Genomic DNA, 46,323 nt, shown 5'->3' with positions numbered 1-46,323 from the left:
GAGAAGAACCCCGCTCACATTAACCGGAGCGGGGTTCTTCTTTAGCTTATCCTGCAGGATGAAAATTTTGAGCTTTATCCGGAAAAGGCAGCCCAAGATTGCCCCTTAGTGTTTCGCTTGTATATTCTGTTCTAAAGAGGCCCCTATCTTGAAGGAAAGGAATAACGTATTGAACAAAATCTGAAAAGCCTTCACTCATTAACTGGGGCATGATGTTAAACCCGTCAGCACCCGCATTTTCAAACCATAGCTGAAGTTCATCCGCTACCTGCTCAGCCGTCCCGGCAATTGTATAATGCCCCCTGCCTCCTGCAAGCCTGAGTAGCAATTGTCTAATGGTAAGATTCTCTTTTTCAGCCAGATCCCGAATAAGCTTGGTTCGGCTTTGATGCCCTTGAATTTCGTGGATTTCCGGCAGTTCAGGCAGCGGACCATCCAGCGGATAGCCTGTTAAGTCAATGCCAATGCGATTGGAAAGCTGTAAAAGACTATACTCTGGATTGGTCAAATGATGAAGCTCTGCCTCTTTTTCTTTGGCAGCTTCTTCTGTTTCTCCTATAATAGGGCAAATGCCCGGCAAGATGATAAGGTTCTCCGGATTTCGGCCAAACTCGGCGGCCCTTGTTTTTAAAGCTTTGTAAAATGCTTGTGCGTCAGAAAGCGACTGCTGTGCTGTAAAAACCACTTCAGCGAATTGAGCAGCGAAATCAATGCCGGTTTTGGAGGAGCCAGCCTGTACAATGACAGGCTGCCCCTGAGGTGATCTCGGGCTGTTTAACGGGCCCTTTACCGAATAGCAGCTGCCTTTGTGGTTAATTTCATGGACTTTATCACTCAAGGAATATATCCCAGCTTCCTTATCCCTTATTAACGCTCCTTCTTCCCAGCTGTCCCATAGTTTCTTTGTGACTTCCACAAATTCTTTCGCGCGCTCATAGCGCTCCTTGTGTGCCGGTATTTTCTCCAGGTTAAAGTTTTTGGCTTCCGCATCTGTTCCTGATGTGACGACATTCCAGCCTGCACGGCCTTTACTTAAATGATCCAGGGAAGAAAACTTTCTGGCCACATTGAAAGGCTCATTAAAAGTAGTCGAGACTGTTCCAATCAGTCCAATTTTTTTAGTTGCAGCCGATAATGCTGATAATAGAGTGAGAGGTTCAAAGCCTCCTCCGCCAAGCTCACCATATTTGACTGCTCTTGTTGATACCGAATACCTGTCTGATAGAAAGATAGAATCCAGCTTTGCTTCTTCTGCTTTTTGTGTAATTTCCATATAATAATTTATATCATGTGCCCGCTCAGGGTCTGATGAAGGGTGCCTCCAAGCAGCCTCATGATGTCCCATGCTTGTTAAAAATAAATTCAGGTGTATTTTACGGTTTCCCATTCTCTCTGCCTCCATTATTTAGCCTTTATAGCTCTCCCGCCATTTAAGCCATCTTCTTTCAAAAAACCTTACAAACGAGTCTGAAGCCTTTCCAAATACTGCAAAAATAATAATTCCTGCAAATACAACCGTTGTTTGTGAAAACTGCCGGGCATCCGTAATTAAATATCCAATACCTTCGCTTGACCCCATGAGTTCCGCAGCAACGAGCGCAAGCCATGCTGCACCTAATGCAAGACGAAGCCCAAGCAGGATATTTGGCAGGGCTGAAGGAAGGATCAAATTCGTGATTTGCTTCCATCTGCTGAATTCAAGGACTTTGGCAACATCGAATAATTTGGCATCCACACTGCGTATGCCCAGGAAAGCATTAACATAGAGCGGAAAGAAAGCTCCTTTTGCAATAAGAAGAACCTTTGAGACTTCACCAAAACCAAACCACAAGATAAACAGCGGAATGACTGCAAGAGTAGGAATGGTACGAAGCATTTGCAGCGTCGGATCCAGCGTATGCTCCACCTTACTGGAAAAGCCGACAGCTAATCCCGCGATCAATCCAAGGGTTCCTCCAATAAGAAATCCTCCCAAGGCCCGCAAAAAGCTGACTTGAAAATGGTAAAGAAGATTGCCAGCAGTCAGCAGCTCGATAAATGAGCTGAAAATGCTGCTTGGCCTTGGCAGGAGTGTTTCAGAGATTAGCTGATAATAGCCAGCAAATTCCCACATAAGGAGGACGAGCAGCGGAAAAACCATCCCTCTTAAGAACACGCCCCATTTTTTATCACTGTTTCCTTTCAATTCTTTTATTTTCAATTTCGCTTTCTCCTGAACAAATACCCTCGGGTGAGCCCAGTCTGCTTTATTATTCAATCCTTACACCTCCGCTAGATTCCTGCCTGATCCATTAATTCAAGTTCATCTGCTTTTTCAAATTCATTCAAAATAAGCTGACGGAATTCCTGAAACGTCTTATTTGATTTTTTCCTTGGATGCGGCAAATTGATTTTCACCACTTTTTGAATGGTGCCTGGCCTTGCATTCATAATGACTACCCGATCTGCCAGATAAATAGCTTCATCTATATCATGGGTAACAAAAAGCATGGTAGTTTTATTCTCATGCCAAATATCAAGCAGCACCTCCTGCATATGTGATCTTGTGAACGCATCAAGAGCACCAAAAGGTTCATCCAGCAGCAATACCTTTGGATTTCGCAGAAGGGCACGGGCTATGGCCGCCCTTTGCGCCATCCCTCCCGAAAGCTCTCGCGGATACGCTTTGGCGAAACCCTCCAGTTTCACCAGCTGAATTAATTCTTTTACCTTATCTCTCACTTCTTTATTTCTTAATGTAAAGTTCGAGGCAATGTTCTTCTCCACCGTTTGCCAGGGAAATAGCCTGGGCTCCTGAAATATAAAGCCTTTATCTATACTGGGGCCTTTTACTTCCTTCCCGTCAATCTCCACAATGCCTTCCACATCATTATCCAGACCCGCTATGATTTTCAGCAGTGTGCTTTTCCCGCATCCGCTGGGACCTATAACCGTAATTAATTCACCATCTTCAACAGCTAAATGAATATCCTTTAAAGCCTGAACTTCCCCTTTTTCCGAAAGAAATGTCTTGCTTAAATCGCTAATTTCTAAAAAAGCCATTTGAAATCTCCCTCCTCTAATAGTTTCAGCTGTAAGTACAAATAAAAAAGACACGTTCTATGAAAATAGATATCGTGTCTTCTCCGGGGGACCGGTCGAATGACTGTCTGCTATAACAGAGCTTTGGTTTTTTGGGAGATGTCTGTTAGCTGTCCAAGCTGATCTGTAATTCTTTCAAGCAGTTCCTCATTTTTAATTGGATTTTCGAAATCCTCTTTATCCACATATTGGTCGGTGAGATACACTCCTTTTAGTATGGTCTGGGCGCTTAGCGCAGCCAATAACGGCTTTAAGGAATAATCAATTGCCAGCAGATGGGCGGGACTTCCTCCCACCATTAATGGAAATACAGGCTTATCTTTAAAAACGTCTTGGGGCAGAATATCCAGCAATGCTTTCAAGGTCCCTGTATAAGAAGCTTTATATACCGGAGAAATAATAAGGATGCCGCTTGCCTCCTTGATTTCTTCAGAAAGCTTTTTGATTGAAGGATCATCATACCGCCCTTCAATCAGAACATCGGCCGGAAAATCAAGTACAGAATATTCTTTTACGGTAAACCCTTGTTTAAAAGATTCCTTCCGCAGAAAGTTTACAAGTATAGAAGATCTTGAAACAGCAGATGGACTTCCCGATATAGCCACAAAATAACTCATAACCTTCATCCCCTTTCTTTTCAAAACACTACCCAACAATACCTATGGGCAAACTAGGAATAAAACCAAAAAATAAACATCACCTCTTCCCATTATTAGACTCCACCCGTATTTTTTCCGTTATCTCCACTTGTGCCACTTTTCCTGCATGAAGGGTAATGACTACTGACCCATAATCAATATCCTTAATAGAAGATAAAATATACTTTTCATACTCAGCCGTGATTTTTGCCATTGTAATTACTCCCTTCCTTAAGATATTTATATGTTAAAATCATCAGGTATGAAGATTTTGAGCTGCTTCGGTTTAATGAATACTTCTTCCCCTTCTTTCAATCCCAGCCTGTGATACTTTTCTTTTGGGATTTCTGCCTCAAGATACTCATTGGTATCTTTCCTGACAAGTTCTATTTGTACGATCGGGCCAACTATATGCAAGTGGGATATTGCTGCGTGTACTGAATCATTTGAAGCTTCTCTGCTGATGCTGATATCATGCGGCCTTGCATAGCCTACTGCCTCCAGATTATCTGACCCTGCCCAATCCGGAATTTCCAAGGCTACTTCACCTTGCTTAAGCTTTCCATTTTTCAGCCTTCCCCTGAATAAATTGACGCTCCCTAAAAAGTCATATACAAAAGGAGTCTGGGGATTATCATATACTTCTTCCGGTGTTCCAACTTGCTCGATTTTCCCCTGATTCATCACGACAATCTTGTCAGCAACATCCAATGCCTCTTCCTGATCATGTGTAACAAATATGCTTGAAATCTGGAATTCGTCATGGAGTCTTCTCAGCCACCTTCTCAGCTCTATTCTGACCTTCGCATCAAGAGCTCCAAATGGTTCATCCAATAAAAGAACCTTGGGTTCAGCGGCCAATGCTCTTGCAAGCGCAACCCTCTGCCGCTGTCCCCCAGATAGCTGGGCAGGATACCGGTTTGCCAGGTCTTTCAGCTTTACAAGCTCCAGCAGTTCATAAACCTTGCTCTCAATTTCTTTTTTGCCAGGCCGCTCTTTCCTTGGCCTTACTCTCAGACCATAAGCGACATTATCAAATACGGTCATATGACGAAACAGTGCATAATGCTGGAAGACAAACCCAACTTTTCGTTCTTTAGCATTAATGGCGGTAATGTTCTCACTGTCAAAAAATATAGAACCCTTGTCAGCTGCTTCTAAGCCGGCAATAATCCGCAGCAAAGAGGTTTTTCCCGAACCAGAAGGGCCTAATAAAGCTACCAGCTCTCCTTTCTGGATTTCAAGATTGATATTTTCCAATGCCTGAAATGTTCCAAAGGCTTTGTAAACGGAATTTATCACGATACTCATTTCTGAATTCCCCTCACTTCTATGATTTCTATGCTCTTTCCTTTTTTCCATGCCATTCCAGAATGTTTTTTATAATAAGTGTGAAAATGGCCATTATCGACATTAAAGAAGCAATAGCAAACGCAGCAGCAAATTGATATTCGCCATATAGGATTTCAATATGCAGGGGCATTGTATTGGTGAGGCCTCTTATATGCCCGGATACGACCGAAACTGCCCCAAACTCGCCAATCGCACGCGCATTGCAGAGAATCATGCCGTAAAGAAGTGCCCATTTGATATTAGGCATGGTTACATGCCAAAATGTCTTCCATCCCCCTGCCCCAAGAGTGATTGATGCTTCCTCTTCTGCTGTTCCCTGTGCCTGCATCAGCGGAATCAATTCCCTTGCAATAAAGGGAATTGTTACAAAGATTGTCGCAAGAACAATACCAGGCACTGCAAATATAATCTTGATATCCCTCTCAAAAAGCCATTCCCCGAAAAGCCCCTGAGAGCCGAACAGCAAAACGAAAATTAAACCGGCAATGACTGGAGAGACTGCAAACGGAAGGTCAATCAGCGTAATAAGCAGGTTCTTTCCTTTAAAGTGAAACTTTGTAATGGCCCAGGCCGCCATGATGCCAAAGAAAGCATTCAGCGGAACAGCAATAATGGCTACCAATAGGGTCAGCTTAATCGCAGATAATGCATCTGGATTTGTAATTGCCTCCAGATAAACCGCGAGCCCCTTTTCAAAAGCCTGAACAAAAACCGTGACCAGCGGCAAGAACAGAAACAACCCCAAAAATATTAAAGCAAAACTGATTAACAGCCATTGAACCCATAAAGGATCCTTTGCTTCTCTCGTGCTCTTAAGCGGAGCATTACTAAGATTCATTGGTATATTCCCGCCCATATCACTACCCCTTTCTTTATAGAATGAACAAAGCCGAAAAGCCACTTAAAACTGAGTCTTCCAAGCCTATTGCGACATAAACTTTCTGTTCGTCCACCATTGAATAATATTGATAATAAATAACAGCAAAAACGACGCTACCAGCATGACAGTTGCAATGGCTGTAGCACCTGCATAGTCATATTGCTCAAGTTTTGTCATTATCAGCAGGGGTGTAATTTCCGTTTTCATGGGCATATTTCCTGAGATAAAAACGACTGACCCATACTCCCCAAGAGACCTTGCGAAGGCAAGAGTGAACCCTGCAAGTGCTGCCGGCAGCAATTCCGGGAAAATAACTTTTCTGAAAGTCTGAAAACGGCTTGCTCCGAGGGAGGCAGAAGCTTCCTCCACCTCTTTTTCAAGACTTTGCAGGACAGGCTGCACCATTCTTACCACGAACGGAAGCCCGATAAAAGTCAGAGCAATCACCACCCCGATTGGTGTAAAAGCCACCTTGAACCCCAGCAGGCTTCCAATCCATCCATTAGGTGAATATACAGTTGTCAGGGCAATGCCAGCAACTGCCGTTGGAAGAGCAAAGGGCAAATCTACAAGAGCGTCAATAATCTTCTTTCCCGGAAAGGAATATCTGACCAGAACCCATGCCAGGAGGACACCAAATACCATATTTATTAAACCAGCTGCCAAGGACGCACCAAAGCTCAGCTTGTAGGAGGCCATTACTCTTGGATCCAGCACCGTGCTCCAAAATGCAGCCCAGCCCATTTGAGAACTATAAAAAATGATCATGGACAGCGGCAATAAAACTAAAATACTAAGGTAAAGCATCGTATACCCCATTGTTAAGCCGAAACCTGGAAGCACACTATATTTTTTGAATTCCGTTCCTTTCGCTTTCCTCAACTCCATCACCTGGATCCTCTCATTCTCATGCTGTTTTATTGGAGGTAGATCTCATCAAATGTTCCGCCATCATTAAAGTGGGTTTCCTGTGCTTTTTGCCATCCTCCGAATTCTTCATCTACTGTAACGAATTCAATATCAGCAAACTGATCGGAGTATTTTTTCAGCACTTCAGTATTTCTCGGTCTGTAATAGTTCTTTTCTGCAATTTCCTGTCCGGTTTCACTGTACAAATACTTTAAATAAGCTTCTGCTGCAGCGGCCGTTCCTTTTTTCTCGGCTATTTTATCGACTACTGCTACAGGCGGCTCCGCAAGAATACTAAGCGATGGATTCACAATTTCAAATTTTTCTTTGCCCAGCTCATTGATGGATAAATAGGCTTCATTTTCCCATGCTATAAGAACATCTCCGATTTCCCGCTGAACAAATGTATTGGTTGAATCGCGGGCTCCTGAATCAAGAACCTCCACATTCTTATACAAATTTTTCACAAAGTCTTTGATCTGCTTTTCGTCTCCATTAAACTGCTTGCTCGCATAAGCCCATGCCGCAAGATAGTTCCACCTTGCCCCTCCTGATGTTTTTGGATTAGGTGTGATAACCGAAACATCTTCCCTGATTAGGTCATCCCAATCTTGAATATTTTTTGGATTCCCTTTTCGAACCAAAAAGACAATGGTGGATGTGTAAGGAGTAGAATTATCATCCAGTCTCTTCTGCCAGTCTTTATCGATGATTCCCCGCTTATTGGCTATTTCATCAATATCATAGGCAAGAGCCAAAGTGACGACATCCGCCTGAAGCCCGTCAATGACAGATCTTGCCTGCTTTCCGGAACCTCCATGTGACTGCTGAATCGTTACATCCTGCCCTGTTTCTTCCTTCCAGTATTTGATGAACTCCTGATTGAACTCCTGATAAAGCTCCCGTGTCGGATCATATGAAACATTTAAAAGTTCAATCGGATCCTTTCCTAAGCTGCCTTCATCTCCCGCTTTTCCACTGCTCTCCTGACTGCATCCTGTAATAGAAGACAAAGCCAGCAAACCAGCGGCCAATAATCCTACAAAAGAATTCTTTTTCCTGCCCATCCAAGATCTCTCCTTTTGATTGTCTTTATAAAAAAAGACCGCATGCTTAGTCCATAAGCAGCGGCCTTCAGTTTATCTGATCAGCTCAATATTCTTTTATCTATCAATTGTTCTCTTCCTGCATGGTCATGTTATTCGCATATTCGCGCTCAAGGTCAGATAAGGTTAACTCAAACAAATGGCGTTCCCCTTTCTTGTAGACTCCGGCGCTTATCAGACTATTAATTAAATATCTCTTTCTGCCTTCAACTGCCTTTCTTAGATACTTTGACACCTAACTCCCTCCCTGATTTACTCAATCAATAGCTCCCTTTGCTGCAAGTGCTTTTGGTTGACCAATCAGCGACAAAGCATAATTTCTGCTAAATTTATTATTCAGTGCATCATACTCGTCCTGCAGTGAAAACGTTACTGCAAGTGTATTTTTGACCATCACCTCCAGCGAATAATTATTAATACCAACAAAACACAGTGATTTACTCGGAATAAAGAGATAAAAAAAGCCCTCAAGTTCTTTTGGAACAAAAGGGCCTTTGGTTTTCCAATCGGCAATTAATTTGAAATTCTTGTTAGAAATGAATTTACAATGAATTATTAGAAAAGTCAATCCCCTTTTTTCTGATTTTTGTCAATTGGGCTTCTTTTTCTAATTGCTATAAGGCAGCGAATAGCATTCTGACTTTACTGCTGATAAACTCCGGCTAATTTGTTTGACTTTAAAAAAATTTTATTTTATAGTAATTGACGTATCAATCATTGACCTATCAATTATAAGGCGGGGATGCTGTGTTTAATTGTTCAAAGGAAGAAGAACTTATTGCGGCCCGGCTATTTGAGCTCAGTAAGCAGACAATGCCGAAGTTTGAGCGCTGTACAGGCATCAGCCAATCTCGGCTTGAGATTCTTCGGGAGCTTTTTGAAGCGGAGGAAATTACGCAGCGGGAGCTTCAGAAAAAAGTGAATATTGATCATGCTGCTGTCACCAGACACCTTAAGCAGCTAGAAGAAAAAGGCATGGTGATCCGCAGGAAAAACCCCGAAGATAACCGCTTTACTTATGTCAGTTTGACAGAGGAAGGCAAAGCGAAGATTGCTGCTTACTGCGAAGAAAAGCAGCGGTTTATTTCCAAAATCCTGAACGGCTTTTCGGAACTTGAGCGAAGCACACTATTAAATATGCTCACGCGCATCCAGAAAAGTGTAGATAAAATGTAATTTTCACATCCAGAAAAAACATAAAGGAGAGTTCATCATGAATAAAACCATTAACAATGACTTTAAAGAAATCATCACAGGCCGACGTTCCATCCGTAATTATGACCCAACAGTCAAAATCAGCCGAGAAGAAATGGCAGAAATCCTGGAAGAAGCTTCTTTAGCTCCTTCATCTGTAAACCTGCAGCCTTGGCGCTTTGTTGTCATTGATTCAAAAGAAGGCAAAGAAACACTGGCACCGCTCGCAAAATTCAATCAGAGACAAGTTGAGACATCAGCAGCTGTCATTGCTGTTTTTGTTGATATGAAAAGTGAAGTGTTTATTGAAGAAATTTATGATACTGCTGTTGAAAAAGGATACATGCCTGCCGAAGTAAGAGACCAGCAGGTGCCATCCATTAAGGGCTATTTTGAAAACATGACATTTGAGCAAAAGAAAGAAATGAATCTGATTGATGCCGGTCTCGTATCCATGCAGCTTATGCTCGCAGCACGTGCTCATGGCTATGATACAAATCCAATTGGAGGCTATGAAAAAGACCGCATTGCAGAAGCTTTTGATCTGGACAAGGAACGCTACTATCCTGTCATGCTAATCTCCATCGGGAAAGCTGCTGATAAAGGGTACAAATCCGTTCGCCTGCCTGTTGAAGAAATCACGGAGTGGAAATAACTCATTAAGGAGAGATTAAATATGATCATTATTCATGCCGGCTTCAAAGTCCAAGCTGAAAAAGAAACTGAATTTCTTGCTGAAATTAGTCCGCTGATCGAATCTTCAAGAGCAGAAGAAGGCAATATCACTTATGACCTCTTGAAGGATACAGAACAAGCAGGATCATATACGATGGTTGAATTATGGAAGGATATGGACGCAGTGAAGTTTCACAATCAGACGGACCATTTTACTGCATTTACAGCAAAAGCTCCTCAATATTTTACAGCACCTCCTCAGGTGAATGTGTATGATGCAAAGGCTGCGGACAGTAAGTAACAATAATGCAAAAAAACGCTTGAGATTTTATAATCCCAAGCGTTTTTTAATATCTAATTTACAAGCCTTTCCTGGCCGGCATGGAGTTTTTTCATTGCAAATCTTGCAATAGGCTGTGCAATCACCAGCTCAACCCAGAATGCAATTCCGAAATTCCTGAACCAGCTCTGGAAAAAGTTCTGAAACGGCTCCAGGCTTATTTGTTTGGAACCAATCCAGGTGCCTATTATAGTTAAAAGAATAGAAAGAATGGTCACATTCAATAGAGTATTTAATAAAACCCTGGCATTAAATCCGTCCGTTTCCCCAGCAAACCTTTGCATAATTCTGCCGGCTAACGGTCCCGCCACTAGCCTTACAAGCAAGACCACGATCACCCACATAAACGGAATAATCTTTAAAGTTTCCAAATAGGTTTCTTTACTGAAGCCGCGTTCCATTCCCACAATAATCGGTGCAATTGTGTTTACCGAAATAACAGAAATGATCAGCAAAAATAATATGCCTTCTTTTGCATTTTGAGGCAGCCTGACCTCTTTATACATAATTTCCCCTCCGAAATTCAAACTAAAAATTTCAGATGGCAGACGTATCTTTCGACATATATTTTTGGCCAGTAAAGCCAATATCTCTACACACTGATTTAATAATTATACCAAATCAGCTATGGATGTTTCTAATGTTTTATTTACTGTTCTCTTTTTGGTCATGATAAGCAATGAGAATGACTTCTTCTCCCTTTTCCTCACTTAATCGCTTTTCCAGATTGTGCACCTGCTGCAGATCCCCATCAGACAAATTTGCAAATTGATATTCTTTATCCATTTTTTCATCACCTTTTTGTAATAGAATACCTAAAGTTTGTGTTTTTCAAGCATTTTTATTCACACTCTCTAGTTATTCCACAATACGGCAAAGGCTAGGATAGCTAACACCAGGCTCAGCAGCAATGACATGCCCCAATGCTTCTTTTCAGTCATTTTAAATAAAACATTCATCACTGAACTAATTGCCAGAAAAATAAAGAATACAAAAATAAAAATCATAAATTCCACTGCTTCTCAACCTGCCTTCTGCTCTGTTTTAGCAAGGGAAAAGAAGAGCTTTCCAAGACTCACAATGAAAAGGCGCAATTTCAACATAGCACAGACAGAAGGGTGCAGGACAAAAGAAATTGGCCCCTTAAAATTAACAGGGCTTTTTCTATTTTCCCTCGCCTGTTCATCAGCCTAAATCTTTCAAAACCGCCATTTCCTTTCCGAAGCGGTTGCCGTGGTCAGCAAACCCTAAACTTGCATAAAGGTTGTGTGCCCCAAGATTCTCGGGATGGTAGCCTACCGCAAGCTTTTTCGCATTCGGCAGTTTCTCCATCTCTGCAATCATCAGCTCTGTCGCTTTTTTGCCTATTCCCTTGCCCTGGTAAGTCTTATCCACCATGATCCGGTAAATCCAGTATGCATCCAGCTCTTCTATACATGTATTAAACATTAAGAAGCCGACCGCTTTATCATCCAAGTAAATCGCATATGGTTTCAGCCCTGTTTCAAACTTAGATTGCGCAATGGAAACAGCATTTGGCTCCATATAAGATTTTTGTTCCTCTGAAAGCTTTAATAAGCAGCAATCATACCAATTGTCTGCTGTTACTTCTTTAATTGTTATTTTGCCGGTATTCATATAAATTTCCCCTTTACATATTTTGGGGAAACGCTGATTTTAATTAGGCGTTCTCCCCTTAATTTGTTCCTTAATCACTAAAGTTTTATTTAGCATAATGAACGCCTCCTTTTACTAAATTATCAGAAATCGCAAGACTTACTCATTATACTATAATATTCCAGTAATTACGCACATCTGATTTCAGTTATTTTTTCTATGAAAAGGCCATATATAATATATTGATTCAGCAAAAAAGGGGAGGATGCGATAATATGCCAGCGAAACAAATTCGTTTACGAAGAATTCAAAGCCTTGCTCACGACATTATGGTAGAAATGAATACAAAGGAAGACCATAAGAAGAATGAATCATACAGAACAGTGATTGATGACCTATCACGTGCGATTGGGGAACTTTCTGATCCATCGGGTGAATATTCATTGGATTATGTAGAAGAAAAAATCGGCACTGCCCATTATAAAATATTTAAAAACATGAAAAAGCTGACACCTCTTCGAAAAACAAAAGAATCGGCAAGATAAAATTTTTTGAATGAAACTGATAATTATTATCAATAATAGATAAAGAAGGTAACCAAATCGGTTACCCCTTGGTTTACATTCCAGGTTCAAAGGTTTTACAATCTGTCTCTTTGCTGTTGGAAGCCTGCTTGCCTGTGTGGCTCACAACGTAAATAGCATCTGCGGAGCACTTATTTCCTTTTTCCCAATAAGTGCAGTTATTTACTTCACAAAGTACATCTTTAGCCATTTATATCACCTCCTGGCCATTATTTTCTTCAAATCAGGACGGTGATATACATGGCCATCTATTTAACTGAATTCCATTCTTCTTTCAGAATCGCGTAATAATACTCATCCCACCACTCATCTCCATGTGGAATGCACTTTTTGAAAAAGCCTTCCCGCCTCATGCCGATTTTCTCCATCACGCGGTAAGATGGCGGGTTCTCAGGCTGGCAGGTTGCGATAATCCGGTGCAGGCCAAGCTCTTCAAAGCCATATTTCAATACCGCATAAGCGGCTTCTGACGCGTAGCCCTTATTATAGAACTTCGGATTAAACACCCAGCCGATTTCAAAGGTGTGATTGCCAAAATATTGATGAAATCCAATATGTCCAATCAGTACTTCTTCATTTTTAAGGAAGACAGGAAAATGCTTTGCATTTTCGACATTCTCGCGGATAAACTCTTTAGCAGCTTCTTTTGTAAAAACACCTTCTGGAATGTATCTCATTACTTCTGGATTTGATGTGTACTCATAAACGGCCTGCCAATCCTCTGTTGTAAAATTTCGGATCGTTAGCCTCTCTGTTTTAAGCTCCATTTCTAAACCTCTATTCAGCTGTGTTTTGATCCTATGTAATTCGTTGATTTCAGCCGGATTTCCTTTAAAAAAGCTGAGCGCACAGAAATTTTTTTATTCGCACAGAAAACACGGCTATCCGCACAGAAAAAATCTTATGCGCACATATTTCTCGGCTATCCGCACACAAATTAACCAGGCACCCCCTTTAATCTGAAAAAACCGCAATATTCATCATTCCGGACAGTACTTTCTGTCCTGTTCTTCAATTGGAGCGGGTTTTCCAAACAGATATCCCTGAAAAAGCTGGTATCCTCTGTCCCTAAGCCACTCAAAGTCTTCCCGGGTTTCAATCCCTTCTGCAAGCGGAACCGACTTCAGCCGAAATGCCTGCTGCAGGAAAGCTTCTGCGATCTTCTGTTTCCCATTATCTTTTGATACACCCTGTACATATTTCATATCCAGCTTCATATAATGCGGCTGCAGCTCGCTAAATAACTCGGCCGTGTTGAACCCGGCGCCCACATCATCAAGTGCATAGCGGAATCCTTTTTCCCTATAAAAAGCGAGGATCGTTTTCAAATGTTCAGTGTCGTCCACTTTATCTGTTTCCACTACCTCAAATACGAGTCGATTTGGATCTACACCTAAGCGGTTCGCAAGCTGTACCGTTGATTTCAGGCAGAACTCAGGTGAGTAAATGCTTGTAGGTATAAAATTGATGAATGCTTTTTATCAATAAACGAAGCAAACCTGACCGCCGTCATCCTGCACAGGCGATCGAGCGCATAAAGTCTGCTGCGCTTTCTGGCTGCACTAAATATTTCTCCCGGAAAAATGACCGACCCGTCCTCCCGGTAAAACCTCGCCAGCATCTCATAGGCGATCACTTCTTCATCTCCATTGAGAATCGGCTGTGCATGACAGGTAACCAGCCCATTGGCAATCACTTCATCAATCCACAAGCTATCCAGAATCTCTGCAACCTCCTCAATGGGGCGCCAAGCCTCATCGAATGACCTGAAGCTGACAGATTCAGCTTCCACCAAAACGCCTTTTTCGCTCCAAATGCTCAACCACATTTGAAAACATTCGGGAGTTTTGTTCTCCATCTGTTCTTACCTCAAATTGCAATTCCTGCACCACACAAGCATTACAGCTCATTTAAGCACATCCCATCACATGATAGTTCTTTTTTACTGCATTACTAGATTAACGATAGATCACGTACTATAAAAGCAAAAAAGACCACCCCCGGCCTCAGCCGAAGATAGCCTTTTTAGAAATCATTCATACCGCAAGGATTCAATCGGACTCAGCCTTGAAGCTTTATTGGCTGGAAGCAGTCCGAAGATGATCCCGATCATCATTGAAAAGAACAGGGCTCCGGCGACCACCTGCCAGGAAATGAGAGATGGCCATCCGGCAAAGAACGAAATGAGAGATGCCGAGCCCCAGCCCAGCAGAATGCCCAGCAATCCGCCGATCAAGGTCAAGGTGACAGATTCGATTAAAAACTGTCCCATAATTTGTCCCCTGGTCGCTCCGAGTGCTTTGCGGATACCGATTTCCCTCGTTCTTTCCGTTACAGAAACGAGCATGATATTCATGACGCCAATTCCGCCTACAAACAGCGAGATGCCGGCAATACTGCCGATGATTAATGTCATCACCTTTGTAATCTGGCCGATTCCTTCTGCCATTTCTTCCATATTGATGACCATATAAGATTCTTCTGTATTATGCATTTTATTAAGTAAGCTGGCAGCCTTCTTTCCCGCAGTTTGAAGCTGATCAGCGGATTCTGCCTGAAGCGTCACCTGGGTAAAGTCACTCTTCCCATATATAGTCTGCCATGTTTTAGTAGGCACATAGATCTCCAGAGCACCGAATGAAAAGAGACCTGTCGGTTTTTTCATAACGCCAATAATCTCAATCGGCTGGTTCCCAATCCGGATTACTTCACCAACCGGCGACTTGCCGTCAAAGAGTTCCTCCTGCAAAGAAAAGCTGACAAGCCCCACCCTTCGTCCGCCAAGGAAATCTGCAGCGGTGAAGGACCGACCTTTTTCCAGATCCACATTATTCAGCTCAAAATAGGCAGGACCTACCCCTGTTGTTGAAGTCTCTGCAGTCTGTTCTCCATACGCAGCCTGTGAAAACTGCGAGCTTGAAGCAACTACCCGTTTTATCTCGGGAATCTGCTCCAGTGCTTTGATATCTTCCCCTTCAAAAGGAGCTTCATTAAATATGTTTGGGTTGGCCTGAATCTCCTCGTCAGAAGGCTGGTAAAATAATTCCACTGTATTGCCCGGGCCTGTCAGCTGCGTTTTTAGCATCGCTTCTCCGCCCTGGCCAATTGCGACCACAATGATAACTGCCCCCACACCAATAATGATCCCGATCATGGTTAAAATAGATCTCATCTTATGCGCCTTCAATGAGCTAAGCGCCATTTTGACGTTCTCTAAAAAGCTCATGTAGGCGCCCCCCTCCTGAAAGGTTCAGCGTTCACAATCAGACCGTCCCTCACCATAATCGTGTGATGAGCATATTCTGCTATTTCAGGTTCATGTGTTACCATTACAATCGTTGCCCCTTCATGGTTAAGCTCACTGAACAGCTCCATAATGGAGGCGCTTGTTTTCGTATCAAGTGCACCTGTCGGTTCATCCGCTAAGATAATTTTCGGCTCGTTCACAATCGCCCGGGCGATGGCAACCCGCTGCTTCTGCCCTCCTGATAAGGCATTGGGCAGATGATCTATCCGATCGGCCAGGCCCACTTTAACCAGCGCAGCTTCTGCCCTTTCCACTCGTTCCTTTTTGGCAATGCCGCTGTAAATCATCGGCAGCTCCACATTTTGAATAGCCGTCAGCCTCGGAAGCAGATGAAACTGCTGAAAAACAAACCCAATCGACTGATTTCTGACATTGGCCAGCTCTGCTTCCGAATAATCGGATATATTCTCTCCATCCAGTTCATATATTCCTTCTGTCGGCAGATCAAGGCACCCAATAATGTTCATAAGGGTGGACTTGCCCGATCCGGAGGGTCCCATAATAGCTACAGATTCACCTTGCTCAATGCTTAGGTTAATTCCTTTTAACACTTCAATATTTTCTTTTCCAGCCTGATAGGCCTTGGTTATGCCTCTGAGGTTGATCATTCCGTATCCACTTCCATGCCGTCTTTCAGCTGATCTGATGGATTCGTAATGATCAAATCCTTCTCTTTAAGTCCGTCCGTTATCTCGATTTTATTCCCCGAAGCGACACCTGTCTCCACTTCCAGTTTATAACTTTTCTGATCTCTGACCACGAATACATATACACTGCTGTCTCCCGTTGCCACTGCATTTGCCGGAACAGTGAGCGCCTTCTTTTTATCCGTTTCGATTTCCATAATGAGCTGAAAACCCGGTTTCAGTGACATTTCCTTCACCGTAACCGCTACCCGGTACTGCGGTGCACTACTTTCAGCAGGGTTAATTCCCTGGTTCTCTTCAGGCATATCAGCTACTTCGGTGACTACACCTTTCCATTCCTTATCAGGAATCGCATCGGAACGGAGGGTCACTTTCTGCCCCTCTTTGACCTTCAATGAATCGAATTCTGAAAGCAGTCCCGATGCTCCGATTGTTTTCAGATCCCCGATATAAATGACCGGCTTTCCTGCCGAAGATGGATCTGAAGAAGGTTCTTTGTTCACCTGGAACACCACTCCATCCATTGTGCTCTTAATCTCTAAATCTTCCAGCCGCTTTTCAATATCCTTCTTCTGCAGAAGCACCTGGCTTAATTCCAGATTCGCCAATCGCTTTTCCAGCTTTAGCTGATCCCTTTCAGGCTGTATCTGTTTCTCAGCTTCTTTTTTCCCAGCCTGTTTGCGCAGCTCTTTTTCCTTATCACCCAGCTCATCTTCCTGCTTTTCCAGCTGATTGATCTTTAGATAACCAGACTCAGCCTGGAGTTTAACCTTTTCCAGTTCCAGGGTTAGAGCCTGTTCATCAAACCTGGCTAAAACCTCTCCTTTTTTGACTGAATCCCCTTCTTCCACCAGGAACTCCTTTATTTCTCCTTTTTCAGGTGAAGCATATATCTTCTGTTCATTCATCAGCTTCACTGTTCCAGGAATCATGATCTGTTCTGTTATTTCCTCCTGCACCGGATGGGCAGTTTTTACTTCTGGCCCTTTCGCGAACGCCTGTCTATAGATGCTTACGCCAGCCATTAGCAGTACCACTGCCGTCACTCCGATGGCGATCCAAACTTTCTTTTTCATTTACACACCAGTCATTCCTGAGAGGGTATTGCCAAGTAAAGCAAACAGAATGCCAATAATGAAGAACGCAATCGCAATGCCCCAAGCCCAGCCTTTTGATAATCCTGCCACCCTCTGCAGCCCCAGCGCCGTGATAACGGACTGCCAAATACTGAATAGCTCAATAGATCCTAAGACTCCCGGCTTATCACTATTCATCAGCCCTGCTAAACTAGTAATATAAATTTCTGGATTTCCGCCGATGGCCGCTCTCAAGGCCATGTTCAGGATAATACCAAATCCGCCAATCACTATAATATAGACATTCATAGAGAATAGCTGCTTAAATGTCGCATCCGATCCTGCTATCTTCGTGAAGATCATATAAATAGCACTTGAAACCAGCGCCACAAATACCGGAGTAAAAATGCCTGTAATGGCTACCCCGCCCCTGGCAAACATCATCACCATTTCCGCTTCCGCGTCACTAATCCCATCAAGCCCCAAATAAGAAGCATCCATCGACATAGCCATCAAAAACATGCCGATTGAATAAATAATACTCACCAATATGAGCGGCACCCAAACTCTCGGATTCTGTCTGATTCGGTCAAACTGCTCCCCCGGACTCCAAATCATCCCAAGCAAACTCGGTTTTGCACTGCTCGTTTTGACTTCCTGTTCCATATTGAACACTCCTATTCTAGTTAAAAATAATTCCACTATGCATTACGGAATTATATAGAAAAGGTTTCAAAAGATTACATTTTTATCCTAAAAATATGGTTCTCATGTTCTTCATTGTAAAAGCTTATTCGCACCTGGCCGGGAAGGATCAAAAACTCGTTCAACATCAAAAAAACCTTTTAATACATCACTTTGTCCAGTCAACGCTGCACGCATACGGATTCCGTCTAAATTTATGCGTGCTTGCCGGAAGTAATCCGGTCCTATTTGAGACCAGGAAATGCTTGATGCATCAACATTGGCATAATAAGCAAAACCCATGCTTTTCAATAAATCATATTTTTCACCTGAATACCGGTGCCAGTCTCCAATATCACTGCCAAACGCGAAAATAATGGTGTTTACAGGTCCTGTAATCGGTTCAACCTCTCGTTTCCATTTAAGCAGATCTCTTTCTAAATGTTCTATAGATACTTTCCCTGCATCGAGGTGTCCCCACGTATGTGAGGCAAACGTCCACCCCTTCTGCTTCATTACATTTGCTACTTTTTTCGCCTGCTGCTGATCCTTTTTAATGTTTGGATTAGGTTTTTCACTATTCGGGCCATAGGCGCTCTCCGAAGTTCGATATCCCAATACTCCGTTATATCCGGTTAATGCAATAATTCCTTTTGATCCCTTATAGGAAAAATCCGGGTGCTGTTCAACAAAGTCATCCACGATGGGAACCAGGTCATACGCTCCATGAATGGCTTCTCCTTTGTCATTTAGATAAGTATTTGTGATATTTCCATTAGCATCAATCGTTAAATTTTTGGGGAATCCGTCTCCCATCATGTACTCATAATAACTGACATCATCCTGGGACAGCACCAATGGCTTTTTATCAGGAGGCAATAAAATATCCTGATAAACCATTTCTCCCTCTGAATTGGGTTTTGCAATATCATCAAGATTTACAAGGATGTATCCTCTTTTGTATAATTCGTTTAAGATTTTTTTACATTCATCAATGGTTACCATGTAATCCAGATAGCCTTGAGTCATACTGTCACCATCAAATGCCTTAGAAGCATCTGCAATCAATGAGTGGAAAAACAAATGAGGAATCTTGCTGTTATCTTGCCACTTGACGAGATGATTCCTTTGTTTTTCGTAAGCATCTAAAGCCCTCTGTATGTCTTCATCACCAGAAATACCTGCTTGCTTTAATAGTGTAATAGCTTTTTCGTAATCGTATTGTTGGGATGAAACCTTAGCCTCGGCTAACAGCTTTTCTTTCTCTTCCCTGGTCTTGCTGGGGATGGCCCTTTTTTCAAGGACGGATTCATGACTGGAGTGAAAGTTTACCACCGCCGCTGTGTCTGCTGATAATTTTAAACCCTGACAGCCTGCCATAATAAAGAGACTGAGCATAGCCCCTATCAAAGCAAAATACTTTCTCATTTTAAGGCACTCCTTTGTGAATGATGAGTGAATTTTCTTCATATCAGAGGGTGCCGCTAAGATTGTGGAGTTAAAAAGAACCCTCTCATTTAATAGACGAGAGACCTTCTTTTTTTGTTTCTGCATTTATAAAATCAGGAGATTTCTCCCCTGATATCATTCCTAAACAGCCTTACGCTGAAAATAAAAATAGCCGCCCACGTAAAACAATAAAAAGAATCCGCCGATTACAGTCATAAGCTGTTCCCATGGAATAAAGAAAATATCACTGCTGTCTGATGCTTGATACATCATGGCAAACGGCTGTGCCCATGGATAATAAGGGCCGACTTTTTCAGAGTTCATCGCCAAAATTGATGGCAGCGTAAAAATGACATTGACAGCAAATGGTGCCGCAAAGCTTTTGAACCAGACGGACATCCACAGCTGCAGCGCAACTAATGGGAACGCTGCGACCCAGCCTCCCAGTATGCTCTTCCAGACAATTGCCGCCGGGAACGGATCTGCCACGCCTTTATAAAATCCTGCTCCGGCAATCGCAGCCAAATATAATAACTGGATAAATAAAACCAGCAGGATTATCAGAACATATTTTGCTGCAAACACTTTTCCCCTTGTGACTGGCAGCGCCAAAAGCTGCTTCCAGCCCCCGGCCTGATGCTCATAACGGCAGACAAGGCTTGCCAGGACCCCCGTCATTAACGGCAAAAAGAGAACACCATATGGCAGGTTCATATAAATTAAAAGCATATACCATTCATTCATGACTCCCGCCGCTGAAGATGTATCTGCCCCTATCCCGGCTCCCAGCCCAATCAGCGGTCCTGCTAAAAGGATGCCAATAATGCTTGATTTACGCAGTTTAAACCACTCCGACTTCAAAATAGACAGCATCTATTTCACATCCCTTCTCGCAAAATCAATCATGCCGGCTGTATATAATAAAACCCCGGCTCCAATGCCAAGCAAGACGTTGATGAGCGGTTCATTCCACTCATTCAGCAGCATCGGCCATTTCCAAATCAGCCAATCCGGCAAAGTATAACCGGCATATGTCAGAATCACACCCAGAATTCCCAGAGTGATTGGCACACCCTGGTTTACACTTACAGTCGCTATCCAAAGCTGCAGCGCCAAAACTGGCAAAGCCGCAAAAAAAGGATAAAAGCTATATTTTAGCAGTCCCGTATATGGAATCTCTCCTCCCAAATCCAGAGACAATCCAAAAGCAAGCGCGAACAGCATCAAAAGCACAGAAGAAATCAGAAGCAGAATCGACAGCACCGTGAATTTCGATAAATACACGCCCATCTTCGAAACCGGCAGTGCTATCAGCTGTTTCCAGGCATTCGTTTCATTTTCAATGCTCGACATAAAAGACGTCAGGATGACGATGCCCAGCACAATCGCAAGCGGTGTAAAGGAATGGATATTGTCCAAATAATATCCCCACCTGTCATCATTCTGCCTGAACAAATAATCCTTTCGCACCCCATAATTGACCATCTGCATGGCGACTACCCCAATTGGACCCAGTACAGTCAGTATCCAGATTCCTTTCCGCTTAATCTTCATAAATTCAGCTGCCAGCAGTTTTCCCATCATCCGGCCTGCTCCTCCCTTGTCATCTGAAGGAAAATGTCCTCCAATGACCGCTTCTCTTCTTCCACCCGGTAAACGGAGAATCCATCTGCTACAAGTCCGCGCACAGCCTCAGCCACTTGCTCATCCGATTGCTGCGGCAGCGAAATGATGCCGCTATCCAAACCAGCCTTCAATCCTTTTCCCAGAAGGGAGCGCCAGGCTTTGTCGCTTTCACTGACCTTTAATAAAACGGATTGCTGTGAAAACATGCGCATCACTTCGATTGAATCTTGAAATATCATTCTTCCTTTCGTGACAATCCCAACTGTTGTCGCCATCTGATCAATCTCTGAAAGTAAATGACTGGAGATTAACACTGTCATGCCATATTCGGATGGCAGGTTTTTTATGAGATTGCGGATTTCAATAATTCCTGAAGGATCCAAACCGTTAGTCGGCTCATCCAGAATCAGCAGTTCCGGGTGATTCAGCAGCGAAGCAGCAATTCCGAGTCTCTGCTTCATCCCCAGTGAGAAACCCTTTACTTTTTTATTACTAGCATCTGTCAGCCTGACAATCTCCAATACCTCATCGATTCTCTTTTTCGGCACACCCAATATTTTTCTCATTGCTTCCAGATTTTCTTTTGCCGTTAAATGCGGGTAATAGGATGGTGATTCAACAAGGGACCCAACCCGTCCTAATATATTTAATCTTTCTTTCTTTAAATCTCTTTGAAAAATCTCTATTCTGCCTGAAGTGGGCTTCATCAGCCCCAAAAGCATCCGGATCGTTGTCGTCTTCCCGGCACCATTGGGGCCCAGAAATCCATAGATTTCTCCTTTGGGTATTTTCATTTCCAGATCCGTTACAGCTTTCTCCTGTCCAAAATGCTTTGATAAACTTTCTGTTCTTACGATATACTCCAATCCTCTCACCTCACTTTCCATCTTAGGGGATGAAGGTTAAAACAAAGGTAGAGGAAAGTTTAAAATTGGTTTAAATTTCTAACCGCTTACTTATGTATTTCAAAGAATCTTTTCCAAAACATTGTTGTTTTTTGATTATGAAATCTACCCGCTGATTTCCGCTCCAATCAACTCAGCATATTAAACTAGGTTATGAAAAAGCAACAAACTTTACGAAAACAGCCATTTCAAAAAATGCTTGTTCCAGATTGGTTTCCCTTGTCCGGGAGGCTGGTGCCTGCTCTGCATTAGAGTTTAAGCCTTGAACCTATGAATTACCTTATTAAAGACAAGAGCTTTTAATATATTTAAAAAAGGATCTTCAGCTGGAAGATCCTTTTAGGTATAAGAAAAAATGACTCCTTTATTTACTTTTTGATGATATCGTTTTTTCGGTCAGAACCTCCAATGCATCCCTTACATCATTGGCAAAGCGAATAGGTCTTTCTACTTTTTCAAAATGGATATACATCAGCCTTGGGTCATCAAAGAGCCAATGATTATGAAAAGCAGTCACAATAATATCATGCTTACGAAGCTCACTGATGAATGGGTTTATCTCTTCCTGCAGGATGACTGTTTCTCCGCTGCAAAGTGCCCGGCCATCTGCTGTCAGTGATTCAAATGCAAACATTTGAGGAACCAATAAAAAGGAATTACCCCTCCTCCCAAGAACACGCGGCCTAATATTTGTACGGGATTTCATAACAATGCAAACCCCGTTTTCAAATGTATTCATGCTGCCTTCCAAAATTTCGTTGAACTCTTCACAAAGTTCTTCTCCCCGTCTGTTTGATGACCTTTGTCCCCTCCCTGACCTTCCAATATTGCGGGTAGTTAATAAATCCAGCGCATTCCTTACTTTTCTGGCAAAATTTAATGGTTCGTCAATCGATTCAAAATGCATATACATTAACCTTGGATTTTCAAAAAGCCAGTGATTATGAAGGGCAGTGACTATGATTCCATCTTCACGCAAGCTGGTCATAAATGGGTTAACTTCCTCCTGCAGAAGGACTGTTTCACCAAGACATAATGCCCTGCCGTCCCGATCAAAATTTTCAAATGAATAGGCCTGTGGTACAAACATAAAGGATTCAGCTCTCCGGCCTAATACAACCGGGTGGATATTTGTACGGGAATTAGTCGCAGTACAAACTCCATTTACTACAGAAGGAACCGACCCCAGTATTTCGGCAAATTCCTGACAAAGTTCGTCTGGCTGTGTGTTGTTCATGTTATCCAATTTCAAATCATCTCCTGAGAATAATATTTCTAGATATCGTATTCTGGAGCGTAAATCGGGAGCCTGACTATTATTTGGAAACACATGAACAGGATTTTTCTACTATTTCCCTTGGTTAACCAACTTTATTATAGGTAATAACCCCTTAGACTTTTACAAAAAATACATTTTTAATATATTTTTAAGACTAAATGACTTCAACAAATTATATTTACTTAAATCTCTTGATTCTAATCGCTGTACCTTCATCACCAGATTCCATCTCCCAATCTAGCTTCATGCCCTTTACCATTAAATCGATAATGGATAAGCCAATTCCGGCTCCCTTTTCACCGGAACTGTTTTTCATACCCTTCCCATGGTCGATAAAAATAATTTCATCATACTCATCTGCAGAGTTAGTCGCTACTTCAAGGTAAAGCCCATCCTTCGCATGCCGAAGCACATTTTGCAGGATGTTATCAAAAATACGGCTAAGCCATATCGGGTCCGCCAGCCATTTCTCTTCAAATGGCTCTAAATCAATGACCATTTCAAAATGTTCCTTTTCAAAAACCGGATACCATGATGCCATACTTTCACGAACAAACCGGACAGCATCCAGCTCGATCAGCTCCAGCTTATGCTTGCTCGCCATTAATAGCGTATAGCTCATTAAATTTTCAATCAGTCTATCAATATTGCCTATTGAAGTTTCCAGCGCTTTGACAGCCTGTTTTCCTTCCGGCGATAGATTTTCCTTTGCAATCGAGTATGTTTGCGCATTGATTTTTGTTAAAGGCGTCCTCAGGTCATGGGAAAGATTGGCGATCAGCTCCCTCCGCAGCTGTTCTTCCTCCTGCTCGCGCAGCTTGCTATTCTTGAGCTCTAAGACCATTTCATTAAATGTCTGTTCCAGCTGGCCGATTTCATCATTCTTGTGCACATCGATACTGATCGGCAGATGATCCTTATCACGTCTCTCCATCGCCTCCTGGAGATAAAGGAGCCTTTTACGGATCCCCCGAAAGAATAGGAAGGAAACGATGATAAACAAGGAAATGATCAAAAGCAGACCGGCCCCTAAGAGGAGTCCGTATTTCTCTGTTAAAAGCACGGCCGGAGGTAGAAATAGATCCCTCGGTATTTCCAGAACGATAAAACCGTTCCTTTCATCGCCGCCAATAAAGCTTATTACCGTAAATGGATTCCCGCCATACCGTTCCTTAATAAACTTGGCTGTAAAGGCAGGTGTCCAATTAGCAGGCAGATCCCCCTTCACATCCAGCTGCTCCATTAAGCTACCCTTTTCATCAACCCAAAACATCGAGGCATCAGGATATTTCTTTTTCCACCTGGAAAAATGATTAAGAACGGTTTCCTTTGAAGCCCCCTCCAGTTCTTTTACATCCGCATGCCATTTTTCTTCAATTTGAGTGGGGTCTGGTTCATTCTTGTTCTGATCTCCTAAAATTTTTTCCTCAAGGCCCATAGCCAACACAGCCACAAGTAAATAAGCTGCCTGAAAAAGAAACAAGGCAACCAGAATTATCGCCATATACTTCGCCTGCAGTGATTGAAAAAATCTTTTCATATCTTCACCCTGTAGCCGATTCCGCGAATGGTCTCAATGATTTCTGGACGAGAAGGATTCTTCTCGAGCTTTTCACGAAGATAGCGGATATGCACCATCAGAGTTTTGTCGCCCTCCATGTATTGCTCTCCCCAAACGCCTTCATAGAGCTGCTCTTTTGTCAGAATCTGATTCAGATGGCGAATGAAGAACTGAAAGAGCTGATACTGCTTGCCTGTCAATTGAATTTCCTTGTCTGCCTCCCCGTCGATAATCCGCATATCTTTGGTATGTACCTGCAGGTGGTGAAGCTCCAGCACCTGATCATTTTTCTGAAAGCGCCTTAACAAGACTTCAATCCTTGCAGCCAGTTCATCCGGCTGGAAAGGCTTTGTCAGATAATCATCAGCAAAACTCAGGCCCTCCAGCTTATCCTCCACTGCCGTCCGTGCTGAAAGCATAAGCACCGGCATGTCATTCTTTACCTTCTTAATCCGCTTCCCAAGCGAAAAGCCGTCAAGCCCCGGAAGCATCACATCCAAAATCGCAATATCCGCTTCAGAAAGATAATTTTCCATGCCTTCCCCCGACTGCAGCCAGGTTACCTCATGGCCTCTTTCTCCTAAATCTTTTTTCAGCCAGCTGCCAATATCGTTTTCATCTTCTATGTATAAAATTCGAGCCATACTCCCCACCCTTTCAATCATCTTGAACATCATCATATAAGTTCCCGATCCAACAAATATTTCCTTCTTTGATACTTGCTATTGAACGGATTCACTTTTCATACTTCCTATGTAAAAAAACATCCGCTATTAACAACGAATGCTTTTTATAAGTTCCTAATTCAGCTTCTCCCTTACAGAGCTCCGGAATTGGCTATTTGTCAGAAATTCCAGCTGAAAACTGTTCATATTCCTTGAAAGCACTTTAAATTCAGCATTACTCAGATCATTTGCAAAGAATGCCATCTCGGTGCGATTGCCTTCTTTATCCGTTGCATACATGCTGATAGTGAAAACAAAGGCTGTTGAACCGCCCTTTTGCCCTGCATGCCGAAGCCACTCCCGGTTGCTGGGATTTTTCATCAGCTGCTCCAAAACTGGGTCCAAATAAGAATGGACTTCTTTTGAAAAATAGTTCTTACCATTCAATCGTTTCATAAGATCTGCATAATCGCCAGCAGAAGCCCGCGGAAGCCTATCGGACCAGATTCTTTGAAACTCCATATCAAGATCCTTTACTACTTTCTCCTTCTCCCTCTCATTAGGAGGCCGGCTTTCCCACTTTTGATGGATCTCTATAGCTCTAGTTCGAAACTCTTCCAGGGTCATGCCCTTCAATTCATTAAGCGCCTCGTCTTTTGTTAATCTCTTTTCCTCCATCAGCTCCATTGGGATAAAAAGGGCACTGACAATCGGATACATCTTTTCATGACTGGCAAGCTTCAGTTCGTTTGCAAGTCTATTTACATTTTCAATTCCCAGGACATTCAGCAGGAAATCGGTATTTGCATTCGAACTGTATGCAATCATTCCATTTGCCACTTCGCTGAGAGGAACACTCTCACCCTCTTCTGAAAGACTGTCAATCCAAGCCTGGTGGGCTCCGCCATCTGTTTTAGGAACATAATACGTTTCCAAGGTCTTTAAATCGACTTTTTCTTCAGGGTCTATTTCTTCTGCCGCTGCCTGTCGTGCATATTCAATGGCTACGATAATTTTAACTGTGCTGGCTAAAGGAAGCGGCAGATCCTCATTGATTTTGACCCAGCCTTCATCATTGTGCCGAATAACCAAAGCCATATTCTCTGTGTTCTTGTGTTCCTGAACATACCCGATAACTGACTCAGGATCACCGCTGCTTTTCCCCTTTAGATACATAAAAATAGCAAAAGCTGCTCCCAGAATAACAACGATCACAATGATTATCCTAAACATCTTCAATAAAAAGAAAACCTCCCTGATTACGCTGTACTGTTAAATACGATAGGTAATCATGGAAGTTTCATTTTTATGGAAAAACCTATTTATTTTTTTATTCCGCTTCTTAAACCAGAGATAACAAGCGGAACCGATTTGGCTTATGCTGTTCCCCGAAAAAATCAGCTAAGATTGGGATCCTTTTTCGTTTATAGCAAATTCAATCAAACGTTTGATTGAACAAAAAAGTTTATTTTAGTTCCACATCAAAACTGCTAAAAACATAATCACAGGGCATAGCCTCTTAAAAAGAATGCAAACTAAAAACGCAGATAAAATCATGGTTATTAAGGAGGTGAAATATCATGGCAAAGAATAGGAAAAGCCGATCCGAACATAAAAACAATGCACTTCCAAAAGATCCGGAATTTATGGATGACAGAGAGAATGGTCTCGAAAGAATCGCTTTAAAAGCCCAAAGAGACAATACCAAGTAAACATATGGGACAGTTAAACTGTCCCTATTTCCTTCTATCCTTCCGGCCAAAATGCGTGTGGAATACTGTTTGAGACTTAGTATCCGCTTCTATATTGTCTAGGAATGGCTTCTTAACCTTATCCATAAGCAGACTCTCCAGCTCTATAAGCCTTTTGGGTCCGAATCCTGTTAATTTTCCAGCTATTATCACCTTAAAATCTTCATATTGCATATACATTCGAATGCCTCCTTGACCGGTTCTTTTCGTTTTTCCAATGGTAAAATCAAATTCATATTTTTGCTCAATATAGGAGGAGACCTCCGGAAGCCCCAAGTTCTCGTATAAAGGCGGAAATCGATGATGAACAGGAGGATCGGTAAACCGTATGGAATCTATGTACATAACCCCTCTCCTCTCAATGTTTACAGTAATTATCCCCAATTAGAAGCGGATTAACGCGGAATTGTATTTTCCGGTATGGGCTGATAAAATCCTTATGATAAAAGTTGAAAAAAGGAGTTATTTATTATGATTAATAAAATTGGCAAAGTCACAGTATATGTTGAGGACCAGGAGCAGGCAAAAGACTTTTGGCTGAATAAAATGGGGTTTGTGCTCAAGCTCGAGCAGCCTATGGGCCCAAATGCATCCTGGATTGAAGTGGGACCAAGCGATGATGAATTTACAACTCTGGTACTTTATTCAAAGGCAGCGATGGAACAGCAAAATCCGTCTGCAGTTGCCCACCCATCCATCCTATTCAGCACAAATGATATTGAATCTGCCTATGAACAAATGAAACAGAATGGCGTGGAAGTTGAAGATATGCTAAAGATGCCTTTTGGAACGATGTTTACATTTAAAGACCAGGATGGAAACAGCTACTTATTGAGAGAGGATAAGTAATACTAAAGAAGACCTGTCCTTAAAAATGTTAAGTGGACAGGCCTTTTTTTATCCTTCAAATGCTTTCTTCAAAGTATTCAAATCAATCTTTTTCTCCATTTGAAGCAATGCCTTCATTACTCGCTCGCTTTTTTCAGAATCATGGCTGCTGATCATTTCGCCTAACTCTGCAGGTACAATTTGCCATGATACCCCAAATTGATCCTTAAGCCAGCCGCATGCCTGTGCCTTCATGTCCCCGCCTTCGCTGAGCTTTTCCCAATAGTAGTCTATTTCTTCTTGACTCTCACAATTGACAATTAAAGATATAGCCTCATTAAACTTAAACTTCGGCCCGCCATTCAGTGCCGTAAACTCCTGTCCCTCCAGCTGAAATTTCACAGTCATAACCTTTCCCTCTGGCGCGCCGCTATGTTCGTTCCTTTCATTTCCATAGCGGGTAATCTGGATGATAGCTGAGTTCTTAAAAATTGAAGTATAAAAGCTTGCTGCCTCTTCAGCTTCTGTGTTGAACCATAAATTTGGCATGATTTTTTGGATTTTATGTTTCATGCTATCAACTCCTGATATAATCTTCTTCTTTCCCATTTTAGCCTATTTTTCAGTTTAATATTTAACGGGATTATTATTTGCCTAATAATCAATAAAGCCTGCCGCTCTAGCGACAGGCACAAATCCTTTATCCCAGAAAACGATGATACAGGTTCTTTGCCTGGAGAATGTCTTTTACCCCATGCACCAGCACTCTTCCATCCTTAAATACAACCACTCTGGCTTCATCGACCGAAAATGAGAGTAAATAGGGATTGCTCTCTACACTGATCCCTTGAGCTGCCAGCGATTTCCCCAGATACGCAACATCTACAGCCTGCAGAGCTGAAGGCCGGATCTGAACGGTATCCCGTCCGCAAAGCAGAGCTGTTTTAGTCTGGTTTCTATAGTCCAGGAATGGATAAACTGGCTTAGCTCCGCATGATTCACACTGCGGATTTTTTAAGGAGGAAACATTAACATAACTAAATTGATTTTTCCATATATCAAAAGAAACAAGTGTCCCGCGCACGGAATCAAAGTCTTCTGCCAATATCTTTAATGCTTCAGCAGACTGTTGTGCCGCAACCATTTGAATAGCCGGCTGAATCACACCAGCGGTATCGCAAGTGGCTCCTCCTAATGGCAATTTATCCATGAGGCAATGCAGGCAGGGTGATTCCCCAGGCAGAATGGTATAGCTTAAACCATAGCTCCCCACACAGCCTCCATATATCCAGGGAATCCGGTACTTTTGAGAAATATCATTGATCAGGAAGCGAATATCAAAATTATCAGTTGAATCAACAATTACATCAACACCCTCAATCAGCTCTTCCATTTCCTGTACACCTACATCCATAATACGAGGGATAATTTTGACCTCAGAATTAATGGCTTTCAGGCGTTTAGCTGCTGCGATCGCTTTTGGCACTTTTCGGATTGCATCTTCTTCACAATAAAGCTGCTGGCGCTGCAGGTTACTCCATTCCACATAATCCCGATCTGCAATGGTTAATTGGCCGATGCCTGCCCGTGTGAGCGTTTCTGCATTTGCAGCACCTAATGCACCAGCTCCTATAATCAGGGCGTGTTTTTCCATTAGCTTTAGCTGTCCTTCTTTACCAATCGGAGAAAATAACATTTGGCGGGAGTATCGCTCCTTCAACTAAAGACCGTTCCTTCCACCGGACTGCTTGCTGCTGCATAACGTTTTTTAGGCATCCGTCCTGCTTCATACCCCAGTCTTCCTGCTTCGATAGCGAGTTTCATAGCTTTTGCCATTTTTACAGGATCATCGGCAGAGGAAACAGCCGTATTTAATAACACTCCATCTGCACCCAGCTCCATTGCCAATGCTGCATCTGCCGGGCTCCCAATTCCGGCATCCACAATAATCGGCACAGCAGCCTGCTCTGTAATAAATTGAAGATTAATAGGATTAATGATTCCCTGCCCTGACCCAATTGGCGAAGCACATGGCATGACTGCATGGCAGCCTAGTTCTTCAAGCTTTCGCGCAAGGACGACATCATCAGAAGTATAAGGAAGGACAATAAATCCCTCGTCCAATAGAATCTCCGCTGCTCTTATTGTTTCAATTGGATTTGGAAGAAGCGTTTTGCTGCATCCAATTACCTCAACCTTAATCATGTCACAGAGCCCGGAAGCTTTGGATAGCCTTGCTATTCGGACAGCCTCCTCAGCTGTACTCGCTCCTGCCGTATTAGGGAGTAATTTATATTTTTTTAAATCCAGCTTTTCTAAAAAGTTGGGCTGGTTTGCTTCGAAAATGTTCATACGGCGTACGGCAAACGTAAGCACCTCTGTTTCTGAAGCTTCCACAGCTTCCTTTTGCACATCAAAGTTTGGATATTTTCCTGTCCCAAGCAGCAGCCTGGAGCTAAATTCATACGGTCCAATTTTCAACATATCATCCGCCTCCTACAAAGTGTACAATTTCGATTCGATCCCCATCTGATAAAACCGTTTCAGCATACGCAGATTTGTCCAAAATATGCTGGTTTAACTCGACAATGACTACCTTTTTTTCCAAATGAAAGTGCTCGAGCAAAAGTGAAACTGATTGAACTGACTTCGGCAGCAGCACAGCATCACCATTAATGACAATATTCATATAACCACCCCTTTTGACGATTGGTCTAAATATTCAAGGCGGGACAGCTCAAACGGGTTAGGCTTCTCCGTCCTGCCTTCGAGGATGTCTGCCATCAGCTCTCCTGTTGCCGGAGCGAGGAGGATCCCATTGCGGAAATGCCCCGCTGCAATATATAACCCATCAATGACTGGATGTTGTCCCAAAAAAGGCTGCCCATCAGCCGATTGCGGGCGAATTCCTGTCCAGGCTCGTTCCCATTCTGCATTCGCGATATCCGGCACCAGGTTTTGAGCCTTTTCCATCAGCTGGGAAATACCCTCAACGGTCACCTTTTCATCAAATGAGTTTGCTTTAACCGTTGCCCCAACTACCAGCCTTCCGGATTGCTTGGGAACGATATAACATCCGTGTGAAAAGATCGTCCCTTGTACAAGCGTTTTATCAGCCTTGACCGAGAAGCACTCGCCTTTAACCGGAATAATGGGCAGCACAAGGCCCGTTCTTTCAAGAATCTCCCTGCTCCAGGCACCGGAAGCAACGATAACGGAATCAGCCAGAAATTCTCCCTGGCTGGTTCTAACCCCATACACCCTTTCACCTTTTAAAATAAAATCTGTTACCTGTGTATACTCAAAAATTTCTGCGCCGAGGGTCATTGAAGCTTTTGCAAAGGCAAGGGATAATTCATATGCCTGTACCTGTCCATCATTCGGTATATACATCGCACCCCTTAATTTGGCTGATACGAATGGTTCACGTTTAATCAGGTCATCAATGGAAAACCATTCGGCATCCTCTCCCGCTTTTTGCTGGCTTTCTACTAATCTTTTTAAACTCATCTCCTCTGCAATATTATCTGCCACTCTATATACACCCTTATTTTGATAGCCGATATGCACTTGTGATAACTCTTCCAGTTCAGGAATCAGGGTCCGGTACATGGAGCGGCTTTTGCATGCGAGCTGGAACAGCGGGCCGTCTTCGGTCAGTTCCGTTTGCGCTCCTAAAATTCCAGCAGCCGCCCCGGAAGCCTTACCAGCTATTTTTCCCTTATCCAAAACAGCCACTTTATACCCTCTTTTTGCCAGTTGAAAAGCAATGGAGCTGCCATTAATGCCTCCGCCGATTATAACGGCGTCAAACCTTTTCCTCATCATATCCCCTCCTCATTTAACATTTTTGAAAAGAGCTTTGCTGCCTCCGCAGGCTCCTTTGCCTGCAATATCCCTGACATGACAGCAATGCCATCTGCCCCTGCCTCCAGGACTTCAAGTACGTTCTCTGGTTTAATGCCTCCAATTGCCAATACCGGAATGTCTACTGCCTTTTTTAGAGCCTCCAAAGACCCCGTGCCCCTTGGCGGGATTCCCTTCTTGGAGTCTGTTTCGAATATATGCCCATACAGGAGATAATCAGCCCCCTGTTTGGCAGCCTCTTCAGCAGCCTCAAGTGAATGTACAGAACAGCCGACAGGTACATCCGGAAAACGCATTTTTACAATATCAGCCGGCAGACTGTGATAAGCAAGATGCACACCCGCTTTAAACGCCCAGGCAACATCGGCGCGATCATTTATAATGATTTTTCTAACTGGAATACCCTTTTTAAGAAGGTGCTCTGCTGCTTCATATAACTCCCTTGATGTTCGATGTTTTTCCCTTAAATGAAAGCGATCCGTAAAGGGTTCAAGTTCAACTGCCATTTCAGCGAAGGCCACTGGAGATAGCTTTCCATCAGATATAACATGCAGCTGTTTTTTCATAGCAGTCGCCCCTAAGTTTTTTAGATTTTTTTGCAATAAAAAACCACCTTCTAAATAGAAAGCGGGGGTATGAGCCATAGAATTCAGACCCGATCCTCCACTTCCCTACGCTGGTATTTTAGCCAGATCAGGTTCCAAGGGTCTTAAAGCCTTTGCTTTAATCTCAGCCTTCAAACAGGCACCCCCAGCGGATATCATTCTATTAAACTATAAAAAGACTACTGATAAATGTTTCCACCGGCCTTATTAAATTCCTCAGCTTTTTCTTCCATGCCCTTCTGTATCGATTCGCTGGTTCCAATCTGATGCTCTTTTGCATAATTCCGGATATCCTGCGAAATTCTCATGCTGCAGAATTTTGGCCCGCACATGGAGCAGAAATGAGCGGTTTTTGCCCCTTCAGCCGGAAGGGTTTCATCATGGAATTCCAATGCCCGCTCAGGATCCAATGAGAGGTTGAATTGATCTCTCCAGCGGAATTCAAAACGGGCTTTTGACAGGGCATCGTCCCTTTTTTGCGCACCAGGATGCCCCTTTGCCAAATCTGCTGCATGAGCGGCAATTTTATACGTAATGACGCCTTCACGCACATCGTCTCTATTTGGCAAACCCAAATGTTCTTTAGGGGTGACATAGCAAAGCATCGCTGTTCCATACCAGCCTATCATGGCAGCCCCGATGGCAGAGGTAATATGATCATAGCCCGGAGCTATATCTGTCGTAAGAGGCCCAAGCGTGTAGAATGGTGCTTCTTTACAGATTTCCAATTGCTTATCCATATTCTCCTTGATTAAATGCATGGGAACATGGCCGGGTCCCTCGACCATTACCTGCACATCGTGATCCCAGGCAATTTTCGTCAGCTCACCAAGTGTTTCGAGCTCCGCAAACTGAGCCTCGTCATTTGCATCTGCAATCGATCCCGGCCGGAGTCCATCCCCTAAGGAGAAGGCCACATCATAAGCTTTCATGATTTCGCAGATTTCTTCAAAGTGTGTATATAAAAAGTTCTCTTTATGATGGTGCAGACACCATTGGGCCATGATGGACCCGCCTCTGGACACAATTCCAGTCAGCCTTTTGGCAGTAAGCGGTACATAACGCAAAAGGACACCTGCATGTATTGTAAAATAATCAACACCCTGCTCTGCCTGTTCGATTAACGTATCCCTATACACTTCCCATGTGAGGTCCTCAGCAATTCCATTCACCTTCTCCAAAGCTTGATATATCGGCACCGTCCCAACAGGAACAGCAGAATTTCTGATAATCCATTCACGTGTTGTGTGAATATTTTTGCCAGTTGATAGATCCATAATTGTATCTGCTCCCCAGCGTGTGGCCCATGTCATCTTCTCAACCTCTTCTTCAATAGAAGATGAGACTGCTGAGTTTCCAATGTTCGCATTAATCTTCACATGGAAATTCCGTCCGATTATCATTGGCTCTGTCTCAGGATGATTGATATTAGAAGGAATAATGGCACGTCCTCTCGCTACTTCGGACCGAACAAATTCCGGTTCCATATTTTCCCGAATAGCTATAAACTCCATCTCCGGTGTTATGATCCCTTTTTTTGCATAGTGAAGCTGGGTGACATTTTTCCCTTTTATTGCTTTCAGTGGCTTGCGGGATAGACATGGAAAAAGTTTATGATTAGCACGCGGATCATCTTCATTAAGGTAGCCGTTGTCCTCGGGCTTTATTTTCCGCCCATCATATTCTTCTACATCTTCGCGTTCTTGAATCCACCGGCTTCTTATAGGAGGAAGCCCTTTTTTTAGATTTGCCGTATGCTGAGGGTCTGTATAAGGGCCGCTCGTATCATAGACGCGAACCGGCTCATTTACTTGCTGACCAAAACTTCCGGTGGTGGGACTTAATTCTATCTCACGCATCGGAACCTTTATGTCAGGTCTCGATCCTTCCACATAGATTTTCCTGCTGCCAGTAAAGCTCGACATAATAGAAATACTTTCATGATTTAATGAACTTGCAGTCATTGTTATCTCTCCCTTATTCAAAAATATAGGGACGAGACCTGGAACCGGGAAGTGCCGGATATGTAAAAAAGCCGGTCCACATAATGATGGACCGGCTTAACCGCAGATGTCTTTGCACAAAGAAACTTTTGCACATTCTAACTTCCCCACGCTGGTATAATCCAGATCAGGTCCAAAGAGTCAAGAAACTTTAGCGCGTTTCTCTCTCAGCCCAAGCTATTGGGCACCCCTAGTTATTACTATTTAATTCTACTTTAGTATACATAATTCAGAAAACAAATAAAAGGTATTTCTGCAAACGTGAATCAAAAAGCTTTCACCTTTTCACGCATGGATCCTTCTCCTAAATGCCCTGCGGCATTTCTGATTAGACATTCAAATTCTAAAAAAAACATAAAAACGCCTGACATAAGCAGACGTTTTTCCATAAATTTAAGATGTGCAGCATCATTTAATTCTCTTCTGAACCCCCTTCGTTCATATCCAGATTCTCTTCACCCTGTGGAGATTCTTCATTCATTCCGGGATCCTGCATTTCACTATCTTCCTTATTGTTTTCATCCATTTGATTATCTTCCAATTCTACATCTTCGGTTTCCGGCGGCGGCTCCTGCTCATCTGTTCCGCACCCTGCCAACAATAATCCTGCACCTAATGGGACTGAAAGCAAAAGCTTCTTATAATTCATGTGTTTTCATCTCCTTTGGCAGTATTATGTTTCTTTAAGACCTTACCCTTTTGGCAGGATTACAAACTTGACATCCTATCATCCGATTAAATTCCTGATTCAGGCAAATACTAACCCTGCCACAACTACTGGAGGACGAAGAATGAAAATGCTTTTCTCCCTTATATTATTTAGCATCCTGGGAATGCCTTTATACAGCGGACAGCATGCAAAATATGAACAATGGAATCAGCAGGGTCTTTCTGAAGGATATCACGGCCATGTGGAAGAACGCATAGAAGAACCATATAAGCATATTCAATTGCTGGGCATTAATGATTTCCATGGGCAGCTGAATGTCACTCGTCTGGTCAACGGCAGGCCAGCAGGACGTGCTGATTACCTTGCTGCCTATTTACGTAAGCGTGCTGCTGAAAATGAAAATACCCTTTTGCTTCATGCTGGGGACATGATTGGAGCCAGCCCGCCGGTATCTGCGCTTCTGAGGGATGAACCGACTATTGAATTTTTGAATAGGATGGGGTTTGATATCGGCACGATTGGCAATCATGAATTCGACCGGGGTTCTGATGAGCTGCTTCGCCTGCTGACAGGCAGCAGCCCTTCTGCAGGAAAAGATTACTCTGGATCCCAATTCCCATGGATTGCAGCCAATGTCATAAATCAAAAGTCAGGTAAACCCTTCCTTCCTCCCTATAAGATCATAAACATTAGCGGCATCCCAATTGGATTTATCGGAGTCATCATGAGAGAAACACCAGCTATAACAGCACCTGACAGTGTGAAAGATTTAATCTTCACTGATGAAGCTGAAGCCATCAACAAATATGCCCGAGAACTTCAAAAACAAGGTGTAAGAGCCATTGTAGTATTAGCACATGTTCCAGGCGAATCCAGACCAAATGGACAACAAGCCAGTGGCCAGCTGATTGATTTGGCACATCTAGTGGGTGATGAAGTAGATGTCATTTTTGGAGGACACAGCCATACTTATCTGAACAGTGTTGTAGATGGTAAACTCCTGGTCCAGGCCTATTCATACGGCACAGCCTTTTCTGATGTAGATATAGAAATAGATCCGCAGTCAAAGGATATTGTCCGCAAACACGCAGAAATTGTAACTGTTTATCAGGATCGGATCGAGCCTGCAAGCGATATAACCAGGATAATCGATCGGTATGAAAAAAAGGTAGAATCTGCTGTAAACAGATATATTGGCACTGCTGCTATTCCAATCACGGCCGAACAAAACATAAGCGGTGAATCAGCCTTGGGCAATCTTATTGCTGATTCTCAGCGGTCAGCAATGAACACAGACTTCGCTTTTACCAATCCGGAAGGAATCCGCGCAGACATTGATGCCGGCCGTGTTACCTGGGGAAATTTATTTGGGGTCCTTCCCTTCAGTAATCTGCTTGTCAAAATGGACCTGACTGGCAGCCAAATCCGTGAGGTCCTCAATCAGCAATGGCAGCCTAATATAACTAGAATTCTACAGATATCCGGAATTACTTATACTTGGGATGACAGCAGGCCTAAAGGTGAAAAAGTAATAGATATATACCTTCCGGACGGAGCAAAACTCGAACCGGCCAAGATCTATTCGGTCACTGTAAATACTTATCTCGCTAATGGAGGAGATAATTTCACCGTATTTCTAAATGGGATAAATAGAGTGACTGGCCCCAACGATATTGATGCACTGGAGAAGTATATTCAGCAGCTCCCGCAGCCGTTTAGTTACGCGATTGATGGACGCATAAAAAGAATGAATTAAAAGGACAGTCATGGCGACTGTCCTTTTTCTTGTCCATTTGATACTAATAGCAGGATCTGACTCATATCTTTTCAATAGGATTAAACATGAAAGGAATGGGATAATGAAAAAATATATTTATTTTCTCATGCTGTTCGGCGTTTTCTTTCCCTTTTTTCATAAGACAGCCATTGTTTATGACAACTGGAGATTGTGCACTACTGCTTCTAAATTAATCGGGATCAGGCTATATGGACTGGATTCCATGAGAAATCTCCTTATTTCAGCACTGGCGGCCCTCGCTGCTTTCTTTTTCACACAGCTATTTATAAGATGGGACAGCAAAAATAAAATCTAGCTTTATCACTATTCATATATAGTAAATTGAGGTTTAGTCGGGTGATCAATGACAAGTGCGTCTTTTGGAAATTTTAATAGCTTTTGAAAAAGTGCAAGATCACCAATACAGCCAACTGTCATTATCGCTCCCAGGATTGATAATCCGGGCATATTAAGGACAATTCCAAGAACAAGCGGACCTAAGCCAGTTGGAATGAATGGCAGCAATAAAACCTTTTTCATTTGCTGAACAGTCACTGGCTGTTTGGCATGAGCATAAGCAGCACCTATTTTCCAATTGACTCCCCAGTCTAATTCCTTCCAGGGAACTTTGCCAATATAGCGAAAGCCTGCCAAATGGATGGCTTCATGGAGAATAATGATAAGGATCATTCCAGCAAAGAACATTAGCATACCTGCGAAACCAAAACTCATTTCTCCACCGCGGTAAATCACAGCATGTAAAATGAGGACCCCCAATATAAGCGCTATTGTCGCAAGGAATAAGTATATCTGCAGCTTCATCATTGAAATAGAAACAACCGTTGCTCTTTTATTTTCCAATCTTTTCACCTCTTCAGAATTGGTCAATACTTTACCTACGTATCAGGCAACAGGAAGTTTCAAATCCTTTCACTTTGTCATGCATTCCTCCTTCTTTTGCCTCATGCTCGTGTTTTCGAATTTACAGTTTCTGCCCAAATGGACCTAAAGTAGCTGAAAACACTGTTACCATCACTGATCGCCTTGTATAATCAAGGCAAGAAAGCTGAGAAAGGACTGTGATAAGGAAAGTGCTGTATATATGGGATATTGAAAAAATTATTATACATACATTAAACGAACTGCGCCTCAACATAAATTACGAGTTCAGCAATACTCTCGCTTCACCTATGAGCTACAACGTATCAACGAATACAATCAAATTTAACTACCTGAAAGTGAATGGCTACATAGCCAAAATCAATTTTAAAATAAAAGAGACGGATGAGAATCTGATAAAATTAATGCTTTATCATGAGATTGGCTATTATCTGGATTTCAAAAAAAACAAACATGACATCCGAACCCTTATGTACGGGGATGATGACGAGAAAGAACAGCTCATGGCTGAAATAGAAAAAAACTCCTGGGATTATGGAAGAAAGATAGTGCCTGAACATTTGGTTCATGCCTATGATCATTTTAGGGACTTGGCTAAAATGTTCAGCTGAAAACGAAATGCGCCTCATCTTGAGACGCATTTCGTTTAATTTGGTTCAACATGGACATGAACATCATAAACACCATGATCCTGCATCATTACTTTTTCCACGTGTGTCGCAATATCATGGGCTTCCTTAATATCAAGCGTAGAATTAACCAATATGACCACATCAATCACTTCATTGTTGCCATAGCTTCTGCCTTTAATATCTTTTATGCCTTTAACCCCGTTTACTTTTTTGATAACATCCTGATATTTTTTTATCTTTTTTTCATCAAAACCATCTGACAGCTCATGGGAAGCTTGTACAAAAATATCCCAAGCCGTTTTACATATTAAAAGCCCGACTATAATAGCTGTTAACGGGTCGAGCCATGGCATGTTCAGCTGTGACCCAAATATCCCTATAGCTGTGCCGATACTCACCCAGGCGTCTGAGACATTATCCTTAGCTGCTGCCATTACGGCCTTACTGTTAATTTTAATGGCTAATTTTTTGTTGTATCGGTACACAAAGTACATTGCCGCTCCTGAAAAAACACCGGTATATGCCGCAAAAATATCAGGAGATTCATTAACTCCTTCAAAAATCGATGAAACAGCATTCAACAGTACTTGAATGCCCACAGCAGCCATAATGAAAGACGCTACCATGGATGCAATGGTTTCACTCTTCCAATGTCCATACCCATGATTTTTATCCGGCGGACGCTGAGAAATCCTAAGACCTATAAGTACTGCAATTGAAGCAATAATATCCGTTGTATTATTTAATCCATCCGCTTTCAACGCAGCTGAATCACTCAAATATCCAATTGCTAACTTTAGTATTGAAAGACATATATAAGCTGCGATGCTAATATACGCAGCCCGCTCACCTAATTTAAGATTTTGATACTTTTCTTCTTCCATGCCCCAAGCCTCCTACATTACCCTTGCTTATATTACCAAGCGGGATTCGGTTGGGTCTAGAGCAATCTTTTTGTCTTTTATTAAATAAATAAGCAAAGTGCAATTAAGTTGGACTAACGAAAATTAAGCCAGCCTCGTAATAGGCTGGCTTGATTCATATCAATTTATATATGAAGGAGAAGACATAATTCAAACCGTACGTTGATAATAGATTTTCATCAAGAAAATCTAAGCCCCTTTGAGACTTGCCTCAAACAAATCGATAATTTCCAAAAACCTCTCTGCTTCCCTAAATGTATGATCAGCCAGAAGAGGATGAATATTGCTTTTGATGCGACATGCCTCTATTAATTCCCTGGCAGTTTTCTTAAAATCCCTTAATGAAGCAACAGATACTTTATTCTGGTTTAAGAATTGTCTCATGATTGGCTTCGTTTCGGATTGAGGCTGCATTGAATCCAGGTCCACGGCCTGAAATACCAATTGATCGAAATCATGGCTGAACTCCCTGGCCTGTTCCACCAGCTTTCTTTCAGAAGGGTCTAATAGATGGCCGATAAATTTAGCATGATCGGCCATGATCCTTAGGAAAAATACATTCTCTTCTATTATCGCTTCTGGCTTTGGAGCGAGTATCCCGGAGTTAAGATCTTTTAATCGATTAGCAAAATAAGCTGCTTCCCGGCTGATGTGGTCAATTAATAAAGGATAATTATTTGAACGAATTTCACATCTTAATGTCAAACCTAATACTTTTCTTTTATAGCTCCAGATAGCGGCAGCTGCCTGATAAACCTCGTTATTAAAAGCTTGCACTTGGCCAAGTTCGGAATTTACATTAAACCTTGCCAGCTTCTCCTCAATTCTTTCAAACACAGCAATAAACTGCTGCGCCTCGGCAATAAGCTGTTTCTGCTCATATGTAAAACCCAAACTCAAAAACAAGGCATGTTCTTTCATGATTCTTGACCAAAATTTAATTTCATCCAGTGATCTAGCGACAATTGGGTTCGCCATGTCTTCCCCTCCTTAATTACTCACTCCTTCTCATATATATTTAGGATCTTTCGTTATTATTCCATTTTAAAAATCACTCACTAATCCATTACTTTATGGGCAGATAAACTGGCTGAAAATATAAAAGCTGTTTCCTATAAGAAAGCAGTCATTCTTTTACCCATACTTTGAAAAATCCAGAAAATAGCTATAAACCAAGTAAACTACCATCGCAAACGCAGTTGAGATAAAGCCCCAGCCGAGGGTAATCTGCTCGATTACCAAGTAGTTATTGCAAAGCTGTATAGGCGACCAGATATAAAGCCATCCCAGAGCTAAAAAAAGAATAGTAAAGAAAATAATGAAAGCATGCTTCCAAAATGAACTTAGCTTTGGCCAGCTGTCCCGCAATGGCACCCCCGCCAAAAATGGCAGTGAGACAAATTTAAAGACTTCTATACTTGTAAGCGTCAAAGCTTCGTCCATCGTCCTTGGCAGAGACCAATACACCATAATGACTGAAAACAGCAATAGACCGGGAACTCCATTTTCATTCCATTTTGAGAAAAACTCAGGAAAGCGATTTTGAAAGAACTTGGCCATGAATAATCCGGAGATCACCAGCAGGGGCATTTGCATATGCATGTGGGTAATCATGATGGATTCCAGCAGATTAGCTACAGGAGGCAGCGCCAATGCAAGGAGCAGGAAAAATCCGTAAACTGGTGATCTCATCCTTCTTCCCTCCCGCTGCGCAGAATCTCCGTTACCCTATCAGCCGCTTTATCAATGAATGTGTAGTCCATCACTTCGATTAACTGTCCTTTGGAGTTTACCAGATAAAAAGCAGAGTTATGGGCAAAGTTGCCGTATTCATCCGGTATGACAATGACCCCAAACCGGTCCAGCAAAGAGTTAAGTTCCTCCTGATCTGGAATTCTGGCCATTCTCCACGTTTCTCCGTCACTGCCAAAAGCTTTACGGTAAGTGTCCAATGTTTTCGGATCGTCCCTCTCCGGATCAAAACTGATGCTCAGGAACTGAATGTCATCGCCAATATACTCTTTCGGAATTTGTTTATATACTTCTGACATATTGACTTCCAGCTCAGGGCAAACAGTACCGCAGGAAGTATATAAAAAAGTAATAAAAACATACTTTCCTTTAAATTTCGAGAATGAGTAGCTCCTTCCATTATTATCTTCAAGTGTTACATCCGGGAACTGAGGCTTTTCATCCATTAACTGATTAACCCTGGCTGTTTCAGCCGTAAATGCCTGAAACCCATCTGTGCCAATGTAAAAAAGAAATGCGCCAAACATCAGTACAATCAAGCTTGATAAAGCCGTTCTATTTTTGGGAATCATGATTCATCACTTCCTTTTAAAAGAAAGAGACAGCCCAGAGCCGAGCTATCTCCCTTTCCTTACCAGGTTTTATATGGAGGTGAACCTGGAGGCGCGTTGACTATAAAATCGACCAATGGAATGACGTATGCCATGCCGACAAGGGCAATCATACACACAATCCATAATCCCCAGCGCTCTGTCCATCTAGGTGTAGGCGCTTCATCCTCTTCCACTTCCGCAACAGGGAATTCTGTGTTCCCTTTTGGTGCAAAGAACATGAGGTAGAATACGGCATATACCTGGATGAGTACACCAATCATCAGCAGGGTACCGCCTATGGCCAAGAAGAACAGATAAGGATCCCAGCTTAAAGCAGTCGCATTGTCAAAGTATGTTGAATAGGACGTCCTTCTTGGAGAACCCAGCAGCCCTACCCAGTGCATTGCTCCTGACATGATGATCATACCGAGCGTCCATATGATCGTTTGTATAACCCCAAGTTTATTGATCTGCGGTGTCAGCACTCTTTTTGATACATAAGGAATGAGCCAATAGCTGATGCCGAAGAATGTCATGACCACTGACATGCCAAGTGTTAAGTGGAAATGGCCGACAATCCACATTGTGTTATGGACTACCTGATTCAATTGATTTGTGCTTTGTACAATTCCGCCCGCCCCTGCAGGAATAAAAGCAGCCATCGCGATAAATGGTGCAAGGAATCGTACATCTCCCCAAGGAAGTTTCTTATACCAGCCGACAAGACCTCTTCCGCCTTTCTTTCTCGCTGTACGCTCAAATACTGCAAACATAGCATAAGCAGTCATTAAAGAAGGGAAACCAATTGCCAGACTCATAAACACGTGCATGTATTTAACTGGCTCTGAAATACCAGGATCTATAATTTGATGGTGGAAACCGCCTGTAATATTCATAATAACGAGTGCGATTACTACGATCCTTGTTAAAAGGTCATTCCACCTTTTTCCCCCAATGATCTTTGGAACAATGACATACCAGGCAGAAACAGCTGTTAAATACCAGATGTTAACCAGCGTGTGTCCGAAAGCCCAGAACAAAGTGCGTGCAACCATTACATTAATTGTCTCCACCCACCCAAAAGCCCATGGGATAATCGTAAAGACTTCAATCGCTACAGGTATGCTGCCGAAGAATAAGAGAACAAAGACCCCGGTTGCAAAGAAAGAAAGGATCGGTATATGCTGGCCCGGATTCCTCTTTCTCCAGCTGGCCACATTGATGAAGGCACCAAAGGCGCCCATCCAAACACCCAATACGATAAATACTAAGCCTATATAGAAAATGGGTGAAGCAGCCATTGGCGGATAGAATGTATACATAACTGATGCTTCATTCATTAAAATCGGAATCACCGCTAGGACAAATCCGAAAATCTTCATCCAGAAGCCAATCCATGCCATCTTTCTGACCTTAGGAAGCAGGCCGCCCAGTGTATGGGATAACCCGGCATAGAAGTATCCGATTGTGAAGAAAGCCGACAGTACGACTACCAGCAGAAGGCCATGAGCTGTAAGTACCTGATAATAATTCAGCCATGCCGGCAATTCAAACATTCCAGCCCGATTCAGGCCTTGCAGCAATCCAAGTATTCCTCCCAAAAGGATGGCCAGGAAAGCAACAGATAAATATGATTTCGTTAATTTTGCATCCTCAAGGCTAATTCCCATAATTTTATTTGCTTTATCCTTAATAACTTGCGTTCTTCCAGATTGCTTAATAACTGTTTCCACTGTCTATCACCCCTTTATTTCACCGTAATGGTCGTGCTCATCATCTGATGGCCCGCACCGCAGTACTCATTGCAAAGTACTAAATATTCACCTGGCTTATCAAATTTCTGAGTGATCTTTTGTACATAGCCAGGTACTACCATAGCATTTAAGTTAGTTTCTGCAACCTGAAACCCATGAACGACATCTTTTGACGTCAATGTAAAATGAACTGTTGATCCGGCAGGCACCTCAATTTCATTTGGGGTAAAGCTGAATACCTGAAGCGTCATGACTACTTCATACTCTTTCTCGCCTATCTTCTTAATCCCTGGATTATCGAACGGTGCTGTTTCATCCACTTTCTGCGGATCAATTCGCTCTCCATAGCTCGGCGGCCCCAGCTCCAGGGCGAATGTCTGGTAGCCCGTAATCAGCATGAATCCAATAATCATCCCAAAGCTTAGAATCAGCCATATCTTCTCTGACCGATGCATCATTTTGTATCCCCCCTATAATCTGGCCATATACAGGCCATACACTATTAAATAAGTAACAAAGATCCCAAGCCCTACAACTGTAACTGAAAAGAACGTACCCTTTAGAGAGTTATGTTCCTTTGAACTGCTCTGGTTCACTTTTCGTGCATCCACCTTCCATCAGCTCCTTAGCTTTGTTACCTACATCATAGTTGAGAAGGGTTTTCATAAAAGTGAATTGAATCACACTTTTTTCATATATCTTCAAAGCAAAAGGCCTGCAATTTTGGTTAAACACTGTAGTACCAAGGGTTATCTCTATTGAACAGTGCTCTGGTAAGCATATAGGTTCACAAATAGTTCACAAAAAGTCACTTACCAGAAGTCCTATAATGATCATAAGAATATCAAGCTTGTAAGACGGTAGTGCAGCAATAACATTTGGGGTTTTATGTTAAAATGATTTTGAGGGATGTATACTATTGTTCTTAAGCTAAATGGCAAGTTAAGAAATTAATTAAAATTGGGGTGACTATTTTGGATGCTTTCGTGATTTTAGCTTTTTCATTAGCTGCGGGTGCGTTCTCTTTTGCATTATTTTCAGATGATAAAGTTAAGAAACTTGAAAAGAGAGTGAAAGATTTAGAAGATAATATAAACGAAAATTAGAATGGCCAGACTAAACTCAAGAAGTTTCACATAAATAAAAAAAACTAATCCCTATTGGAATTAGTTTGAAAATGGTATGTATAATGGTGGGCCTAAATGGACTCGAACCATCGACCTCACGCTTATCAGGCGTGCGCTCTAACCAGCTGAGCTATAGGCCCATATGTGTTGGAGCGGGTGAAGGGAATCGAACCCTCATCATCAGCTTGGAAGGCTGAGGTTTTACCACTAAACTACACCCGCTTTGTAAGGAATATAATTTGGAGGCAACACCCGGATTTGAACCGGGGATGGAGGTTTTGCAGACCTCTGCCTTACCACTTGGCTATGCTGCCTTAAAAAAAATGGCTGGGCTAGCAGGATTCGAACCTGCGAGTGACGGAGTCAAAGTCCGGTGCCTTACCGCTTGGCTATAGCCCAATAATAATGCAATTTAAAAGAATAATGGGGCGATTGATGGGAATCGAACCCACGAATGTCGGAGCCACAATCCGATGCGTTAACCACTTCGCCACAACCGCCACTATCCTACTGGCAGGGGTAGTAGGAATCGAACCCACATCAAAGGTTTTGGAGACCTTCGTTTTACCATTAAACTATACCCCTATATCAATGGTGGAGGGGGGCAGATTCGAACTGCCGAACCCGAAGGAGCGGATTTACAGTCCGCCGCGTTTAGCCACTTCGCTACCCCTCCAAGTCTGTAAAGACTAAGAAAATGGTGGCTCAGGACGGAATCGAACCGCCGACACAAGGATTTTCAGTCCTTTGCTCTACCGACTGAGCTACTGAGCCAAAATAATATTATATCCCTAAATCTAAATAAATGTGCTTCAAAGCCATGCGTTCTTTGTCGCAGATTTTAAAAGCATGCTATTCGATGATGAAAAGCTTCGCAGCTGCATTCTTTTAAAATCCTCTACCGACTGAGCTACTGAGCCAAAGCTTATATCTCTTTGTAAAAATGGCGGTCCGGACGGGACTCGAACCCGCGACCTCCTGCGTGACAGGCAGGCATTCTAACCAACTGAACTACCGGACCGGATTGCGGGGGCAGGATTTGAACCTGCGACCTTCGGGTTATGAGCCCGACGAGCTACCGGACTGCTCCACCCCGCGATAGTATTATTTATGTGATTTGTCTATGCTCACATCAAGCATTTCATCGCAGCTTATTCGGTGATATAACCGCCCCGCGACAATAATATTAAAGAAAATATGGAGGAGGAAAGGGGATTCGAACCCCTGCGCGGTTTGACCCGCCTGTCGGTTTTCAAGACCGATCCCTTCAGCCGGACTTGGGTATTCCTCCAATGTTGTATAAGATAATCATAATGGTAGCGGCGGAGGGGATCGAACCCCCGACCTCACGGGTATGAACCGTACGCTCTAGCCAGCTGAGCTACACCGCCGAAATGATTATATATTTTATGGTGGAGCCTAGCGGGATCGAACCGCTGACCTCCTGCGTGCAAAGCAGGCGCTCTCCCAGCTGAGCTAAGGCCCCATGTAAAAGAAGTGTCGCTGGTCGGGAAGACAGGATTCGAACCTGCGACCCCTTGGTCCCAAACCAAGTGCTCTACCAA

General features: G+C 42.7%; 58 protein-coding genes, 13 tRNA genes and 2 riboswitches. Of the genes, 10 read left to right on the top strand and 61 right to left on the bottom strand.

Features of this window, described 5'->3' with window-relative positions:
* Positions 1–46: 46 nt before the first annotated feature.
* The 11 genes from AC6CHU_RS23475 to AC6CHU_RS23425 all read right to left on the bottom strand — a co-directional run bounded on the left by AC6CHU_RS23475 (position 47) and on the right by AC6CHU_RS23425 (position 8,535).
* Positions 47–1,387: an LLM class flavin-dependent oxidoreductase gene (locus AC6CHU_RS23475; RefSeq protein ID WP_251283576.1), complete on the bottom strand. Its 1,341-nt coding sequence runs from the start codon at positions 1,385–1,387 to the stop codon at positions 47–49.
* 18 nt (positions 1,388–1,405) lie between these two features.
* Positions 1,406–2,200 carry an ABC transporter permease gene (locus AC6CHU_RS23470; protein WP_251283593.1) on the bottom strand — a complete coding sequence of 265 codons (795 nt, stop codon included), beginning with the start codon at positions 2,198–2,200 and terminating at the stop codon, positions 1,406–1,408.
* A 71-nt stretch (positions 2,201–2,271) separates the two neighbouring features.
* Positions 2,272–3,042: an ABC transporter ATP-binding protein gene (locus AC6CHU_RS23465; protein WP_498122922.1), complete on the bottom strand. Its 771-nt coding sequence runs from the start codon at positions 3,040–3,042 to the stop codon at positions 2,272–2,274.
* 110 nt (positions 3,043–3,152) lie between these two features.
* Positions 3,153–3,698 (bottom strand): NADPH-dependent FMN reductase, encoded by a 546-nt coding sequence (gene ssuE, locus AC6CHU_RS23460; protein ID WP_251283578.1) that lies wholly within the window; start codon positions 3,696–3,698, stop codon positions 3,153–3,155.
* A 79-nt stretch (positions 3,699–3,777) separates the two neighbouring features.
* Positions 3,778–3,933, bottom strand: coding sequence for a YezD family protein (locus AC6CHU_RS23455; RefSeq protein ID WP_159862379.1), 156 nt, complete (start codon positions 3,931–3,933; stop codon positions 3,778–3,780).
* Positions 3,934–3,959: 26 nt separating this feature from the next.
* Positions 3,960–5,030, bottom strand: coding sequence for a sulfate/molybdate ABC transporter ATP-binding protein (locus AC6CHU_RS23450; protein WP_498122921.1), 1,071 nt, complete (start codon positions 5,028–5,030; stop codon positions 3,960–3,962).
* 28 nt (positions 5,031–5,058) lie between these two features.
* Positions 5,059–5,928, bottom strand: a complete 870-nt coding sequence (cysW, locus tag AC6CHU_RS23445; RefSeq protein ID WP_498122920.1) for a sulfate ABC transporter permease subunit CysW — start codon at positions 5,926–5,928, stop codon at positions 5,059–5,061.
* 66 nt (positions 5,929–5,994) lie between these two features.
* Positions 5,995–6,840 carry a sulfate ABC transporter permease subunit CysT gene (gene cysT, locus AC6CHU_RS23440; RefSeq protein ID WP_159862382.1) on the bottom strand — a complete coding sequence of 282 codons (846 nt, stop codon included), beginning with the start codon at positions 6,838–6,840 and terminating at the stop codon, positions 5,995–5,997.
* A gap of 29 nt (positions 6,841–6,869) precedes the next feature.
* Positions 6,870–7,928: a sulfate ABC transporter substrate-binding protein gene (locus tag AC6CHU_RS23435; RefSeq protein ID WP_159862383.1), complete on the bottom strand. Its 1,059-nt coding sequence runs from the start codon at positions 7,926–7,928 to the stop codon at positions 6,870–6,872.
* Between the two features lie 103 nt (positions 7,929–8,031).
* A complete protein-coding gene (locus AC6CHU_RS23430; RefSeq protein ID WP_159862384.1) occupies positions 8,032–8,202 on the bottom strand; it encodes a Fur-regulated basic protein FbpA in 171 nt (56 codons plus the stop codon).
* 21 nt (positions 8,203–8,223) lie between these two features.
* Positions 8,224–8,535, bottom strand: coding sequence for a hypothetical protein (locus tag AC6CHU_RS23425; RefSeq protein ID WP_159862385.1), 312 nt, complete (start codon positions 8,533–8,535; stop codon positions 8,224–8,226).
* A 179-nt stretch (positions 8,536–8,714) separates the two neighbouring features.
* On the opposite strand from AC6CHU_RS23425, the gene AC6CHU_RS23420 reads away from it, so the two are divergent.
* Genes AC6CHU_RS23420 through AC6CHU_RS23410 form a run of 3 tightly spaced genes read left to right on the top strand, consistent with a single transcriptional unit; the run spans position 8,715 to position 10,137 of the window.
* On the top strand, positions 8,715–9,143 hold the full coding sequence (locus AC6CHU_RS23420) for a MarR family winged helix-turn-helix transcriptional regulator (protein ID WP_159862386.1): 429 nt from the start codon (positions 8,715–8,717) through the stop codon (positions 9,141–9,143).
* 37 nt (positions 9,144–9,180) lie between these two features.
* Positions 9,181–9,816 carry a nitroreductase family protein gene (locus AC6CHU_RS23415; RefSeq protein ID WP_498122918.1) on the top strand — a complete coding sequence of 212 codons (636 nt, stop codon included), beginning with the start codon at positions 9,181–9,183 and terminating at the stop codon, positions 9,814–9,816.
* Positions 9,817–9,837: 21 nt separating this feature from the next.
* The gene (locus AC6CHU_RS23410; protein WP_159862388.1) at positions 9,838–10,137 is read left to right on the top strand and encodes a putative quinol monooxygenase; all 300 of its coding nucleotides are present in this window, start codon (positions 9,838–9,840) and stop codon (positions 10,135–10,137) included.
* A gap of 53 nt (positions 10,138–10,190) precedes the next feature.
* Here the strand turns inward: AC6CHU_RS23410 and AC6CHU_RS23405 are convergent, their stop codons facing one another.
* From AC6CHU_RS23405 to AC6CHU_RS23390, 4 genes are all read right to left on the bottom strand, one after another.
* Complete coding sequence (locus AC6CHU_RS23405; protein WP_498122916.1) at positions 10,191–10,682, bottom strand: DUF2798 domain-containing protein; 492 nt, start codon at positions 10,680–10,682, stop codon at positions 10,191–10,193.
* A gap of 139 nt (positions 10,683–10,821) precedes the next feature.
* Positions 10,822–10,962 (bottom strand): hypothetical protein, encoded by a 141-nt coding sequence (locus tag AC6CHU_RS23400; RefSeq protein ID WP_201306457.1) that lies wholly within the window; start codon positions 10,960–10,962, stop codon positions 10,822–10,824.
* 68 nt (positions 10,963–11,030) lie between these two features.
* Positions 11,031–11,183, bottom strand: coding sequence for a hypothetical protein (locus tag AC6CHU_RS23395; RefSeq protein ID WP_498122914.1), 153 nt, complete (start codon positions 11,181–11,183; stop codon positions 11,031–11,033).
* 178 nt (positions 11,184–11,361) lie between these two features.
* Positions 11,362–11,814 (bottom strand): GNAT family N-acetyltransferase, encoded by a 453-nt coding sequence (locus tag AC6CHU_RS23390; protein ID WP_159862390.1) that lies wholly within the window; start codon positions 11,812–11,814, stop codon positions 11,362–11,364.
* A gap of 254 nt (positions 11,815–12,068) precedes the next feature.
* Here AC6CHU_RS23390 and AC6CHU_RS23385 point away from each other — a divergent pair, with 254 nt between their 5' ends.
* A complete protein-coding gene (locus AC6CHU_RS23385) occupies positions 12,069–12,338 on the top strand; it encodes a hypothetical protein (RefSeq protein WP_159862391.1) in 270 nt (89 codons plus the stop codon).
* A 73-nt stretch (positions 12,339–12,411) separates the two neighbouring features.
* Here AC6CHU_RS23385 and AC6CHU_RS23380 read toward each other — a convergent pair whose 3' ends face one another.
* The 16 genes from AC6CHU_RS23380 to AC6CHU_RS23305 all read right to left on the bottom strand — a co-directional run bounded on the left by AC6CHU_RS23380 (position 12,412) and on the right by AC6CHU_RS23305 (position 26,809).
* Positions 12,412–12,567 (bottom strand): DUF1540 domain-containing protein, encoded by a 156-nt coding sequence (locus AC6CHU_RS23380; protein WP_159862392.1) that lies wholly within the window; start codon positions 12,565–12,567, stop codon positions 12,412–12,414.
* Between the two features lie 58 nt (positions 12,568–12,625).
* Positions 12,626–13,144 (bottom strand): GNAT family N-acetyltransferase, encoded by a 519-nt coding sequence (locus AC6CHU_RS23375; RefSeq protein ID WP_251283583.1) that lies wholly within the window; start codon positions 13,142–13,144, stop codon positions 12,626–12,628.
* Positions 13,145–13,357: 213 nt separating this feature from the next.
* Positions 13,358–13,804, bottom strand: a complete 447-nt coding sequence (locus tag AC6CHU_RS23370) for an EAL domain-containing protein (RefSeq protein ID WP_251283594.1) — start codon at positions 13,802–13,804, stop codon at positions 13,358–13,360.
* On the bottom strand, positions 13,801–14,205 hold the full coding sequence (locus tag AC6CHU_RS23365) for a hypothetical protein (RefSeq protein WP_498122913.1): 405 nt from the start codon (positions 14,203–14,205) through the stop codon (positions 13,801–13,803). Before AC6CHU_RS23365 ends, AC6CHU_RS23370 begins: the two co-directional genes overlap by 4 nt.
* 204 nt (positions 14,206–14,409) lie before the next feature.
* A complete protein-coding gene (locus AC6CHU_RS23360; protein WP_498122912.1) occupies positions 14,410–15,603 on the bottom strand; it encodes an ABC transporter permease in 1,194 nt (397 codons plus the stop codon).
* A complete protein-coding gene (locus AC6CHU_RS23355) occupies positions 15,600–16,292 on the bottom strand; it encodes an ABC transporter ATP-binding protein (RefSeq protein ID WP_159862395.1) in 693 nt (230 codons plus the stop codon). The genes AC6CHU_RS23360 and AC6CHU_RS23355 overlap by 4 nt, the downstream gene beginning before the upstream one ends.
* A complete protein-coding gene (locus tag AC6CHU_RS23350) occupies positions 16,289–17,407 on the bottom strand; it encodes an efflux RND transporter periplasmic adaptor subunit (protein ID WP_498122910.1) in 1,119 nt (372 codons plus the stop codon). Before AC6CHU_RS23350 ends, AC6CHU_RS23355 begins: the two co-directional genes overlap by 4 nt.
* Positions 17,408–18,073 carry a YknW family membrane protein gene (gene yknW, locus AC6CHU_RS23345; RefSeq protein WP_251283587.1) on the bottom strand — a complete coding sequence of 222 codons (666 nt, stop codon included), beginning with the start codon at positions 18,071–18,073 and terminating at the stop codon, positions 17,408–17,410. It lies immediately after the preceding gene.
* Between the two features lie 111 nt (positions 18,074–18,184).
* Positions 18,185–19,519 carry a polysaccharide deacetylase family protein gene (locus tag AC6CHU_RS23340; protein WP_498122909.1) on the bottom strand — a complete coding sequence of 445 codons (1,335 nt, stop codon included), beginning with the start codon at positions 19,517–19,519 and terminating at the stop codon, positions 18,185–18,187.
* 162 nt (positions 19,520–19,681) lie between these two features.
* Positions 19,682–20,413 carry an ABC transporter permease gene (locus AC6CHU_RS23335; protein ID WP_498122907.1) on the bottom strand — a complete coding sequence of 244 codons (732 nt, stop codon included), beginning with the start codon at positions 20,411–20,413 and terminating at the stop codon, positions 19,682–19,684.
* Complete coding sequence (locus AC6CHU_RS23330) at positions 20,414–21,124, bottom strand: ABC transporter permease (RefSeq protein WP_498122905.1); 711 nt, start codon at positions 21,122–21,124, stop codon at positions 20,414–20,416.
* Positions 21,121–22,032: an ABC transporter ATP-binding protein gene (locus tag AC6CHU_RS23325; RefSeq protein ID WP_498122904.1), complete on the bottom strand. Its 912-nt coding sequence runs from the start codon at positions 22,030–22,032 to the stop codon at positions 21,121–21,123. The genes AC6CHU_RS23330 and AC6CHU_RS23325 overlap by 4 nt, the downstream gene beginning before the upstream one ends.
* A 403-nt stretch (positions 22,033–22,435) precedes the next feature.
* Entirely contained in the window at positions 22,436–23,308 is an 873-nt protein-coding gene (locus AC6CHU_RS23320) for a DUF1259 domain-containing protein (protein WP_498122925.1), read from the bottom strand.
* 220 nt (positions 23,309–23,528) lie between these two features.
* A complete protein-coding gene (locus tag AC6CHU_RS23315) occupies positions 23,529–24,890 on the bottom strand; it encodes a sensor histidine kinase (RefSeq protein ID WP_498122903.1) in 1,362 nt (453 codons plus the stop codon).
* Positions 24,887–25,555, bottom strand: coding sequence for a response regulator transcription factor (locus AC6CHU_RS23310; RefSeq protein ID WP_498122902.1), 669 nt, complete (start codon positions 25,553–25,555; stop codon positions 24,887–24,889). Before AC6CHU_RS23310 ends, AC6CHU_RS23315 begins: the two co-directional genes overlap by 4 nt.
* 156 nt (positions 25,556–25,711) lie before the next feature.
* Positions 25,712–26,809, bottom strand: a complete 1,098-nt coding sequence (locus AC6CHU_RS23305) for a serine hydrolase (protein WP_498122924.1) — start codon at positions 26,807–26,809, stop codon at positions 25,712–25,714.
* 347 nt (positions 26,810–27,156) lie between these two features.
* Here AC6CHU_RS23305 and AC6CHU_RS23300 point away from each other — a divergent pair, with 347 nt between their 5' ends.
* Positions 27,157–27,288 (top strand): hypothetical protein, encoded by a 132-nt coding sequence (locus AC6CHU_RS23300; protein WP_268891636.1) that lies wholly within the window; start codon positions 27,157–27,159, stop codon positions 27,286–27,288.
* A gap of 24 nt (positions 27,289–27,312) precedes the next feature.
* Here AC6CHU_RS23300 and AC6CHU_RS23295 read toward each other — a convergent pair whose 3' ends face one another.
* A complete protein-coding gene (locus AC6CHU_RS23295; protein WP_159862405.1) occupies positions 27,313–27,672 on the bottom strand; it encodes a hypothetical protein in 360 nt (119 codons plus the stop codon).
* A 126-nt stretch (positions 27,673–27,798) separates the two neighbouring features.
* On the opposite strand from AC6CHU_RS23295, the gene AC6CHU_RS23290 reads away from it, so the two are divergent.
* Positions 27,799–28,176, top strand: a complete 378-nt coding sequence (locus AC6CHU_RS23290) for a VOC family protein (protein ID WP_159862406.1) — start codon at positions 27,799–27,801, stop codon at positions 28,174–28,176.
* A gap of 48 nt (positions 28,177–28,224) precedes the next feature.
* On the opposite strand, the gene AC6CHU_RS23285 is transcribed toward AC6CHU_RS23290, so the two are convergent.
* The 8 genes from AC6CHU_RS23285 to AC6CHU_RS23250 all read right to left on the bottom strand — a co-directional run bounded on the left by AC6CHU_RS23285 (position 28,225) and on the right by AC6CHU_RS23250 (position 35,279).
* Entirely contained in the window at positions 28,225–28,728 is a 504-nt protein-coding gene (locus AC6CHU_RS23285) for a VOC family protein (protein ID WP_498122901.1), read from the bottom strand.
* A gap of 127 nt (positions 28,729–28,855) precedes the next feature.
* Entirely contained in the window at positions 28,856–29,875 is a 1,020-nt protein-coding gene (locus tag AC6CHU_RS23280) for a MoeB/ThiF family adenylyltransferase (RefSeq protein ID WP_498122900.1), read from the bottom strand.
* Positions 29,872–30,639, bottom strand: coding sequence for a thiazole synthase (locus tag AC6CHU_RS23275; protein ID WP_498122899.1), 768 nt, complete (start codon positions 30,637–30,639; stop codon positions 29,872–29,874). Before AC6CHU_RS23275 ends, AC6CHU_RS23280 begins: the two co-directional genes overlap by 4 nt.
* Before the next feature lies 1 nt (position 30,640).
* On the bottom strand, positions 30,641–30,844 hold the full coding sequence (gene thiS, locus AC6CHU_RS23270; protein WP_159862410.1) for a sulfur carrier protein ThiS: 204 nt from the start codon (positions 30,842–30,844) through the stop codon (positions 30,641–30,643).
* Complete coding sequence (thiO, locus tag AC6CHU_RS23265; protein WP_498122898.1) at positions 30,841–31,980, bottom strand: glycine oxidase ThiO; 1,140 nt, start codon at positions 31,978–31,980, stop codon at positions 30,841–30,843. The genes thiS and thiO overlap by 4 nt, the downstream gene beginning before the upstream one ends.
* Positions 31,980–32,588, bottom strand: a complete 609-nt coding sequence (locus AC6CHU_RS23260) for a thiamine phosphate synthase (RefSeq protein WP_498122897.1) — start codon at positions 32,586–32,588, stop codon at positions 31,980–31,982. Before AC6CHU_RS23260 ends, thiO begins: the two co-directional genes overlap by 1 nt.
* A gap of 85 nt (positions 32,589–32,673) precedes the next feature.
* Positions 32,674–32,784, bottom strand: a riboswitch (TPP riboswitch).
* 22 nt (positions 32,785–32,806) lie between these two features.
* Entirely contained in the window at positions 32,807–34,591 is a 1,785-nt protein-coding gene (gene thiC / locus AC6CHU_RS23255) for a phosphomethylpyrimidine synthase ThiC (protein WP_498122895.1), read from the bottom strand.
* A 126-nt stretch (positions 34,592–34,717) separates the two neighbouring features.
* Positions 34,718–34,832, bottom strand: a riboswitch (TPP riboswitch).
* A 210-nt stretch (positions 34,833–35,042) separates the two neighbouring features.
* A complete protein-coding gene (locus AC6CHU_RS23250) occupies positions 35,043–35,279 on the bottom strand; it encodes a hypothetical protein (protein WP_159862413.1) in 237 nt (78 codons plus the stop codon).
* A gap of 142 nt (positions 35,280–35,421) precedes the next feature.
* Here AC6CHU_RS23250 and AC6CHU_RS23245 point away from each other — a divergent pair, with 142 nt between their 5' ends.
* Together AC6CHU_RS23245 and AC6CHU_RS23240 are read left to right on the top strand one after the other, a co-directional pair.
* Positions 35,422–37,056 carry a bifunctional metallophosphatase/5'-nucleotidase gene (locus tag AC6CHU_RS23245; protein WP_498122893.1) on the top strand — a complete coding sequence of 545 codons (1,635 nt, stop codon included), beginning with the start codon at positions 35,422–35,424 and terminating at the stop codon, positions 37,054–37,056.
* A 103-nt stretch (positions 37,057–37,159) separates the two neighbouring features.
* A complete protein-coding gene (locus tag AC6CHU_RS23240; RefSeq protein WP_159862414.1) occupies positions 37,160–37,393 on the top strand; it encodes a hypothetical protein in 234 nt (77 codons plus the stop codon).
* 8 nt (positions 37,394–37,401) lie between these two features.
* Here AC6CHU_RS23240 and AC6CHU_RS23235 read toward each other — a convergent pair whose 3' ends face one another.
* Positions 37,402–37,938: a DUF3267 domain-containing protein gene (locus AC6CHU_RS23235; protein ID WP_498122891.1), complete on the bottom strand. Its 537-nt coding sequence runs from the start codon at positions 37,936–37,938 to the stop codon at positions 37,402–37,404.
* 230 nt (positions 37,939–38,168) lie between these two features.
* Between AC6CHU_RS23235 and AC6CHU_RS23230 the strand changes: the two genes are divergently transcribed.
* Positions 38,169–38,588, top strand: coding sequence for a hypothetical protein (locus AC6CHU_RS23230; RefSeq protein WP_498122890.1), 420 nt, complete (start codon positions 38,169–38,171; stop codon positions 38,586–38,588).
* A 35-nt stretch (positions 38,589–38,623) separates the two neighbouring features.
* Here AC6CHU_RS23230 and AC6CHU_RS23225 read toward each other — a convergent pair whose 3' ends face one another.
* The 7 genes from AC6CHU_RS23225 to AC6CHU_RS23195 all read right to left on the bottom strand — a co-directional run bounded on the left by AC6CHU_RS23225 (position 38,624) and on the right by AC6CHU_RS23195 (position 44,242).
* Positions 38,624–39,493: a cation diffusion facilitator family transporter gene (locus AC6CHU_RS23225; protein ID WP_498122889.1), complete on the bottom strand. Its 870-nt coding sequence runs from the start codon at positions 39,491–39,493 to the stop codon at positions 38,624–38,626.
* Positions 39,494–39,721: 228 nt separating this feature from the next.
* Positions 39,722–40,510, bottom strand: coding sequence for a DUF2935 domain-containing protein (locus tag AC6CHU_RS23220; RefSeq protein WP_498122888.1), 789 nt, complete (start codon positions 40,508–40,510; stop codon positions 39,722–39,724).
* 156 nt (positions 40,511–40,666) lie between these two features.
* Positions 40,667–41,224, bottom strand: a complete 558-nt coding sequence (locus AC6CHU_RS23215) for a hypothetical protein (protein ID WP_159862418.1) — start codon at positions 41,222–41,224, stop codon at positions 40,667–40,669.
* Positions 41,221–41,856 carry an SCO family protein gene (locus AC6CHU_RS23210; protein ID WP_498122887.1) on the bottom strand — a complete coding sequence of 212 codons (636 nt, stop codon included), beginning with the start codon at positions 41,854–41,856 and terminating at the stop codon, positions 41,221–41,223. The genes AC6CHU_RS23215 and AC6CHU_RS23210 overlap by 4 nt, the downstream gene beginning before the upstream one ends.
* Positions 41,857–41,915: 59 nt before the next feature.
* Positions 41,916–43,610: a cbb3-type cytochrome c oxidase subunit I gene (locus AC6CHU_RS23205; protein ID WP_498122885.1), complete on the bottom strand. Its 1,695-nt coding sequence runs from the start codon at positions 43,608–43,610 to the stop codon at positions 41,916–41,918.
* A 14-nt stretch (positions 43,611–43,624) separates the two neighbouring features.
* On the bottom strand, positions 43,625–44,089 hold the full coding sequence (locus AC6CHU_RS23200; protein WP_035333055.1) for a cytochrome c oxidase subunit II: 465 nt from the start codon (positions 44,087–44,089) through the stop codon (positions 43,625–43,627).
* 12 nt (positions 44,090–44,101) lie between these two features.
* Positions 44,102–44,242, bottom strand: a complete 141-nt coding sequence (locus AC6CHU_RS23195; RefSeq protein ID WP_159862421.1) for a cytochrome c oxidase subunit 2A — start codon at positions 44,240–44,242, stop codon at positions 44,102–44,104.
* 363 nt (positions 44,243–44,605) lie between these two features.
* Between AC6CHU_RS23195 and AC6CHU_RS23190 the strand changes: the two genes are divergently transcribed.
* Positions 44,606–44,737: a hypothetical protein gene (locus AC6CHU_RS23190; RefSeq protein WP_498122884.1), complete on the top strand. Its 132-nt coding sequence runs from the start codon at positions 44,606–44,608 to the stop codon at positions 44,735–44,737.
* An 84-nt stretch (positions 44,738–44,821) separates the two neighbouring features.
* Here AC6CHU_RS23190 and AC6CHU_RS23185 read toward each other — a convergent pair.
* From AC6CHU_RS23185 to AC6CHU_RS23125, 13 genes are all read right to left on the bottom strand, one after another.
* Positions 44,822–44,898: transfer RNA gene (locus AC6CHU_RS23185), tRNA-Ile, on the bottom strand.
* 8 nt (positions 44,899–44,906) lie between these two features.
* Positions 44,907–44,980, bottom strand: a tRNA-Gly gene (locus AC6CHU_RS23180).
* A gap of 18 nt (positions 44,981–44,998) precedes the next feature.
* Positions 44,999–45,072: transfer RNA gene (locus tag AC6CHU_RS23175), tRNA-Cys, on the bottom strand.
* 10 nt (positions 45,073–45,082) lie between these two features.
* Positions 45,083–45,157: transfer RNA gene (locus AC6CHU_RS23170), tRNA-Gln, on the bottom strand.
* Positions 45,158–45,182: 25 nt separating this feature from the next.
* Positions 45,183–45,258, bottom strand: a tRNA-His gene (locus AC6CHU_RS23165).
* 11 nt (positions 45,259–45,269) lie between these two features.
* Positions 45,270–45,343: transfer RNA gene (locus AC6CHU_RS23160), tRNA-Trp, on the bottom strand.
* 7 nt (positions 45,344–45,350) lie between these two features.
* Positions 45,351–45,434 (bottom strand) — tRNA-Tyr (locus AC6CHU_RS23155).
* A 22-nt stretch (positions 45,435–45,456) separates the two neighbouring features.
* Positions 45,457–45,532 (bottom strand) — tRNA-Phe (locus AC6CHU_RS23150).
* Positions 45,533–45,702: 170 nt separating this feature from the next.
* Positions 45,703–45,779: transfer RNA gene (locus AC6CHU_RS23145), tRNA-Asp, on the bottom strand.
* A 3-nt stretch (positions 45,780–45,782) separates the two neighbouring features.
* Positions 45,783–45,856 (bottom strand) — tRNA-Met (locus AC6CHU_RS23140).
* 100 nt (positions 45,857–45,956) lie between these two features.
* Positions 45,957–46,049: transfer RNA gene (locus tag AC6CHU_RS23135), tRNA-Ser, on the bottom strand.
* Positions 46,050–46,072: 23 nt separating this feature from the next.
* Positions 46,073–46,149 (bottom strand) — tRNA-Met (locus tag AC6CHU_RS23130).
* 19 nt (positions 46,150–46,168) lie between these two features.
* Positions 46,169–46,244, bottom strand: a tRNA-Ala gene (locus AC6CHU_RS23125).
* Positions 46,245–46,323: the final 79 nt, after the last annotated feature.

The sequence above is a fragment of the Cytobacillus sp. GQ23 genome, assembly GCF_059758675.1.
The sequence above is the reverse complement of the archived record's forward strand: the minus strand, read 5'-3'. Positions and strand labels throughout refer to the sequence as shown.

Excerpts from the sequence above, each read along its gene's own strand:
- AC6CHU_RS23475 (WP_251283576.1), bottom strand. The coding sequence starts at position 1,387 with ATGGGAAACCGTAAAATACACCTGAATTTATTTTTAACAAGCATGGGA.
- AC6CHU_RS23465 (WP_498122922.1), bottom strand. The coding sequence starts at position 3,042 with ATGGCTTTTTTAGAAATTAGCGATTTAAGCAAGACATTTCTTTCGGAA.
- ssuE (WP_251283578.1), bottom strand. The coding sequence starts at position 3,698 with ATGAGTTATTTTGTGGCTATATCGGGAAGTCCATCTGCTGTTTCAAGA.
- AC6CHU_RS23455 (WP_159862379.1), bottom strand. The coding sequence starts at position 3,933 with ATGGCAAAAATCACGGCTGAGTATGAAAAGTATATTTTATCTTCTATT.
- AC6CHU_RS23450 (WP_498122921.1), bottom strand. The coding sequence starts at position 5,030 with ATGAGTATCGTGATAAATTCCGTTTACAAAGCCTTTGGAACATTTCAG.
- cysW (WP_498122920.1), bottom strand. The coding sequence starts at position 5,928 with ATGGGCGGGAATATACCAATGAATCTTAGTAATGCTCCGCTTAAGAGC.
- cysT (WP_159862382.1), bottom strand. The coding sequence starts at position 6,840 with ATGGAGTTGAGGAAAGCGAAAGGAACGGAATTCAAAAAATATAGTGTG.
- AC6CHU_RS23435 (WP_159862383.1), bottom strand. The coding sequence starts at position 7,928 with ATGGGCAGGAAAAAGAATTCTTTTGTAGGATTATTGGCCGCTGGTTTG.
- AC6CHU_RS23415 (WP_498122918.1), top strand. The coding sequence starts at position 9,181 with ATGAATAAAACCATTAACAATGACTTTAAAGAAATCATCACAGGCCGA.
- AC6CHU_RS23410 (WP_159862388.1), top strand. The coding sequence starts at position 9,838 with ATGATCATTATTCATGCCGGCTTCAAAGTCCAAGCTGAAAAAGAAACT.
- AC6CHU_RS23405 (WP_498122916.1), bottom strand. The coding sequence starts at position 10,682 with ATGTATAAAGAGGTCAGGCTGCCTCAAAATGCAAAAGAAGGCATATTA.
- AC6CHU_RS23400 (WP_201306457.1), bottom strand. The coding sequence starts at position 10,962 with ATGGATAAAGAATATCAATTTGCAAATTTGTCTGATGGGGATCTGCAG.
- AC6CHU_RS23395 (WP_498122914.1), bottom strand. The coding sequence starts at position 11,183 with ATGATTTTTATTTTTGTATTCTTTATTTTTCTGGCAATTAGTTCAGTG.
- AC6CHU_RS23390 (WP_159862390.1), bottom strand. The coding sequence starts at position 11,814 with ATGAATACCGGCAAAATAACAATTAAAGAAGTAACAGCAGACAATTGG.
- AC6CHU_RS23385 (WP_159862391.1), top strand. The coding sequence starts at position 12,069 with ATGCCAGCGAAACAAATTCGTTTACGAAGAATTCAAAGCCTTGCTCAC.
- AC6CHU_RS23380 (WP_159862392.1), bottom strand. The coding sequence starts at position 12,567 with ATGGCTAAAGATGTACTTTGTGAAGTAAATAACTGCACTTATTGGGAA.
- AC6CHU_RS23375 (WP_251283583.1), bottom strand. The coding sequence starts at position 13,144 with ATGGAGCTTAAAACAGAGAGGCTAACGATCCGAAATTTTACAACAGAG.
- AC6CHU_RS23365 (WP_498122913.1), bottom strand. The coding sequence starts at position 14,205 with ATGTGGTTGAGCATTTGGAGCGAAAAAGGCGTTTTGGTGGAAGCTGAA.
- AC6CHU_RS23360 (WP_498122912.1), bottom strand. The coding sequence starts at position 15,603 with ATGAGCTTTTTAGAGAACGTCAAAATGGCGCTTAGCTCATTGAAGGCG.
- AC6CHU_RS23355 (WP_159862395.1), bottom strand. The coding sequence starts at position 16,292 with ATGATCAACCTCAGAGGCATAACCAAGGCCTATCAGGCTGGAAAAGAA.
- AC6CHU_RS23350 (WP_498122910.1), bottom strand. The coding sequence starts at position 17,407 with ATGAAAAAGAAAGTTTGGATCGCCATCGGAGTGACGGCAGTGGTACTG.
- yknW (WP_251283587.1), bottom strand. The coding sequence starts at position 18,073 with ATGGAACAGGAAGTCAAAACGAGCAGTGCAAAACCGAGTTTGCTTGGG.
- AC6CHU_RS23340 (WP_498122909.1), bottom strand. The coding sequence starts at position 19,519 with ATGAGAAAGTATTTTGCTTTGATAGGGGCTATGCTCAGTCTCTTTATT.
- AC6CHU_RS23335 (WP_498122907.1), bottom strand. The coding sequence starts at position 20,413 with ATGCTGTCTATTTTGAAGTCGGAGTGGTTTAAACTGCGTAAATCAAGC.
- AC6CHU_RS23330 (WP_498122905.1), bottom strand. The coding sequence starts at position 21,124 with ATGATGGGAAAACTGCTGGCAGCTGAATTTATGAAGATTAAGCGGAAA.
- AC6CHU_RS23320 (WP_498122925.1), bottom strand. The coding sequence starts at position 23,308 with ATGAACAACACACAGCCAGACGAACTTTGTCAGGAATTTGCCGAAATA.
- AC6CHU_RS23315 (WP_498122903.1), bottom strand. The coding sequence starts at position 24,890 with ATGAAAAGATTTTTTCAATCACTGCAGGCGAAGTATATGGCGATAATT.
- AC6CHU_RS23310 (WP_498122902.1), bottom strand. The coding sequence starts at position 25,555 with ATGGCTCGAATTTTATACATAGAAGATGAAAACGATATTGGCAGCTGG.
- AC6CHU_RS23305 (WP_498122924.1), bottom strand. The coding sequence starts at position 26,809 with ATGTTTAGGATAATCATTGTGATCGTTGTTATTCTGGGAGCAGCTTTT.
- AC6CHU_RS23300 (WP_268891636.1), top strand. The coding sequence starts at position 27,157 with ATGGCAAAGAATAGGAAAAGCCGATCCGAACATAAAAACAATGCACTT.
- AC6CHU_RS23295 (WP_159862405.1), bottom strand. The coding sequence starts at position 27,672 with ATGTACATAGATTCCATACGGTTTACCGATCCTCCTGTTCATCATCGA.
- AC6CHU_RS23290 (WP_159862406.1), top strand. The coding sequence starts at position 27,799 with ATGATTAATAAAATTGGCAAAGTCACAGTATATGTTGAGGACCAGGAG.
- AC6CHU_RS23285 (WP_498122901.1), bottom strand. The coding sequence starts at position 28,728 with ATGAAACATAAAATCCAAAAAATCATGCCAAATTTATGGTTCAACACA.
- AC6CHU_RS23275 (WP_498122899.1), bottom strand. The coding sequence starts at position 30,639 with ATGTTGAAAATTGGACCGTATGAATTTAGCTCCAGGCTGCTGCTTGGG.
- thiS (WP_159862410.1), bottom strand. The coding sequence starts at position 30,844 with ATGAATATTGTCATTAATGGTGATGCTGTGCTGCTGCCGAAGTCAGTT.
- thiO (WP_498122898.1), bottom strand. The coding sequence starts at position 31,980 with ATGAGGAAAAGGTTTGACGCCGTTATAATCGGCGGAGGCATTAATGGC.
- AC6CHU_RS23260 (WP_498122897.1), bottom strand. The coding sequence starts at position 32,588 with ATGAAAAAACAGCTGCATGTTATATCTGATGGAAAGCTATCTCCAGTG.
- thiC (WP_498122895.1), bottom strand. The coding sequence starts at position 34,591 with ATGACTGCAAGTTCATTAAATCATGAAAGTATTTCTATTATGTCGAGC.
- AC6CHU_RS23250 (WP_159862413.1), bottom strand. The coding sequence starts at position 35,279 with ATGAATTATAAGAAGCTTTTGCTTTCAGTCCCATTAGGTGCAGGATTA.
- AC6CHU_RS23245 (WP_498122893.1), top strand. The coding sequence starts at position 35,422 with ATGAAAATGCTTTTCTCCCTTATATTATTTAGCATCCTGGGAATGCCT.
- AC6CHU_RS23240 (WP_159862414.1), top strand. The coding sequence starts at position 37,160 with ATGAAAAAATATATTTATTTTCTCATGCTGTTCGGCGTTTTCTTTCCC.
- AC6CHU_RS23225 (WP_498122889.1), bottom strand. The coding sequence starts at position 39,493 with ATGGAAGAAGAAAAGTATCAAAATCTTAAATTAGGTGAGCGGGCTGCG.
- AC6CHU_RS23220 (WP_498122888.1), bottom strand. The coding sequence starts at position 40,510 with ATGGCGAACCCAATTGTCGCTAGATCACTGGATGAAATTAAATTTTGG.
- AC6CHU_RS23215 (WP_159862418.1), bottom strand. The coding sequence starts at position 41,224 with ATGAGATCACCAGTTTACGGATTTTTCCTGCTCCTTGCATTGGCGCTG.
- AC6CHU_RS23210 (WP_498122887.1), bottom strand. The coding sequence starts at position 41,856 with ATGATTCCCAAAAATAGAACGGCTTTATCAAGCTTGATTGTACTGATG.
- AC6CHU_RS23200 (WP_035333055.1), bottom strand. The coding sequence starts at position 44,089 with ATGATGCATCGGTCAGAGAAGATATGGCTGATTCTAAGCTTTGGGATG.